This is a genomic window from Metabacillus mesotrionivorans, from assembly GCF_052171315.1.
Lineage (GTDB): Bacteria > Bacillota > Bacilli > Bacillales > Bacillaceae > Bacillus_P.
In genome coordinates, this window is the sequence record NZ_JBQMFF010000002.1 from 778,742 (window position 1) to 833,546 (window position 54,805).

Here is a 54,805-nt window from a genome sequence, read left to right on the forward strand (position 1 = left end):
CGCCAAGTTTTTCAAATGTATGTTTAAAGCTTCTCGCACGTTCGCGAATAAGCGCGATATCGTAAATATAAAGAGGCGTACCGTATTTTGATGCAAGTTCAGTTGCATCTACTCCCCCGATTTCAAGGTGATTCTGCTCGTTGACTTTGCTGCTTCCGTGTAAGAACAATTTAGCATCCCTCTTTCATTCCGTAAAAGGACAAAAGAACAGCTGCTACCTTTTGGGTGAACAGCTGTTCCGCACTTCTGGTCCTTCAGGTAAATTAAGCTTACAATATCACAAAATCCCTGCACTTTCAATCCTTTTAGCGCGGCTGTTTCCTGATATTCTGGGGGTGTACGATGCTTGGTCTGACCTTTGCCCCGGGCACCGATGTACGAATGAAAACCTGCCACAGAGCTTTTGCGTTAAATGGTAGGAACGGCCATAGATATGGCGTGTTCAACGATCTGATGCTCGCCAAGTATAAGAAAATCAAGGTAGTCCCGACGACAAGTCCTTCTGCATGAAAGAGTGCAACCGCTACAAGGAGTACCAGTCTGACCATTTTATTGGCAATGCTGAGCTCATAACTTGGTGTTGCAAATGTCCCGATGGCAGCGATCGCAACGTAGAGAATGACCTCGGGAACAAAAAGTCCGACATCAATGGCAATCTGTCCGATGAGAGCTGCCGCAATTAAGCCCATGGCAACGGATAATGCGGTCGGAGTATGAATGGCCGCCATCCTTAAAAATTCAATTCCCAGATCAGCGAGAAACAGCTGTACGACTATCGGAATATTTTTCTTTTCATTAGGACCAATGTAATTGATTGCTTCAGGCAAAAGCGATGGTTCAAGCACATAAGCAAACCATAGAGGGACGATAAAAATCGATCCTATGATGCCGAGAAACCTCACCCATCTTAAAAACGTTCCGACAGCAGGGGCCTGGCGGTATTCCTCCGCGTGCTGAACATGATGAAAGTACGTGGTTGGCGTAATGATCACACTTGGAGATGTATCAACAATAATTAATACATGCCCTTCAAGCAAATGATTGGCCGCAACATCAGCCCGCTCTGTGTACCTGACAAGAGGAAACGGATTATATCCCTGTTTCACCAGGAATTCTTCCACCGTTTTATCTGACATCGTAAGTCCGTCTATCTTAATGGTCTCAAGCTCTTTTTTTACCACTTCAACCATATCGGGGTCTGCAACATCTTCTATGTAGCACAGGCATACATCCGTTTTCGAGCGTTCACCGATTTTCATCATCGAAAACCGCAGGCCTTCATCCCGGATTCTTCTGCGCATCAAAGCAGTGTTCACAATGATATTTTCAACAAAACCGTCTCTTGAACCCCGGACCACTTTTTCTGTATCCGGTTCTTCAGGGTTTCTGCCGGGATAGCTCCGCACATCAACGACAATTCCGTAATCAAAGCCTTCAATCATGAAGACAACTAATCCGGAAAGGACCTGATCGACTGCTTCATCCATCGTTTTAAGCTTTTGCACCTGCTGATGGGCAAGCCTGTTTTCGATAATTTCATTGACTTTCATCCGTTCAAACTCAAAGTCATTGATTTCGACGAGTTCTTTTAAAATCGGAATCAGAAAAGAAGTATCACAAAGGCCTGTCACGTAATACATATTGACCTCTACGCCCAGGACAAAAATTTTCCGGACACCAAGGTCAAAGCTTTGATTTAACCCGACATGGTTTTTAAAATAGTTTTCATTGACGGATAGTTTAGATGAAATTTTCGTCTTCTGTTCTGCTTTTTTTTCGCTCATCTGCCATACCGCTCCTTTCCAGGATTAATTCAACTGCTTTCATGGTGATTGGAGAACCGCGGTCAACGCTGTCTTTTCGGGACATTTTCCCAATGTCTCCGATCCCCACAATAATCGGCACATTCAGTCTGTCCAGACAATAAACGGTGTCACCCGTCATTTTTCCGACTTCAAATTCTCTAATGCCGCTTTTATCGACCCCATATTCGGAAATCTGTCCGTCCCGGTCGATGGATACATCAATATTTGTCCATTCAGATCCGTGCGTTTTCGCTGCAACGGCAATGACACCAAGCACTTCAATTTGAGGATGCTCCGCAACATGCATAAGTGCTCTTTCACCCGGACCTTCTTCTAAAAGACCGCAATCATCAAACATGACAAAGACAGGGTCATATGGGGTTTTTAATATCAGCTTCACAATTTCGGGACCTGTCAAAAAAGTGGGATTCCCTTTGGACTGGGAAATACATCTGCCGCCGACTTTCTTTGCTGCATAAGCAATCGTTTTGGCCGCATACACATCTCCATCTGTCACGATAATGACCCTTCTTGTCTCTGTCATAGGATGATCTTATCCTTTCGGCTTAAAAATAAGTGCCACGAAAAAAGCAAACACAATAGCAGCTGAGATCCCTGCAGATGTCAGTTCGAAAATACCGATTCCGATCCCGATAATGCCGTGTTCCTCCGCCTGCTTCATTGCCCCGTGCAAAAGGGAATGGCCGAAGCTTGTAATCGGAACGGTGGCGCCTGCTCCTGCAAATTTTATAAAATTATCATAAATGCCGAAGCCGTCAAGAATCGCACCTGATACAACGAACGTACTCATAACATGTGCCGGTGTAAGCTTTGCAAAATCAAGGAGAATCTGGCCGATGACACATATAGCCCCGCCTACTGCAAACGCAATCAAGTATTCCATGTATTGTTCCCACCCCTGTCCACTCTCTCGAAAACAACTGCATGAGCAATTGTCGGAATGGATTCTTTTTGCTGAATCATCGTCGGGCTTAAGAGAGCGCCCGTTGCGACCACCATCACTTTTTTCAAATTGCCTTTTCTCATTTCGTTAAAAAGATGGCTGTACGTGACAACAGCGGAACATCCGCATCCGCTTCCTCCTGCAAACACATTCTGGTCAGGCCGGTAAATCATAATGCCGCAGTCGTTATGATTCGCATAGACGTCAAATCCTTCATCTTTTAAAAGATCCTTCAAGATCGGGCTGCCGACAGAAGCCAGATCGCCTGTTGCAATCAAATCGTACTCGGCCGGAGATACGTTTAAGTCTTTAAAGTGCTGTGCAATGGTATCCGCAGCCGCAGGCGCCATCGCGGAGCCCATATCAAAGGGATCCGTTATTCCAAGATCCGCCACACTGCCGATGGTCGCTGACGTAATTCTGATGTCACTCTCATCGCGGCTGACAATGACGGCTCCTGAACCGGAAATGGTGGACTGTGCTGTCTTCGGCTTTTGACCGCCATATTCGGTAGGGTACCTGAACTGCCGCTCTGCTGTAGCGTTGTGGCTGCTCGTAGCGGCTAACACCCTGTTAGCAAATCCCCCGTCAACTAGTGCCGAACTCACAGCCAGCGTTTCCATGGAGGTTGAGCATGCTCCAAACATGCAGAGAAAAGGGATCTTGTTATGCCTTGCTGTATAGTTTGCTGTCACGTTCTGATTCAGAAGATCTCCTGCAAGGAAAAAATCAATGTCTTCCTTTGTGAAATTTCCCTTCTTCAGGGCAAAATCGATCGCATCCTCCATCAGCCGCCGTTCCGCAAGTTCCCAGTTGTCCTCATTGCAGTGGAGATTGTCATATGTTTTATCAAATCCGCTGCCGAGCGGTCCATCTGCTTCTTTTGGCCCAACAGCCGTTCCGCTTGACTGAACATAAACAGGATTTTCAAAAACCCACGTCTGCTTACCGGTTAATCTCATTTTTTATAGCCCCTCCTTCTTTTTAAAATGCCAGTCCGTAAACATATCTGATAATTCCTACCACGTACGCTGCCACAACACCGAAAACAATGACCGACCCGGCAAGCTTAAACATGTTTGTCGCAACTCCGAGCACAATCCCTTCACTTCTGTGCTCAAGGGCCGCACTTGTCATAGAATTGGCAAATCCGGTAACAGGCACGGCTGAACCGGCTCCTGCAAACTGGCCGATCCTGTCGTAGATGCCAAAACCCGTAAGGAGAGCTGAAATTAATATAAGTGTTGCGACCGTAGGGTTTCCGGCGGTTTTTTCCGTAAAATTAAAGAAGTGAATATACATGTTTGATATGGCCTGGCCAAGCGTGCAGATCAGACCTCCCACTAAAAAAGCCTTCAGGCAGTTCAAAAAATACGGCGGCTTCGGCTGATACGTCTTTACCTTGTTTTTGTAATCGTCCTTTAAATTTGCCATGTTTTCTCCTCCCGGAATTATTGATAGACGAAATAGATCCAGTGAAACAGGGACCCTGCCACTTTTCCAAACACAATCGCCATTAAGAGAATGACAATCTTGTCGGCAATCCCGATTCTTTTTGCGAGAATCGGAAAAACATTCAGTACTTCAGTGAGCGCTGCGGCAAGCATGCCGATAAAGATCCCGTTGATTAAGCCGACGGGCAAAAGAAAAAACTCCGGCAAGAACAGTTTCGAATCCCTTAAGCTGACCCATCCCCCTGTAATGGCCCCGGCTACAATGGCCCACTCGTACGACTGAATCATATCGACGGTTTTCGTCAGCTGGGTGAGACGGGGAATGATCCCGAGAACCGCTAAAAATGCGACGAACCCCGATCCTACAGCAAGACCCCCTGCAAGCCCGATCAGCATCGTGATCAAAAGGTTAATGATCATCGATTTTTTTCATGCTTTCTTTGTTTTCTTTCATGGACACATACATATCCATGTCGAGCTGATAATTGAACATCTCGACCTCAAGCGGACTGGGCTCTTCATTAATTCTCTTTTTAAAGAGATGATTGAAAAACAGAATCATCCCAAGACCGAGTCCAATCGAATATGGGATTTGCAGAAGAAGCGGATGCTCAGACGTTTTTCCGGTAATAATCGTATACAGCCGTTTATGCACAAGCTGCATGCTGACATCTTCATGAAAATTCATAATCGCAAGCGCGGCTCCGACAAAGAGCAGAATCCAGACAAGCGCGAACAAAGCAGGCGAATACGATTTTTTCTGAAACACAATCTCCACAATTGTCTGCGCAGGCCCAACAGCCTGAACATCAATATCCGGATCTGTCTTATGTACCTCTGCAAGCACCCGCATGACATCAATCACGACGATATTCTTATCACTCGGCTCTACCCTGTGAACAACAAGAGATGATATCCGGGTCCGGAGCTCCTCTTCAGCCACAATCTGAGCAATTTTTGAGACGGTAATACAATCGTCAGGACGGACCTGCACTCTGTGACGCAGCCGGATGTATACCGTTTTTTCCATCACATTCACTTCCTGAAAATAGGATTGTACCTGTAGTATGCATTGGAAGAATTTATATCATGCAACTTGCAGCGGGCCATTAATTACCAAAGGAGTTTTTACTAAGGGAGTACTCGGGGCTGTGCGCGAAAATGCGGCTGGAGGGGGAAATGGTGATGCGATTTAAAGGAAAATTCGAATTAGATTTGAAATACAGCTTCAAATAAGCGATCAATTGCACGATTGTGTGCTGCCGGCAGTCTGACAGCAATCAGGTTTCCGCATTTACTACCAGCTTCTCCTGATTTACTACCAACTTCTCTGCTGCAACTACCAACTTTCGTGAAATACAGCCAACTTTCCGATTTTTACAACCAACCTTTAAAATTTTGAAGCAGATCGACAATAATACGGCTGCAGATTTCCGATTATCTTCCGATTTTGCGGTTCCTGCAGTCGGCAATCAATTCAATGTCCAATCCTGCCGCAAGCGCCCTGTCAGCAATCAGATTTCCGCATTTACTACCAGCTTCTCCTGATTTACTGCCAACTACTCAGCTGCAATTACCAACATTCGTTGAATTACTACCAACTTTTCAGGTTTTACTACCAACTCTCAACATCCGGGTATCGTTCACAGCCTGCTGCCACCTCAACCTCAATCCATCTCCCTTAGTATTTTCTGCAAACTCAAAAAAGACACATCGCATGATATGTCTTTTTGAAAAATTATTGATCCATCCGGTCTTTCATCTGCTGGAGGATCTTTTTTTCGAGCCGGGATACCTGCACCTGTGAGATGCCGAGGCGTTCGGCTACTTCTGATTGGGTCTGGTCTTTGTAGTATCTGAGATACACGATCAGCTTTTCCCGCTCATCGAGTTCTTTTATGGCATCTTTCAGGACGATTTTGTCAAACCACTTCGTCTCGCCCGAGTCGGCGATTTGATCGAGCAGAGTGATTGGGTCGCCATCGTTTTCGTAGACGGTTTCGTGGATGGAGGATGGCGCGCGAACGGCTTCCTGTGCAAGAACGACTTCTTCAGGTGTAATCTCAAGGTAGTCTGCGATCTCAGAGACAGTAGGCATTTTGCCGAGCGATTTTGATAAATCATCTTTTGCTCTTCTGATTTTGTTGCCCAGTTCTTTTAGAGAGCGGCTCACCTTTACTGTGCCGTCATCCCTAATAAAGCGCTGAATTTCGCCGATAATCATCGGAACCGCATAGGTTGAAAATTTAACGTCGTAGGACAGATCAAATTTGTCAACCGATTTTAAAAGGCCGATGCAGCCGATTTGAAACAGGTCATCTGCTTCATAGCCCCTGTTCAGGAATCTTTGAACGACAGACCACACTAAGCGCATGTTTTTTTCAACAATCGTATCTCTTGCCGTCTGGTCGCCTTCCTGGCTGCGTTTGATCAGTTCCTTTACTTCATGGTCCTTAAGCTGAGTTTTTGAGATATCGTTCTTGACCTCCACATCCATAGCAAGTCTCCTTAGTTTACTAAAGCTTTGCTTTTCGATAAGTGTTTTGTAAGCTTTACCGATGTTCCGCGGGATTTTGACGATTCAATTTCCACTTCATCCATGAAGTTTTCCATGATGGTAAAGCCCATTCCTGACCGTTCAAGTTCCGGCTTAGTTGTATAAAGAGGCTGTCTTGCTTCTTCTACATCGCTGATTCCCATACCCTCATCGCGGATGGACAGTTTGACAATGCTGTCTTCCAGTGTGACAGAAATATAGACAATTCCGCTTGGGTCATTGTCATAGCCGTGGATAATGGCGTTTGTTACCGCCTCAGATACGACCGTTTTGATTTCAGTCAGTTCATCAAGTGTCGGGTCAAGCTGGGCAATAAATGCCGCAACTGTCACCCGTGCAAAGGATTCGTTCTGGCTGAGCGCGGAAAATTGAAGGTTCATCTCATTTCTCATGATGCCACCCCCAATGTGACGAGCGCTCTTTCTTCAGACGATTCCAGGCGGATGATTTTAAACAGTCCTGACATATCAAACAGGCGTTTGACTGCCGGCGATATGGCACAGACGACCATTTCCCCGCCGATTTGCTTCACTTGTTTGTATCTTCCCAAAATGACGCCAAGCCCTGAACTGTCCATAAATGACAGGTGCTCAAGGTTCAGTACGATATGCTGAACATTTTCAGATGCAAGAATGTCTGTCACTTTCTGGCGCAGTTCTTCCGCGGTATGATGATCAAGTTCACCGATCAGACGAATGCACAGGACAGATTGTTTGACATCAAGCTCTACTGCTAGACTCATCCCTATTCCTCCCTAAATTCCGGATATAGTCAGTTTCGAGGTTTTGACGCTTTTTTCCTGCCCTGTGACAAAACTAGTGCCTATTCGCCAACATTAGCCAGTTTCTGTTTTCAGCCTGATTTCGTAAAGTCTGAAAGAACTCGTTTAAAGAGTGTCCACCAGCCAGCCTGCTCGATATCGCCTTCTGCTACAAGAGGGCTTTCAACAACGGTTTTGCTGTCTTTTTTCAGAATCAATTTTCCAAGCTCATCGCCTTTTTTAAGCGGCGCCTGAAGATTTTGTTTCATGACAACTTCCTGAGTGACATCTTTTACACTTCCGCCTTTTTTCGTCAGTACTGAAATCGGTTCAGATGTGACAAGATTTAGCGTTTTGCTGTTTCCTTTGCTGATCTTCATTTTTGCAACGACTTCGTTCCGTTTAAACAGAGGGTGCGTTTCATATTGGCTGAATGCGTAATCAAGCATTTTTGTCACTTGTGCATTCCTGTCTTTTGGAGTAGGTGCTCCCATAACAACGGCAATGACACGCATATTGTCTTTTTTGGCAGTGGCAGTCAGGCAGTATTTTGCTTCATTAGTAAAGCCTGTTTTCACGCCGTCGACGCCTTTATAAAACTTTACAAGGCGGTTCGTGTTAACGAGCCAGAATTTTTTATCGGTATCTTCGCGAAGGTAGTCTTCATAAGATCCGGTGTATTGTGTGATTTTTTCAAACTTCAGCAGTTCTTTTGCCATCACGGCCATGTCATGTGCTGTGCTGTAATGGCCTTTTTCAGGCAGGCCTGTTGGATTTTGAAAAGCTGTATTCTTCAGTCCAAGCGCTTTCACGCGTTTGTTCATTTTTTCTACAAATGCATCTTCTGAGCCGGAAATGCGCTCGGCCATGGCTACAGACGCATCATTTCCGGATGCAATAGCAATTCCTTTAAGCATTTCATGAACAGTCATCTCTTCCCCTGGTTCAAGGAAAATCTGAGAACCGCCCATGGAAGCCGCATATTCGCTTGTACGGACTTTTTCGTCCATTTTAAGCTGTCCTTTATCGATCTCTTCCATAATCAGCAGCATGGTCATAATTTTTGTCATGCTCGCCGGAGGAAGCTTTTCATCACTGTTTTTATCATAGAGAATGTTGCCGGTGTCGCGTTCGATCAGCACAGCCGATTTTGCTTTATCCGCAAGCTGGACTGAGCCTTCTTCTGCAAAAGCAGGTGTTGCAATGGTCAATATCATGGTGCTGAGCACTGCGGTTGATAATAGACGTTTCATCTCCAAGCCCTCCATTCATATACTTCCCATTTTTTCCATGTGATGAAAAAATATACTTATGGACACCAAAATTTTTGCATGCAAAAAGCCGGGAGTTCATCCCGGCTCTGGCTGTTCTTATTCTTTTACTGTATCATGCACAAGCGGCGGTGCTTCCACTGACTGCTGTGACACTTTGATGCTCTCATAAAGCTTTGCTTTTACTTGCTCCACATCTTCCTGGTTGCTGTAAATAGTCACTAGAGAATCGCCTTTTTTGACGGCCTCTCCAATTTTTTTGTTCAGCATCAGACCGACTGCAAGGTCAATTTCAGATTCTTTCGTAGCGCGTCCGGCTCCAAGCCACATCGCTGCAACCCCTACAGAATCAGCTACGATCTCAGAGACATATCCGTCTTCTTTTGCTTCTAGCTCTACCTTGAATTTCGCCTGCGGCATTTTGCTCGGGTCATCAACCACTGAACCGTCTCCGCCCTGTGCTTCAAGGAAAACTTTCAGCGTTTCAAGAGCTTTTCCGTTTTGAATCACTTCTTCAAGCATGCTGCGCGCTTCTTCAAGAGATGACGCTTTTTCTGCAAGGAATACCATGTAGCTTCCAAGCGTTAAGCACAGCTCGTGAAGATCTTCCGGACCTTCGCCTTTTAACGTATCAATCGCTTCTTTGATTTCAAGGGCGTTTCCGATTGCGTAGCCAAGCGGCTGGCTCATATCAGAAATAACGGCCATCGTTTTGCGTCCGACTGCATTTCCGATCTCAACCATTGCCTGTGCAAGCTCTCTTGCATCATCAAGGTCTTTCATGAATGCGCCTGCGCCTGTTTTTACATCAAGAACAATTGCATCTGCGCCTGCTGCAATTTTTTTGCTCATAATGGAGCTTGCAATCAGCGGAATGCTGTCAACGGTAGCTGTCACGTCACGAAGAGCGTAAAGCTTTTTATCAGCAGGAGTTAAGTTGCCGCTCTGGCCGATAACCGCGATTTTGTTTTGGTTTACAAGCTTAATGAATTCTTCGTTTTCAATTTCAACGTGGAAACCTGGAACTGCTTCAAGTTTATCAATCGTTCCGCCAGTGTGGCCAAGACCGCGTCCTGACATTTTCGCAACCGGCACGCCGACTGCAGCGACAAGAGGTCCAAGAACAAGTGTCGTTGTATCGCCGACTCCGCCTGTGCTGTGCTTATCAACCTTGATGCCTTCAATCTTGCTGAGGTCGATCGTGTCGCCTGAATGAACCATTTCCATCGTTAAGTTTGCGCGCTCTTCTTTTGTCATGCCTTTAAAAAAGATTGCCATTGTAAGAGCACTCATTTGATAGTCAGGAATGTCACCGTTTGTATAGCCTTTGATGATAAAGCTGATTTCTTCTTTTGTCAGTTCTTTTCCGTCACGTTTTTTTTCAATTAAGTCAACAATTCTCATTTTTTCTCCACCTCGCTGTGAATATCTGCAACGATCTTCTTCACTAAATTCAGGAAGTTCGCTTTTACCATTTCTGTTGTTTCCATTACTTCGTCATGTGAAAGCGGCTGATCAAGAATACCTGCAGCCATGTTTGAAATACAGGAAATGCCAAGCACGTTCATGCCTGCATGGTTCGCTACAATAACTTCAGGTACAGTAGACATGCCGACCGCATCGCCGCCAAGCACTCTCGCCAGACGAACTTCTGCAGGTGTTTCATAAGCAGGTCCGGTATTTCCCACATACACGCCTTCCTGTACTTTGATCCCAAGCTCTGCGGCAGCATCTTTAGCAAGAGTTCTCAGTTTACGGCTATAGGCCTGGGACATGTCAGGGAAACGCACGCCAAGGTCTGAATCATTTGGCCCGATTAACGGGCTTGTTCCCATATTATTAATATGATCAGAAATAATCATAAGATCACCGGGTTCAAACGATTCATTCACCCCGCCTGCTGCATTCGTGACGATAATCGTTTTTACGCCCATTTCCTTTAAAACACGAACAGGGAACGTCACTTTTTTCATGTCATAGCCTTCGTAAAAGTGGAAACGGCCCTGCATAGCAGCAACGTTTGCTCCTTTGAGCGTTCCGAATACAAGCTGTCCGGCATGACCCTCAACAGTGGATACCGGAAAGTTTGGAATGTCCTCATATGGAATTTTAACCGGATTTTCGATTTCATCCGCCAGAACACCAAGACCAGATCCAAGAATCAGACCGATCTCAGGAAGATTCTTTACTTTTTCCTTCATGAATTCTGCAGACTGTTTGATTTCTTGCAGCATGTCACGTTCCCCCTTAGTTTTTCAATTCGCTCAAAAAGCTTTTTCCATGCTTTGGCATAGTCACTTTAAAATTGTCGGCAATCGTTGCGCCGATATCAGCAAATGTTTCGCGGACAGGCAGTTCCGTGCCCTGCTTCATGCGCGGGCTGAACGCCAAAAGCGGAACATATTCACGTGTATGGTCTGTCCCATGATGAACAGGGTCATTTCCGTGGTCAGCCGTAATGATGAGCAGGTCATCTTCATTTAATTTGGACATTAATTCAGGCAGGCGTGCATCATATTCTTCAAGCGCACGTCCATATCCCTCAGGATCTCTTCTGTGCCCGAACAGCGCATCAAAATCAACAAGGTTCACAAAGCTTAAGCCTGTAAAATCACGGTCTGCCGTCTGAACGATTTTATCCATTCCGTCCATATTGGATTTCGTGCGGAGCGCATCTGTAATGCCTTCTCCATCATAAATATCCGAAATTTTGCCGATGGCAATGACGTCGAGCCCGCCGTCCTGAAGCTCATTCATGACCGTGCGCTCAAATGGCTTCAGCGCATAGTCGTGGCGGTTTGCCGTACGCTTGAAATTCCCGGGATTTCCGACAAAAGGACGGGCAATGACGCGTCCGACCATATACTTTTCATCAAGGGTCATCTCGCGTGCCATTTCACAGATTTTCAGCTGCTCTTCAATCGGTATGATGTCCTCATGAGCCGCAATCTGAAGAACTGAATCCGCAGATGTGTAGACAATCAGCGCTCCGGTTTTCATATGCTCTTCGCCGAGTTCATCCAGAATCTCCGTTCCCGATGCAGGCTTATTTCCAATCACTTTTCTGCCTGTCTTTTCTTCAATAGCTGAAATCAGTTCATCAGGAAAACCGTCCGGAAACACTTTAAACGGTGTATCAATACGAAGGCCCATGATTTCCCAGTGACCGGTCATTGTATCCTTGCCGTTTGAAGCTTCCTTCATTTTTGTATAGAATGCCTGCGGTTTTTCCTGAGCAGGAATTCCTTCGATTTCTTCTATGTTGCTCAGTCCAAGCTTTGCCATGTTCGGCATGTTAAGGCCTTTCATATGCTCTGCAATGTGGCCGAGTGTGTGTGAGCCTTTGTCGCCGAAATCAGCTGCATCCGGTGCTTCCCCGATGCCGACTGAATCCATGACGATCAGAAAAACTCTTTTATATGTATAATCAGACATGTAGATCCTCCTTATGACTTAAAATTGCTCTTTACTACCATTTCCAAATCGATGAAGATTGATTTACGCGTTTTCATTGGTCAGAAGTCTGACATCTAAAGTATAAACCGTTTTCACGGATTCTGACAATCATTATCTTTCTTTTTCCTTGTTTTATTTGTTCGAAAACCTGTTTGGCAAAAAAATGATAAAAAGCCATCCCTCAGGATGGCTTATGCTCTTGGATGATATTGTCTGTAGACGTCTTTCAGTCTCGTCTTTGAAACGTGTGTGTAAATTTGAGTTGTGGAGATATCTGCATGGCCAAGCATTTCCTGCACTGCCCGGAGGTCTGCTCCATTTTCAAGAAGATGCGTTGCAAACGAATGGCGGAGAGTATGCGGCGTGAGCTCTTTGCTGATGCCTGCCTCAAGGGCAAGCTTCTTCAGATTCTTCCAATAGCCTTGGCGCGTCATTCGGTTTCCGTGATGGTTTAAAAACAGGGCATCTGTCTGGTTTTTCTTCGATGCAAGCTTTGTTCTTCCCCTGTCGATGTACGTCTCAAGCGCTTCTGCAGCGGTTCTTCCAATCGGAACGATCCGCTCTTTATTGCCTTTTCCGATGCAGCGGACAAAGCCCATCGTTAGATGCACATCGGTTATATCAAGATTAATCATCTCACTCACCCGTATGCCTGTCGCGTAAAGCAGCTCAAGCATGGCTTTATCCCTGTAGCCAAACGGCGAAGTGAGTTTTGGCGTATCAAGCAGTTTTTCAACTTCTGTCAGTGAAAGCACTTTAGGAAGGGTCCGTTCGACCTGGGGAGATTCAATATGTACAGTAGGATCGTGGTCTGCGGCCTTTTCTCTTAAAAGAAACTGATGAAAGCTGCGGATGGAAGCAGTGTGCCGGGCAATCGTTTTGCTTGATTTTCCCGCTTCCTTTAAAGATTTTAAGAAATGGATAATTGAAAGTCGCGTCACGTCCTGAAAAGACGAAAGCTCTTCTTTTTCAGTCAAATAGTGATGGTAGCTTTTTAAATCACGTTCATACGAAACAATGGTATTGTGGGAAAGCCCCCGCTCCACCACCAGGTAATGCATGAAATCCTGAATTTGATCTTTCAATTTCCTCTACTCCCCGTTTAAGTAAAAGAAAAGCAGCCTGTTCAGCCAGTGCTCCTCTTCATCAGCCACCATCTTGGTGACCTTAAGCGCTGCACCCTCGGGCTGGTCATAGCGGTGCATTTCTTCATACTCTAAGTTAACCCAAATGATAGCATAATAGAAAAGAATCGTAAATCCGGTAAACAAAATAAACACTTTGATCATATCAAACATGGTCCGTGCTGCTCTCACTCGCATTGCCTCCTTAAGAACCCGGCATCTTACCTAAACATATGCCAAAAAGGACAAACTTTATACGAAAAAACGCAAAAAAACCTCTCCGTATAATAGGAAAGGTTTACTCCTGCTCTTCGTCCTTCTGTTCTTTCTCCTGACACCGGCGGCAAATGCCGTGAAAGGTCAGACGATGATCTTTAATTTTAAATTGAAAGTCCCGCTCAACAATCTGTTCTACATCCTCAAGAAGATCTTCTTCTATTTCAGCGACCGCGCCGCATTCAATGCAGACAAGATGATGATGAAAATGCGCTGCGCCTTCTTTTCTCAGATCATAGCGCGATACGCCGTCTCCAAAGTTTATTTTATCGACAATTTTAAGTTCTGTAAGTAGCTCCAACGTACGATAAACAGTTGCTAAACCAATCTCTGGCGCTTTTTCCTTAACGAGGAGGTAAACATCTTCAGCACTCAAGTGATCTTCTTCGCGCTCAAGCAGTACTCTGACAGTAGCTTCGCGCTGAGGAGTCAGCTTGTAGCTGGATGAATGCAACTGCTTTTTTATCCGCTCAATTCTGCTTTCCATACACACATTCCTCCCTCGCCGCGTTCCTCATCCATTATATCAAAAGAAAGGGATGTGTCCAACGAAAATCATTCCAATCTAATAAATAAAATGATTATTAGATAAAAATCATTCTATTTAGATACAATCTCAATGACATTTTTCATTAATACAGGCGACGCATATGCCTCAAGCCCTGATGCTGCGGCAGTCAGCACAGCAATACCTACAAAGAATGCTGCATACCGCGCGAACATCGAAAACGGCGACTCTGCCAAATTTGATTTTTTATTCAAGAGCTGCTTTACGATTTTAAGAGAAAAAGAGATGGCTGTCGTACCCATAATAATAAATGCCGGTATTAAAATCATATTCTGCGGCATAACCGAAACAAATGAAAGCAAAAAGCCCTGCCAGCCCATTTGATTGACCAGAAAACCGACAGTAAAGCCAACGACAATTCCCTTTAAGAATAACATAATCAGAATCACCGGCAAACCTATGATTGAAATGCCGAGCACCCACATCAGGCCCAGATATTTCAGATTATGAAAAAAACTCTGCTGCAGCATTTCCACCGAGCTTGCCACCTTGCCTTCAGAAACTTGTCCGAAAAAGCGGCTTAAATAAAAATACAAATCTTCCTTTTGAGTAAAGTTCATGCTGTTGACGATGACCGCCCCGAAAATAACCCCCATCAAAAACAATACAAAAACAAACAGGTAGAGCGACGAGCGTTCTTTCATATGCTGGATCATCATTGCTTTTAATGGATGTTTGCGCATCATTTCTTCCTCCCGGTTTTTCACTTACTAGATTGTATGAAAAAAAGGAAGAAACTATGACAAGCCCCTATTGCATTATTTTCCAAAAAGGTTATAATTCTTAAAAACTCTCAAGGCGGTGTTTCTATGAAACGACCAATCTTACTTGATTTCCCGAATGAACTGACAACAGACAGACTCCTGATCCGCGCACCGCGTCCAGGTGACGGCAAGGCAGTGAACGCCGCCGTAAACGAATCGCTTGAGGAATTAAAGCCATGGATGCCGTTTGCCCAGAAAACCCAGACAATAGAAGACACGGAAGCAAATATCCGCGAATCCTGCGCTAAATTCATGCTGCGGGAGGACCTGCGTCTTCTCATGTTTGACCGGATCACCGGCGAATTTATCGGAAGCACCGGCTTCCACCGCATGGACTGGGATGTTCCGAAAGTGGAAATCGGCTACTGGATCTCAACAAAGCACTCCGGAAAAGGATATATGACTGAGGCTGTTGAAGCCCTGACTGCCTTTGCCGCCAGAGAATTCGGCGCCAAACGTGTGGAAATCAGGTGCGATCCGGAGAACATCAAAAGCCGCCGTATTCCTGAAAAACTCGGTTATCAGCTGGAAGGCATTCTGAGACAGGACGACGTTTCTGCAGACGGAAGTTCTCTGAGAGATACGTGTGTGTTTGCTAAAATCTTTTAACGGAAAAGGCACTTTGATCAGTGCCTTTTCAATTTTAAGAAATCCTCCCGTAAATCCCGCCTCCTCCTGGTTCGGCGCCAAGCGTGCCTTCCCGTGCCGCAAGTATGTATGCTGCTGTTTTAGCAGGAAGTACGTTCTCGAGACGTTCCTTTAAAACCTCATTCAGAATTGTCATTTCCGTTCCGAATGCAGTCTTTAGTTTTTCCAGTGTTTTCGGGCCAATGCCGGGGATAAACTGCAGCGGAACCTGGTGCAGATAAGGCGGGCGCTCCCTGCCGCTTCCGGCACTTCTGTCCGTCAGTTCAGCCAGCCGGGTGCTGACCCCTTTTGTAAACCGGGAACTGCCGCAGGTTTTGCATGCCTGTTCATTTGCTTCTTTTGCAGCACCGCATGTTTCACAGACGGTTCTGTAATACTTTCCAAGCAGGGGATTCAGCCCGTGGTTGGATGCAATACGGCGGTTCCCTTCCCCTTTCAGCGCCATCCGGACCTCTTCAAACGACGGTTCGGCAAGCTTGAGCTTCTGATATTCTCTTCCGATTTTGGCCGTCGAATGAGCATCCGAATTGGTCAGAAACGGATACTTGTCAAGCTCGGTGACCTTCGATGCCATCTCTGTGTCTGAACTCAGGCCAAGCTCAACGGCGTCAATCAGTTCAGGATCCAGTACCTCTTCAAGAGAAGCACGGACTCCGCTTCCATACAGACTCTTATGCGGTGTGAAGATATGGGCGGGGACAAACAGTCCGTTAAGCTCCCTTACTTTCTTCTGCAGCGTTTTGGCTTCCCCGTACATTCTCTGGGTACTCAGCGTCAGGTTTTTCACCCGGCTGCTGAGCCAATTGGAAAAGTCCTTCATCCTCTCAATTGTCGGCAAGAACACCAGAACGTGCAGCGGCCCTTTGCAAAGAGAATCATACACTTCTATTTCACAGCCAAGCAGAAGGACCGTTTTTTCAAATTGAATCCCTCCGCCCGGAAGCTCGCGCCATTTCCCTTCCCCAATGCCGTTTTCAAGCGTTAGAAGTACTTCAGGCACATGACAGTCAATGACTCCTATGATGTCCATCCCTTTGTGCCCGCTTGCTTCTATTAAAATGTTTTCGAGCGTAAGCTGCTTAGAAGCCGTTATTTTTACAGGCTTTCCGGAAGAAGTCCGGCCTATATGAATATGTAAGTCCGCATAATAATCGTTCATGCTATTTCTGAAGAGCCTGCTTTAATTGCAGATATTGAACAGCATAGGCGGTTTTTGCATCAAAAATCCGCTGCTCATCAATCAGCTGCTGCGCCTCTTCAAGCGTCACCTCCAGCACATCGACAAACTCATCCTCATCAAGCTCTGCCTTTTCTTCAAGAACGTGCAGGTCATCCGTATAGTAAACATGCACAAGCTCATCTGCAAATCCAGGAGATGTATAAAAAGAAATCAGATGCTGCAGCGATTGTGTTGTGTAGCCTGTTTCTTCCTCAAGCTCACGCTTTGCCGTCACTTCAGGAAGCTCCCCTTTTTCAAGCTTGCCTGCAGGAATCTCCACAAGCACCCTCTCCATGGCTTTTCGGTACTGCTGAACCATTACAAGCTTATTGTCTTTCGTCAATGCAAGAACAGCGACAGCACCTGGATGCTTGATAATTTCACGCGTGCTTGTTTTTCCGTTAGGCAGTTCCACCTCTTCCAGATACAAATCAATAATGCGGCCTGAAAATAATTTTTCTGATGTTTTAGTGGTTTCCTTTAAGTGGTTCATTTCCGTTCCTCCGCGTTCTACAAATTCTCATGATTACATATATTCTACCACATTCTTAAGAAGCATCAGAGGCACCGCCTGAAACACCGCTTTAATGGACATACTGATATCCACTACACGGGAAGCGAGGCGAATGAACATGAAAATCTACCTTCTTGAAAAGGGCATCGTCCTTGTCGGCAAAGCATGGGAAGTCCGGGAGAAGCTGAAAGAATACAGCAGAAAATATGAAACAATTGAACAGTGGACAAAGGACAAGTAAGCGTCACAATTGCTTTTTCCTCCTGCTTGTACTAATGTCAGAAGAAAGACGAACAGGCAGGAGTGAGACAAATGAAAAAAAGACAGCTTGGCACATCTGATTTAATGGTAAGCGAAGTCGGACTCGGCTGCATGTCCCTTGGCACTGACAAGGAGCAGGCAGAATCCATCATCGATGCAGCACTTCATGAAGGCATCAACTATTTTGACACGGCCGATCTATACGATTTCGGCTTGAATGAAGAGTTTGTCGGAGCTGCCCTGAAAAAGAAACGAAAAGAAATCATTCTCGCCACAAAAGCGGGCAACCGCTGGAACGAAGCAAAAGACGGCTGGACCTGGGACGCTTCTAAAAGCTACATAAAAGAAGCCGTCAAACACAGCCTGAAACGCCTGAAAACAGATTACATCGACCTTTACCAGCTCCACGGAGGCACAATCGAAGACAATATCGATGAAACTATCGAGGCTTTCGAAGAGTTGAAAAAAGAAGGATTGATCCGCTACTACGGCATCTCCTCCATCCGTCCGAATGTCATTAAACAGTACCTGGAGAAATCCTCCATCGTCTCTGTTATGATGCAGTACAGCCTCCTTGACCGCCGTCCCGAAGAATGGTTTTCCCTTCTGAACGACCATGGGGTCAGCGTCATCGGCCGCGGTCCAATGGCCAAGGGACTGCTTACAGACAACTGGGAAACAAAGCTGAATGAAAAAGGCTACCTATCATACAGCGAAGAAGACCTGCGCAGACTGCTTCCGCAAATCGCTGCAGAAAGCGGACTTTCCATGACCGAAACAGCCATCCAGTACTGCCTGAAACAGCAGACAGTCGGAACCATCGTTCCCGGCGCAAGCAAAATCGAACAGGTTCAGGCAAACTGCCGCGCTGCAGAGGCTCGCCCGCTTTCAGGCGAAGAGTTTGTTGCGCTGCAGGCATTGACGAAGTTTGATAAGTATGAGGGGCATCGGTGAGGATTTCAATTGGAACGAATAACGGCAGAGAGAGTGAATCACTCTTTCTGCCGTTGTTTATGAACTGAAATTTTTCAATCCTTTGATTTGATATTTTTCACCGGCTTTTAAAATAAGTCTGTAGATAAGGTATCCAAAACCGGCACCCAAAACATTGCAAATCACATCATCAATATCTGTTATTCGTCCCCATGCACCAGCAACGTTTTCTACAAGCTGTAAAATCTCAATGGTGACCGATACTGCCAGGCCTAATAAGATAACTTCTTTAAATCCCCTAAATTTATTCCATACAACCGGTGCAAAAAAACCAAGAGGCATCAATAATAAAATATTCCCCCCTACATTTCTCAGAATACGAGAAACCATAAACAGGACATCACCATCATAAGCTGTTCCTATTTGATTAATAGCGTCAAAAATACCTACAAGTGGCACAAAGTTGATAAAGTGAACAACATTCACGTATTGAAAATCATATCCGATCGGGAGAGGAAATAACGTCACAGCAGCAACCATACATAGGTACATGATAAAAAGAAAGGTGATCATTTCTTTAAACCAGCTTACGTGTATCTGGTTTCTGTGTTTCCTTGCTATTACAATACTCCGAGTTATAAGAGAACCTATAAATCCCAATAAGACAATAGAACCTCCATTAATCATAAACAATCCAGCAGCATCCCCTGTCCACTCATTATTTATCCTGATTTTACCATAAATCACTTAAAGAAATTGATGAGTTAGGTAATAAAAATAGCCATAGAGCTAACTAATTTATACTCGAGCTTTTTTATCTAAAGATACTGCAATTAGAATAGACCTTAAATAAATTGAGTTCCTATTACATTTCCTCCGGAGCTTTCATCCCCAATAAACGCAGCCCTTCTTTAAGGACTACTGTAACTGCACAAACAAGTGCCAGCCTTTCCTGTTTTAAATGGCTGTCATCTAAAATTCGGATTGATGCATAATACTTATTAAATGCCCTTGCCAGTTCAATCACATATTTTGCAACAAGGGATGGGTCGCATTCTTCCATTGCTCTTTTAATAACGTCCTTGAATGATCGTAAGGTAGTAATAATAGGCCAAGCTTCGATATCTCTTATGCTTACGGCTTCGTGATTCTTCAAGAAGACCCCTTTTCTTAAAAGGGAAGAAGCCCGAGCATGCGTATATTGAACGTATGGCCCGGTTTCGCCCTCAAATTTCAACATGTCTTTAAAGGAAAATTCGATATCGTTTTGACGGTAATTTTTCAAGTCTTGAAAGATAACCGCCCCCGTCCCTACCTGACGGGCAACTTCCACCTTAGAAACAAGATTTGGATTTTTCTTGTTAATTTGGTCCGATGCTAATTTAATTGCGTTATCTAAAACCTCTTCAAGCAATACAACTTTTCCTTTACGGGTAGACATCTTTTTTCCGTCCTTTAACATCATGCCAAAAGGCACGTGCTTCATCTGCCATTGGTATCCCATTTTATCTAACACAGCGAACAGTTGTTTAAAGTGAAGGGTTTGCTCGTTGCCTACTACGTATAAAGATTTTACGAAACGATAGGTTTCCTGACGATAAATGGCTGCCGCTAAATCGCGGGTAGCATAAAGGGTTGTTCCATCCCTTTTTTTAATCAGGCATGGCGGTAACTCTTTGAGCGGAACAACTTGAGCGCCTTCAGACTCCTCTGCCAGGTTCATGTCCTCAAGGAGTTGAACGACCCTGTCCATCTTGTCATTATAAAACGCTTCCCCATGATAGGAGTCAAATTCTATCCCCATTAAATCATATATTTTTGAAAACTCCTTTAATGATTCCTCCCGAAACCATTCCCATAGTTGAATGGCTTCAGGATCTGAATTTTCCAGGTTTTTGAACCACGCTCGCGCTTCACTCTCAAGCTTAGGATCCTTTTCTGCTTCTTCATGGAACTTCACATACAATTTCAGCAGCTCTTTTATAGGCTGAATCTTTACTTCTTCTTCTTTCCCCCATCGTTTATAAGCAACAATTAACTTGCCAAATTGAGTACCCCAGTCTCCTAAATGGTTAATTCTCACTGGTGAATAACCGCATTTTTCTGCTATAAGCGCCAGAGAATTGCCAATAACCGTTGAACGTAAATGTCCCATTGAAAAAGGTTTCGCGATATTAGGTGATGAAAAGTCAATTGTAATAACCTCGTTGTTTCCAAGGTTTAAATCCCCATAGTGATTCTTTTCAGACAGAATTTCTTTTAGCACAATAGATGAAACCTTTTGCTTATCGAGAAATACATTCACATATCCACTAACTGCTTCTGCCTTTTCAAAGATTGATGCATCAATTTCTGCAGCAATCTCAAGTGCGATGTTTTGAGGTGATTTTCGAAAGCTTTTTGCCAATTCAAAACAAGGAAATGACAGATCTCCCATGTTCTCAAATTTCGGTTTTTCAATCATCAGGATGATTTTGCTCTTTTCCAGCTGCTCATTCAACACTTTAAATAATATGTCTGCAAAGATAAGTTTAAAGCCCATACGTTTCCTCCTCCAAAATAAAAAAGCTCCCGTCTCTTAAAAAAGAGACGGAAACTTTATGTTCCCGTGGTACCACTCTACTTGTTTTTTAAAATTAAAAAACCACTCACCATTAGTAACGGGGTGTTCCCCCGGCTCCCCCTACTGATTTCAGGAAAGCATCTCAAAAGTCCGGTTCATTACTTGCTTCATGACAGGCTCCCACCATCCCTGACTCGCTTATTTTCCACAAATAATTACTCTCTTTATCAATGATTTTATTATCTATTAATGTATATTATATCCATTTACTTTTGAAAAGCAACCAAAAAATAGCAGGCTAAATTCACATGCGAATTAACCTGCTGCTTTTCGTATTTTCAGTTCTCCCTCCACAACTTAAACTTAAGCGGAGGCATTTCTTAATTTTAATCCGACCACTTTAAAATACTGTCATTAAGCAGTTCTTCAAAGCTTTTGTTTTTTTCTCTTCTTCTTTCTTTTCCTTCAGCTTCTGCAGACGTTACTGTCCCTGTTTTTGCTCTTGTTCTTCAAGCAGGTCTTTTTTTGCCCATTCGCTCTCTATAACCTGTTTTTTCCAGAGGCAGATCTCCCACAAATCGCTTACCGGATCCTGTGTGAAAGGAACTGTCGGCATATAGCCCGGCGGACCGTATTCAGGCGTAAAGGTTAAATCGGTTCCCTCTCGCTTATGACGGGTAAAGATCGACCGCCACCATTTCAAATGGGCATCGTGTTCTTTCCGCCAGACCGGATCTCTCGGGTCAGGCACCTGCGGCCCCTGCGCATGGCCGGTTCTCGTATGCACGTGGATGGTCCTGTCTGCCGCAAGCTTGATCCATTCTGCATGATCCTCAAGCAGTGACTCGCACACACATACCCAGTGGCTGAAATCGGCAGTAAGCTTGAGATCCTCTATTTCGCGCAGCAGCCGGCCGGTTGTCCATGGGCTGTACATCGCTCTTCCCCTGTGTGTTTCGTGCGAAACAGGAAGACCAATTGCCCTTTCGACATTCACTGCCCTTATGAAAAAGTCCAGCTGCTCTTCAAATGGCATGGAGTCTTTGGCACTTTGGGAATTGATCAGCAACGGGTTTAATTCAGCGGCTTTTTGAACCTGGTCCTCAAAGCTTTTGCTGTCGTCTGCAAAGATCTGCGCGACATAAACAAACCCGTACTGATGCAGAAGCTCTTTAAATTCAGACCTTATTCCGCTGTCAGGCAGCGGGGATTCAATTCCTTTATAGCCGGCATCGTAAATACGCTGAAATTGTGTTTCTAAAGGCCCAGGCATTCCCCAAAGCGACTTTATGCTGATTAACTCTGCCGTCATTTCTCATCTGCTTTTTTCGTTTTATGATAAACAAGCGGGTTGAGAGGACTGTTCACAGCATCCCCGGTAACAAGCCCGGGCATCCATTGTTTTAAGTCGTTGGCTCTTGCTTCATTATCTATTTCAGCGACCTTCGTCCCGTCTGCCATGTAAATGACTGTCATCACTTCGCGGGTTGAATCCGATGGATTTCCCGGGGCGCTGTGCAGTGTCCATCCGTAATGAAATGTGGCATCCCCTGCGTTCATGGCGCCATAAGTCACCTTCTTATAATCATTTTGATCGATATACTCTCCTAGTGTCCGGTGAGATTCATCGGAAATGCCGAGCTTGCTGATGTACCCTCGTTTGTGGGAGCCTGAAGCAAAACTCATGGAGCCCATTTGATCTGTCACATCCACAAGCGGCATCCACATCGTGATCGTCTTCTCTGTATCGATAGGCCAGTATGTCTGATCCTGATGCCATGGCGTATGTCCGCCGCCAGGCTCTTTGTAAAGGGCCTGATCATGATAAATCCTTACTCCGTCGACACCCAATAGATCGGCAGCAATTTTTGCAAATCTTTCTGCCATGACGAATTTTTTTACGTCCTCCGAATGCTCCCACACATTCATGACCTGAATAAACGCTTTTCCGTACGCATCCCTTTCTTCCAATGGCGCAAGCTTCTCGGCGTGGCGCTGCACAGATTGATGGATTGCATCCCTGTAGGAAGCAATTTCCTCCTCTGAAGCCACTGCTCTAAGACAAATATGCCCATCCTCCTGATATGCAGCAATCTGCTCGCTAGAAAGCTCATACTCTCCCTTTAAATCCGGAAGCTCCCGCTTGATTTTCTCTGTCATTGAAATCCCTCTTTTCATCCATTTTATTGTCCTGCAGACTTGGTCTGTACAACGATCATAAAAGAATGAAAGCGCATAAAGTTTGCATTTTTTGCTGCCAATGTGCGATTTTTTGATGAAAAGAAGCATTCATGAGCAAAGTCCGTTTTTCTTTGCTATTCTAATGAAAAAGAGATTGGACAGATTATGATGAAAGCAGTAAAGGAACGGCACGAATATGACCCGCTTTTCCCCCTTGTGTACCTCCCAAAATTAACTGGGAATCCAGGTGAGAATGTACCTTTTTATCATTTTCATAACTGGTATGAACTTGTTTTTGTTCACGAGGGAAAAGGGTCCTTTTTAATTGATAAACATTTTTTTAATATGGAGAAAAATGATCTTTATTTGATTCCGGGGGATGTCATTCATAAGGCATCCGCTGAAAAAACAGCCCCTTATACATGCTCAGTCATTCTCTTTCACCCCATGCTTATTCAGATAGCTGAAGTAGGAGATTCTTTTTCCTATCTTGGGCCATTTCATGATCTTATTCGCAGCGGCCGGTTTAAGCTGCGTCTTTCAGCGGAGCGGATGAAGGAATTTGAAAAGCTGCTTGTCATGATGGATGATGAATATGGCAGCGCTGAAAAAGGAAACCGCAGCGCCGTGATTCTTCTGCTTCACTGGATGCTCCTCAAAATCAGCAGAATGAATGCGCACTTTGAACATGCGAAAAACGGGCACATACCGGATAAAAGGGACTGGTGGATGAAGGATGTCCTGAATTACATTGACAATCACTATACGGATTCTCATCTGTCCCTCACTGTCCTTGCCGATCAGGCATTGGTCAGCCCTGCCCATTTCAGCAGAACATTTAAAAAAACGACCGGGTTTACACTCCCAGCTTTTTTGGAAATGAAGCGGCTTGTAAAAGCCAAAGAGCTGCTGCTGACCTCAGACCACAGCGTTTCCTTCATTTCTGATTCGTGCGGCTACAAGAGTCTGTCTCATTTTCATAAACGCTTTAAACAGCAGCTTGGCAAAAGTCCCGGTGAGTTCAGAAGGATGAACTAACATGTCAGGAAATCGTCATAGATCTTTGAACATTTTGTTACGGCTGATGCCATAAGATTGTGCTTTTCTAAGCTTTTAAGTATGCTGATGGTGGATGAAGGGGATTTCAAAAGATACATATCCCCCTTTTAGCCTTCCGTTCAGGAAGGCTTTTTTTGTGCAGCACACTTAAAAATGAGATTCCCTGAATAATAGAAAAATGCCTCCACATCTGCGGAGGCATTTTTCTATTTATAATCCGACCACTTCAACTGACTATCGTTGAGCAGTTCTTCAAAGCTTTTGTTTTTCTCTTTTTCTTTCTTTTCCTTAAGCTTCTGCAGGCGTTCATGCTCCTGCTTCTGCTCCTGTTCTTCAAGCAGTCCTTTTTTCATTCCGGATAGCTGTTCGAACAGGCCTGAATCGAGGCGGTCCTTAAGATTCAGGGACCCATCGTCAGTTTTTTTCGGCTGTGCTTTTTGGTGTTTCTTCTGTTTTTTCGCCATGATGATCACTCCTATATACATACATTATATACAAGAAAAGGCGATGTTAGAAAGGGATATGACTGATTAATAGGCGTCCAGGATGACATCGTCGCCGATAATCAGCTCAGGCTCAGTTGAGCGTTTGATATCTTCTACTGTATAGCCTTTAGCCACTTCTTTAAGTTTGAGGCCAAGTTCAGTGACATCTATTACAGCCTGATCCGTTATGATCCGGTTCACAACACCCTTGCCTGTAAGCGGCAGTGTGCACGTGTTCAGGATTTTCGGTTCGCCGTTTTTATTTACATGCTCCATAATGACAATGATTCTCTGTGCTCCATGAACGAGATCCATCGCCCCGCCCATTCCTTTGATCATTTTGCCCGGGATCATCCAGTTTGCAAGATCGCCGCTTTCTGACACTTCCATGCCTCCGAGAATGGCCACATTCACGTGTCCTCCGCGGATCATCGCGAATGATTCGGAACTGTCGAAATAAGCGGATCCAGGAATCGCTGTGACGGTTTCCTTCCCCGCATTGATTAAATCAGGATCGACATCCCCCTCTTTAGGATAAGGACCAATGCCTAGAAGGCCGTTTTCTGACTGCAGAACAACTTCTTTGTTTTCACCGATATAATTGGCGACCAGTGTCGGCATACCAATTCCGAGATTCACATAGAAACCGTTTTCAATTTCCTGTTCAGCCCGTTTGGCGATTTTCTCGCGGACTTCTGCTTTGTTTTGTATCATGGCTCTGCCTCCTGTCATCCTGTTTTTTGTACAGTCAGACGCTCTATGCGCTTCTGCTGCTCTCCGAGAATGAGTGCCTGAACGTAAATGCCCGGAGTATGAATTCCGTCCGGTTGAATGCTCCCCGTTTCCACCATCTCTTCCACTTCAGCAATCGTGACTTTTCCCGCCGCTGCAATCATCGGATTAAAGTTTTGAGCCGTCTTGTTGTAGAGAAGGTTGCCCATTTTATCCGCTTTGCTCGCGCGTACAAGGCTGAAATCTGCCGTCAGCGCTTCTTCAAGCAAGTATTCTTTCCCGTTGAAGTTCCGCGTTTCTTTTCCCTCTGCAATTGGCGTTCCAACTCCTGCAGGCGTATAGAACGCAGGAATGCCTGCTCCGCCGGCACGGATTTTTTCAGCAAGCGTCCCTTGAGGAACAAGTTCGACTTCAATCTCGCCTGAGAGCACCTGACGTTCAAATTCCTTGTTCTCGCCGACATAAGAGCTGATCATCTTTTTGATTTGCTTATTTTTCAAAAGAAGCCCAAGGCCCCAGTCGTCTACACCGCAGTTGTTTGAAATAATCGTCAGATCCTTTACTCCTGTTTCAACAAGGGCAAGGATGAGGTTTTCCGGGATTCCGCACAGCCCGAAACCGCCGACCATCAGTGTGGAACCATCTTTGATCTCACTTACTGCTTCTGTAAAGGATGTATAGATCTTCTTCATCTTTTATCCCTCCATTGAAAGATTTTCAACGATTGTCGCAACACCCTGGCCTCCGCCGATGCAGAGGGTAGCAAGGCCGCGCTTAGCGTTTCTGCGCTTCATTTCGTGAATCAGCGTGACAAGAATGCGCGTGCCGCTTGCACCGATTGGATGTCCGAGAGCAATGGCGCCGCCGTTTACGTTCAGTTTTTCTTTATTAAAATGAAGTTCGCGGTCAACGGCAATCGATTGGGCCGCAAACGCTTCGTTCGCTTCCACAAGGTCCATGTCGTTCATCGTCAGTCCGCTTTTTTGGAACGCTTTTTGAACAGCTGCGACAGGTCCAATCCCCATAATGCTTGGGTCTACGCCTGCATTTCCATTGGCTGTAATTTTAACAAGCGGCTGAATGCCAAGCTCTTCTGCTTTTTTTCTGCTCATGACAACGACAGCTGCCGCACCGTCATTAATGCCGGACGCATTTCCTGCCGTTACGGATCCTTCTTTTTTAAACGCAGCACGAAGTCCGCCGAGCTTCTCTGCCGTTGTGCCGGCACGCGGGAACTCATCTGTGTCAAACGTAACAGCATCCCCTTTTCGCTGAGGAATCACTACAGGAGTAATCTCCGATTTGAACGTACCGGACTCGATCGCCTTCACTGCTTTTTGCTGGCTCCATGCTGCAAACTCATCCTGCTCTTCTCTCGTAATCTCGTATTTATCGCATAAATTCTCTGCTGTCATACCCATATGATAATTATTGAACGCACACGTCAGACCGTCAGAAACCATTGTATCAATCAGCTTCTGATCGCCCATCTTAAATCCGTCCCGCGCATTTTTCAATATGTAAGGCGCCTGGCTCATATTTTCCATACCGCCTGCAACCACAATCTCTGCATCACCCGATAAAATCGCCTGTGCAGCAAGATGGACCGTTTTCAAACCGGATCCGCACACTTTGTTAATGGTCATAGAAGGTACATTTTCAGGAAGACCCGCTTTCATAGCCGCCTGGCGCGCCGGATTTTGCCCAAGTCCCGCCTGCAGCACATTCCCCATAATAACTTCATCAACCTGCTCTCCCTTTAAACCCGCTTTCTCTAGAGCATCCTTAATCACAATCGCTCCAAGCTCCGGTGCAGACATACCCTTAAGCGCTCCTCCGAAACTCCCGATTGCCGTGCGGACAGCACTCACGATGACTACTTCATTGCTGCTCATACTACACTCATCCCCTTTGTCATGGCTTTATCCATTGGTTTCGCTAAATCCTGATAAATTCCTGCAATCTTTTCAAAATTCAGCTTTCAGTTGCATACACTCTTAGTAAACTATTAATATGGGGATATGTAAACCCTTACAAAACGAAAAGCGGAATCGGCCGTTTAGCTCCGAAGGACAGAAAAGGATCCGACGGAAAAAGCCGGGCTTGCTTTTTGCGGCGGAGCCGTTCTGGCCAAGGAGTTAGGCGATGGAGCTGGACAATACGAAAAGCGGAATAGCACCACTAAAACTTTAAAATCCGAAATTGAGGGTACGCAAAATGCTGAATCGTACCCTCAAAACCTAAAAATCAAAATTTGAGGGTATGCAAAATGCCGATTCGTACCACCAAAACCTCAAAATCCGAAATTGAGGGTACGCAAAATGCTGAATCGTACCCTCAAAACCCGAAAATCTAAATTTGAGGGTACGCAAATCGCTGAATCGTACCCTCAAAACCTAAAAATCTAAATTTGAGGGTACGCAAATTGCTGAATCGTACCCTCAAAACCCGAAAATCAAAATTTGAGGGTACGCAAATCGCTGAATCGTACCCTCAAAACCTAAATTGCTGGTAGGTAAAATCCCAATGCGTACCCTCAAAACCTGAAAACCAGAAATTGAAGGTACTCAAAAATCCGAAAGGCTGGTGCTTCCTATGAATCTGCCAAAACAGGCGACATTAATTGAGGTCGGTCCCCGCGACGGGCTGCAAAATGAAAAAAATGAAATTCCGACAGACGTTAAAATTCAGTTTATTAAAGAACTTAAAAAGGCAGGATTCAAAGAAATGGAACTGACCTCTTTTGTCTCGCCAAAGTGGGTTCCCCAGCTGAAAGATGCTGGAGACATCATCACCTACTGTTCCGATGAGAACAGAAACCTTGTTCTGACTCCGAACGAAAAAGGAATTGCGCGTGCAAAAGAGGCAAATTGCAAAGACGTAGCTTTTTTTGTGGGAGTCAGCAGCACCTTCAATCAAAAAAATATTAACGCAACAACAGAAGAAAGCATGCAGAAGCTTCTGCCGCTGATCCGCTCGCTCAAAGAAGAAGACTTTTTTGTGAGGGCGTGTATTTCGACTTCATTTTATTGCCCGTATGAAGGAAAAATAGAAGCGGATGCCGTTGTTGATCTTTGCAGACAGTTTGCTGATGCGGGTGTTGATGACTTAAGTGTGGCCGACACCATTGGCATGGCAAATCCACTTGAAGTGTATGAACTTTTTTCACGCCTGAAAAAGGCCCTGCCGGACGTGCTGATTACAGCCCATTTCCATGATACGAGAGGCATGGCGCTTGCCAACATTTACGCAGCGTTGCAGGCTGGTGTCGACAGGTTTGACACGTCTGCAGGCGGACTCGGCGGATGTCCTTTCGCACCCGGGGCTACAGGAAATGCCGCAACAGAGGATGTGCTGCATATGCTGCAGGCTCTTAACATTGAAACAGGCATTAACATGAACCAGCTTCTGAAAGCAGTGGAGATCATTGAGCCGCATCTTTCCGGCGCCGTTCAAAGCAAACAATATCAGCTCAGCAAACGGTCAAAAACACTTCTTAACTGAATAAAACAGCTGTGGATATAACTGCCGCCCCGAAGCTTGGCAGACCTGCTAGAAATAAGTCCTTTGCCCAATCTGTCCTTGTCTTTCTATGTACGGCCATATCTGATTGGAAATTTGCGCGCATAGCCTCTCCTCCAAGAAAAGCATAGGTCATAAAACCCGAGATGCCAAAACAGATAAGCGAGATCCCGCACATCACGATAAACAGCAGCTGCAGATCTCCAGCTGTATAGCTGATGAAGCCTGCAGCGCTTGAAACAGCTATACCGATTCCTGGTAATTTCATTACAGTCACTCTCCTTTTTATCTATACGGAGCGAACGGACAAGTTGTTTCATTTCCATGTATATTTCTCCCTCTTACTTCACATCTTAGATGACAGAAAGGAGCGGATATCATGACAAACGAAAAGGCAGCAAAGAGCCAAAAAGGCAAGCCGAATGCAGATACGCCAAAGCAAACGATGGCTTTTGAAGAAATGGAAAAGGCTGTACATCCGACAAAACGCCAAAACTCGGAACAATAACGCGGCAGCAAGCCCCATGTGCTTGCTGCTTTTGTTTTTCTCCTTTTCCTTCTTCGTGATAAAATGGATGTATTATACAGCGGAAGGAAGAATGCAGATGAAAAAGTGGCTGATCGGAGCAGGAATCATCCTCTCCTACATCTTTGTAGTAGGATTTTTTTTCACCAACCAGATGATGTACATGCGAAAGAAATCAGACAAAGAAATTATCGACCGCGAAACAAAAGACGGCCATTACGACGAAAGAGAATATGAAGCCTACAACAAAATGGAAGTATCCATCCCGTCCCAGTTCGGATATGACATCAGGGGCCACCTGATTGCCCCCCACAGCACCTCCTCCTATGTCATTATCTGCCACGGGGTCACCATGAACCGGATTAACTCGGTCAAGTACATGAAGCTGTTTTTAAAACGGGGCATCAACGTGCTGATTTATGATCACAGAAGGCACGGGGAAACTGGCGGTAAAACAACAAGCTTCGGGCACTACGAAAAATACGACCTTCAGTCGGTCGTGCATTGGCTGAAGGACCGTGTCGGTGATGACCTGCATCTCGGCATTCACGGGGAGTCCATGGGTGCCGTCACGACGCTGCTTTATGCAGGCCTCGTAGAAGACGGTGCCGACTACTATATTGCCGACTGTCCGTTTTCAGATCTTCAGGAGCAGCTGCTTTACCGTCTGAAATCTGACTTTAAACTCCCCGGCTATCTTGTGATGCCGATTGCAAGGCGTTTTCTGAAACTGCGCGACGGGTACACCATCCAGGACGTTTCCCCGATTGCGGTGATGGACAGAATTCAGCACCCTGTTCTGTTTATCCACAGCAAGGACGACGATTACATACCGTCAGCGATGACCCAGCAGCTGTTTGACAAAAAGTCCGGCATGAAAAAGCTGTATTTTGCCGAAAAAGGTGCCCACGCCATGTCCTACACCGAGAACCGCGAGGAATATGAGCGGATCATTGATGAATTTTATGAAGAAATGAAAGAATACGAAACAACCCTATAGAACGTAAGAAAAGAGGCAGATTTTAAATAGAAAAAGTAATTTTGCTTTTGTGTAAATGAAAACAACATCAGTATTTAAAAGAAAATGGTGATAGTTCAAAATATGACATCTTCTTTTATTCATGATATAATTCTCATTTTTATATCGTTAACGAGAGGAGTTACTAATATGTTAAAACATGAGGAAATCAGGTTTTCCAACGCATTAAAATCGGTTGCCAGAAATGGAGAGATAAAAAACTACATTCAGAAATCACAAGAGCTCTACCCTTTATTTATGCGGGCCGCAAAGCGCTTTGTATCAGGGGAAACAAGGCTGGATGCAATTAATAAAGCGAAAGAGCTTATTGCGAAAGGCTATCTTGTTTCTTTAGAATACATAGGTGAAAATACAACAAATGTTGACGAGTGCCATGCTGCAAAAGAAGAGTTCATTTCGTTAATTCATCAATTAGGCGCCAATGGAATCAAATCAACCATCTCGTTTGATTTATCCCATATTGGCATGTCGGTTGATAGAGAGCTGGGCTTGAAAAATTTAAAAGAAATGGCACAAGCTGCTGAACTGTATCACTTAAATCTCATGATCAGCATGGAAGAATCTGAAAAGACAGATCGTATTTTAGATATCTATAAAGAAGTTGCTTCAACATATAAAAACGTAGGAATTACATTGCAGGTTCAGCTGAAACGTTCATCAGACGATTTAAAAGACTTATTTAAGTATCCTGGAAAAATCAGAATTGTAAAAGGTGCTTATCAGGAACCTGAAGATATTATGATCAGCCGTTCTGAAGAGTTGAATAACCGATACCTGGAATTTATCAGGATGAGCGTTGAAGCTAAACATCCGGTTTCAATTGCAACACACGATGAAAAACTTCTTGAGAAAATATTCGAGCAAGGCTATCTAAAGCATTCAAACGTTGAGCTTGAAATGTTAGATGGGGTAAGGCCTGATTTAATCAAAAATGTAAAAGATGAAGGATATAAAGCGAGGGTTTATGTTACTTACGGCACAGAATGGTATCTATACTTGGCTCATCGCATTGCAGAGTATCCTCCTAATATTTACACTGCTGTATCAGACATTATAGCTTTTGAAACTAAATCTGCTTCTTATTAAATGAAAAACGGTGACACTTTACTCGTTGTAAAATGTCACCGTTTTTTTCACGTTTATCCAAGCACGTCCGTAATGTCATGCATATGTTCATCAAGCCAGGCAATTGCTTCATCAATTGTGGCAAATTCCTGTGCTTCAAATGTCATTTCATCCTGAAGCAGCCAGACATCTTTTTTGTCCTCAAAGACTCCACCAATTGACCAGTGCAGCAGGGTATAAGGATGGTTGCTGTTCAAAAACGAAACCCATGTTTTGTTTAATGCGATGTTTTTAAGAGTTGTTAAGCGGTCCTTCATCTTTCTCTCCACCTCACTTTACAGTCAGACTCATGCGCGGATTCAAGATTTGCGAAGGACACGTCAGCATGTAGCTGTTTGCTGTCTCGTTAAAATCAATTGTCATCTTTTCATCCAGAAACACCATCTTCGATTTTTCAACCAGAACCGGATATGCGTTCGTTTCAATCAGAACATCATCTCCGTCTTTTTCATCAACAAGCCAGAGTGCGGTCACTCCGCTGACCACGCATCCGCAGCCGTCCGTATCATACTTGAGCTTCACTTGTTTATCGGAATGAGCCTGCACACTGCCTTCTATTTTTTTCATGGCACGGTCTGTCCATTTAATTTCCATACGTCATGTCTCCTCGTTTCAGGTTGCTTAGGGACATTTTATCACAACTCGGCCGGATGCGCATTGCGGCTTGCCTGTCATACACCAGCCTTGCGCAGAATACCTCTAAGTATAGAAGGAGTGATTACACATGACCAAACCCGTCATCAAAGTAAACGACAACGGCTCCCTGCGCATAACAGGAGACATCGAGCTCATCGACGCAGAAGGAAACGTCTTCCAGACCAAACAGAGCTTCTCCCTCTGCCGCTGCGGCCTCTCCAAAAAAATGCCGTTCTGCGACGGGGCGCATAAGGGAGTGTTTCAGTCGGTGGTTAGGGCTGAGTAGAAAGGCTGAGGCGGCTGTTTAGTTCTCAGAGTCAGTAAGGAGCTCTATCGACTTAAGGGTTCCTTATCTGGCACTTCCTCTCTTCTCAAACATCATCAAAGTAAAAATAGGATTACAACATGTTTCAATTAACTTTTCTGACAACAAAAAAGACGCAATCAATATGACTGCGCCCTCCGCATTTATCGTACTTCTTTTTCAAGTTCTTTAACCTTTTCCAAGGACAATCCTGTATGAGCTGAAATTTCACTCACAGACATTCCTGGAATTTTCAGCAGGCTCAATGCTATCTCAATTGCTTTCTCATTTTCACCGGCAATTTTTGCGCCATCCATTTTAGTTTTTTGATCAGATATATATTTTTCCCTGAGCTGATACATTCTTATTGTTTCTTCGTCGGCACTTAACCTGCGCAGTTTTTCTTCAGCTTTCGCTGCTAACTGATCCAAGGTAAACACCTCTCCTCTTATTTTGCTGATAGCCTTACTCGTCTTCTTTATTATACAGCGGGATGTACCATTACAAAAGGTATGCCAATAGATGTAACAAAGGCAGGCATCCCCGCCCGCCTTCATCTCATTCCTTCTCCCCTATATCCGTTATTTTCTCGATTGGCAGATCAACGCGCGTGTGGTCATCGCCGATGATCCGCAGGCATCCGCGGATCGGATCTACGTAGTGTACGCGGCCTTTGAGCACGTGAAAATCGTGATGTTCGTAGTAGGTGAACGCAAGCTCCCGGTTTTCCTCCATGGCAAGGCTGATGATTTCGTTAAAATGCTCGAGCTGCTGTTCGTCTACTGCGGGCTTCGTTTTATAGCCCTGTTCAACTTCAAGTTCTCTTAAGATTTTTACGTGCTCAGGCAGCATCATGGATGTCCATTTGATATTGCCCCGATCCCGAATCATGTGTATCCCTCCTTTTACGCTTTGTGTCCGCCGACAAGCTTGGCGCGGTGCCTTGCTGTGCCTGCATTTGTATAGGAAACGGCCCGCAGCAGGGCATTGGGTCCGTATTTCCCGCGGATGGAGTCCATGACATAGCCAAGGATCTGTTCTTTTTCGCGGTTTGGCTGGAATAAATCGAGCTGCATTTCGGCATCATCTTCAATGTTGGAGAGGGCAATCGAAATTTTCCGGACGGTTTTATGTGCGTAAAATTGTTCAAATAAGGCGAGGCATGTTTCGTAGAGCTCCATGGTAATATTGGTCGGCCGGTCCATCGTCCGGGAGCGGTGAAATCCGCCTCCAAGCTCATCGTGGCTGTAGCCGATGCCGAGACTGATCGTTCTGCCCGCCTTCCTGTGCGTGCGCGCCCTTCTTGCGACTTCTTCGCACATTTCAAGAATGACGTGTTTTACTTCTTCCGGATCGGGATAATCCCGCATGAGAATCTGGCTCTTCCCGAAGCTGATCTGCCCCTGCAGAATCGGCGCACCAATTTCAGAGAGATCAACGCCCCAGGCATGATAATAAAGCTGATTGCCCATAATCCCGAACTTTTTTTCAAGTACTTCAAGCGGATGGGCGGCAAGCTGGCCTACATTGAAAATACCCATCCGGTTCAGCGTTTTCTCGACTCTGCTGCCGATGCCCCACATTTCCCGGAGCGGCTGCACCTTCCACAGCTTTTCTTTTACATCGTCGTACGTCCATTCCGCAATGCCCTTTTTCTTCGCCTCAAGATCAAGGCAGATTTTCGAAAGCAGCATATTGGGTCCAATGCCGATTGCACACGGCAGCGAAAATTCACGGTCCATATCATCTCTGATTTTTGCAGCAATCTCCCACGCATCTCCCCAGATCCCCTCCACTCCGTCAACCTGAATGAAGCTTTCGTCAACACTGTACGTGTGGATCGCATCCTTCGGGACATACCGGTGAAAAAGGCGCGTCAGTTCAGTCGAAATACGGACAAAAGAAGCCATTTTCGCGTTAACAATGTGAATGCGCGGGTCTTTTGGAATTTCGAACAGACGGGATCCGGTCTTGATGCCAAAATCTTTTTTCAGACAGGGCGAAGCTGCCAGGACAATACTCCCCTGCCTTTCTGTGTCACCAACCACCGCCAAATGGCACGTAAGCGGGTCAAGACCTTCCAGAACCGCCGCGCAGCTGGCATAAAAGCTCTTCATATCAATGCACAGAATCTTTCGTTTTGGAAATTGGCTGTAATCCTCAATCATCGTTCTTACTCCTCACAACAGAATATACGTTCCCATTCAGTATATGCTAATAGTAAGCGAATATACGTTCGATTTCAATGGTAGTTTTTGCTACGAAAAGCGGAAGCGGCCGTTTAGCTCCGATTGGCGGATAAGAAATCACACGGAAAGGCCGAACTTGCCTTTTCGGGGGATTTTGTTCCGACTGAGGAGTTGGCCGGTGCAGCTGGACAACACGAAAAGCGGAATCGCTCGTTTAGCTCCGGGAGTCAGATAAGGAATCGACGGAAAAGGCGCCTTTTGCCTTTACCGGCGATTCCGTTCTGACAGAGGAGTTGAGCGATGGAGCTGGACAACACGAAAAGCGGAATCGCCAAGGGGAGCGGATTTTTTAGTACTCTCCATCTTTGTTTTTTGGGGTTTGGTGGTACGATACTGACTTTTTAGTGCCCTCAATTTTTGATCTTTGGGTTTTGAGGGTACGATACTGACTTTTTAGTGCCCTCAATTTTTGATCTTTGGGTTTTGAGGGTACGATACTGGCTTTTTAGTGCCCTCAATTTTTGATTTTCGGGTTTTGAGGGTACGAATCCGGGTTTTTAGTGCCCTCAATTTTTGATTTTCGAGTTTTGAGGGTACGAATCCGGGTTTTTAGTGCCCTCAATTTTTGATTTTCAGGTTTTGAGGGCACGATTCAGGTGAGAATTCTTTTCTGCCCTTCGGAGCTGTTCACTGTTCAGCTTAATGATCTGCTGGACAGCACAAAATTCAGAGCCGCAAATCCGAAACCCGGCAGTGCCCAAAAAACCCCCGCTTGGCATCTCCCCCAATCCTCCTTATAATCAGGATAGAATGAGGTGGAACATGAACGATAAGTGGATTTTGAAAATGATTCTCCAGTCTTTTCAGCAGTATGATCTGCACGGATCGCTGAGTAAAAAAGAGGAAGAAGAAATTGTTGCAAGAGTGATGCAGAAGCGGGCGCAGGAGGATTCGGAGTGGTTTGAAGCGGTTGAAGACGTAGTGTACGGGTTTGTGACGAATCAGGAATTGTAGCATAGAAAAACAGCCTGCCTTTGCCGGCAGGCTGTTTTTCTGCTTATTTTTTCGATAATGCTTTTCCCGCAAGTTTTTCAAACACGCGCGGCATGAGCTGATAAAAGCTGCTGCCGGCATTCATCCAGCCTGGAAGGTTGATTTCGCGCTTTTCGGTCATCATGGCGCTGACAATTTTTTCAGATACTTTATCAGGATCAAGCATGAAGCGCTGAACGTTTTTAACGTACGTTCCGCTTTGATCTGCAATATTGAAAAAATTCGTCTGGATCGGCCCCGGGTTGACGGATGTGACGTGAATGCCGGTGCCGGCAAGCTCCATCCGGAGGCTGTTTGTGAAGCCGAGAACCGCATGCTTTGTGGCTGAGTACAGGCTTGATTTCGGTGTTGCGAGCTTTCCGGCCTGCGAGGCGATGTTGATGATGTGGCCGTCGTTCCGTGCTCTCATACCCGGCAGGACCATTTTGGTGCAGGCAATCAGTCCGAATACGTTCACCTCAAACATGGAGGTCATTTCATCCAGCGTTGCCTCTTCCACTGTGTTAAAGATGCCGAAACCGGCGTTGTTGACGAGCACATCAATCTGAGGAACACGGTCTAAAATCAGGGCGAACGTCTGTGCAACTGCGTCCAGGTCGCTTACGTCCAGCGGATAATACGTGCAGGTGACTCCGTATTGATCAGAGATTCGTTTGGCTGCCGCCGCAAGCAGGTCAGCCCGTCTTGCAATCAGGATTGGGTGTGCACCGCTTGCCGCTGCGAGTGCGGCCATTTTTTCGCCGATTCCGCCTGATGCGCCGGTAATGACAACATACCGGCCTTTTAATTTTTGATTCATTTCGTTCACCTCAGCAAGAGTAAAGGATGTGTACCCCTTCCATTTGACCCTTAATTTCCCCCATCGCTTCAAGATAATCCAGCTGTCCCACCGTTTCTGACATCGTGAGCATCATCTGCTTCTGATAAAGACGCGGAAACAGCCTTTCGGATACTTCGAACGCTGTCATCGGTTTTTCTTTTAAAAACGACAGCACTTCATAGGCGCGTTCTTTTTGTCTTTTCAACCGATATTGTATCAGTTCGTGCGGATTTGCGACAGTTTCACCATGCCCGGAATGCACACTTGAGAGCGGTATTTTCAAAAGAGCCTCAAAGGATTCATTAAACTGCAGCTGCGGTTTCGGCCGCGCCCCGCCCTCCATAGACGGTTCCAATAACGGATTTGCCGATATATGCTTCAGAATATGGTCTCCCCCAAACATCATGCCATCCTCAGCCCTGTACAGCGCGATATGCGTCTGAGCATGCCCCGGTGTCTCAATGATGTGCCACCCGTTCATTCCCGGCACAGGGTCCCCTTCTCTGAGATCTGATGAAAGCTCCCTTTTACATGAATATTTTAGATTCGATACAAATCTCGCAAGGTACGGAAGCTGCTTCTCTTCTACGCCCAATTCGCCAAACAGCTTCAGAAAAAAGGTCTTTTGCTCTTCCATAAATACATGGTCCTGGCTGATCCACGGGGCATTATAGCGGTGGCCGATCACTTCGGCCGACTCGGGCAGATAATCTAGCAGCCCGACATGATCCGGATGGTGGTGGGTCAGAATTACCTGCTCAATGTCTTCGGGACGGTATCCGGCATCCTTCATCTGGGACGTTAGAGCGGCAAATGCCTCAAGTGTTTTCGGGCCGGCATCAATCAGCGTCAGGCGGTCTCCTTTTACAAGATAAACGTTTACGTCCCCCACCGGAAAAGGCGTCGGGAGGGTGATAGGAATTATGTAATCTGATTTTAATTTCATACCATCGTCCTCGTTTTGTTATTTTTATATATGACTACTATATTCATTACTTGCAAAATGAATGCTTATTCACCTATTGTTAAGCCTATTTTACACGTTCCCTGCAAACGTGTCATTATTTTCAAATAATTCACCGGTCATTATTGAAAAAAATCTCCTTGACAAACGCCTGTCCAACCTCGCATAATGATGAACAACTAATATGCTTTAACGCGCGAATGCTGCAAAATAAATAACGTAATGAGCTGTGAACAGGAATAGTAAACCCGCAATGATGAACAGAGAGTGAAACCCGCCGGCTGAAAGGTTTCATCATCCTCTTGCAGGTTGAACCTGCCCTGTGAGCTTTCAGGCAAACCTGACGCTGCCCCTCGATACGGGAGCACAAGCTGGAGTGATTCACATCGCTCAATGAAGGTGGTACCGCGGAAACCGTTTCGTCCTTTTTTACTGGATGAGGCGGTTTTTATTTTGAAAAAAAGTTCAGGAGGAAAAGGATGAAAAACATCGCATTTACAGGTGCAGGAGCTATAGCCGAAGCCATCATCAACGGGTTAATCAGCGACGGTGTCTGCCTTCCTGGCCAACTAATTGTCACGAACCATTCCAATGATGAACGCCTTTCATTTTTAAAAGAATCCTATGGAGTCTCCGTCACAAGAAACAAGGGCGAAGCTGTCAAGCATGCCGATATCATCATTCTTGCCATGAAACCGAAAGATGTCAGATCAGGAATTGAAAGTATAAGGGAGCATGTTACAGGCAGCCAGTTAATTATTTCTGTCCTTGCAGGAATTTCTACAGAAACGATTCAGGATCTTTTCGGAAAAAAACTGTCCGTAATCAGGGCTATGCCAAATACATCAGCCGCCATCCGGAAATCGGCAACCGCCCTTGCCTGCACACCGGAAGTCAGCCGGGCGGAACTGGAGGCAGCATCCGAACTGTTCCGTGCAATTGGCACGGTCGTGCACGTTTCAGAAAATCAGCTCGATGCGGTAACAGGCCTTTCAGGGAGCGGACCGGCCTACATCTATTACTTAGCAGAGGCACTGGAGGCAGCTGCAGCCGATAATGGCATTGAAGCACACACGGCAAAAGCACTCATTGCCCAAACTCTCCTCGGAGCGGCCGAAATGCTCCTGCATTCAGGAAAACAGCCGGAACTTCTCAGAAAAGAAGTAACAAGTCCGGGTGGAACGACAGAGGCCGGCATTGCAAGGCTTGAGCACTATGACGTTAAAAAAGCATTAAGAGAATGTGTGAAAACAGCGACGGAACGCTCTGCCGAAATGGGTGAATTGTTTGCAAAAAAAGCTCAAAAAGAGCATACTTGATAAGATAAAGGTGCAGGAAAAAAAGCAGCCTTGTTGAAATAAAAAGAAAACGAAATGTCACATTTACAGACAGGTGGTAGCATGTATACAGTTTTTTCGACCTTCGATGTGCCGGATGAAAAGGCCGAAGAAGTCATTTCCATATATCAGAACCGTTCAAGAATGGTAGATGAAGCAAAAGGATTTGTTGATTTTCTGCTTCTGCAAAACGATAAGCGGGCGGGAGAATTGACCGTACAGCTTCTCTTTGAAAGAAAAGAAGACTACATGAACTGGGTCAAAAGCGAGGATTTCAAGAAAATCCATGACCTTGAAAAGAAGTATCCGGATCAGGAGCTGGCTGCCGTCATTCCAAAGGTCAAACAATACAAGGTGGTCGCCCGATGAGCTTTTTCCCTGCGGATCAGATTGTTTATGAAGCAACCGAGAAAATCTATCAAAATGAGCCTCCTCTTCTCGAGAGATTCGGAGAGAAAGGCAAAGAGAAATGCAGAGAAGACAATCATCATCATCTTAAGCACCTTCAAACCGCTTTTGATATGCAGAATGTACAGGTATTTACGGACTATGCCATTTGGCTGAACGGCATTCTTGTCAAGCACGGCATGAAAACGCAGCATTTAATTGATAATTTTGATTACCTCAAAGAAGTGCTCCTTGAGATGGAAATTCAGGACCAGGAGAAAGCATCTGCCTACCTGGCTTACCTTAAAGCCGGTACAGATGCACTTTTGATAGAGAAAGAGAAATAAAGAGAAATGGGGTGCTCTGTATGAAGAGTTCAGCAGCCTTGAAGCTAGCAGGCCTGCTGCTGGACGGCAACGAAAGAGAGGCTGTCCAGCTTGTCAAGGACCACAGTCACCTGTCACGGATTGAACTGTTTGAAGAATTGTTTACCCCTGCCATGCAGCATGTCGGGGATTTATGGGAAAATAATGAAATTACAGTTGCAGATGAACACCTTGCAAGTGTTGTGTGCGATTTCATCCTTTCTACCCTCTATCCACTGGAACAGCATCCGGAGTCAGAAAACAGAAACAAAGCCATGCTGCTTTGTGTAGAAGGCGAGCAGCATTATCTCGGGCTGAAAATGGTCAACGGCCTGTTTGATCAGCAGGGGTGGGAAACCCATTACCTGGGGCCAAACCTTCCGCTCGAATATGCCCTGAAAAAAGCCGAGCTCTGGAAGCCTGAAGTGATTTGCCTTTCAGTATCCATCGTGTATCATCTTCCAAATGTCAAAAAATACATTGATGCTCTTTCTGCCCTTCCTAATCATCCGGCCATTCTGCTTGGTGGACGAATTGTCGGCCAGTACGATATCAGTCCTTACTGTTCAGGAAACACAGAAATCATGTACGACTTGAAATCGGTGGACAACTGGCTGAAGAGACACAATAAAATGAAAATCGGCAGCAGGGTTTCAGCTATTCCATTGCTTACAGATAAAAGTCTGACCCGATCATAAAAAAAGCGGCCGGACGACATCCCGTTAAAGGATGACGTCCGCCGCTTTTTTGCGTTCTGCAAGACGTATACTGGTCTTCAGCCAAACAGGGGCATTCTGATGAGCAAGAATTTCCTCCGCTGTCATCCAGACAGCATCCGAAACTTCCTCCTCGCTCTTAGGATAAGGGGTCCCGCTTTTATATTCGCATAAAAACACGATGTTCACGACATGGAAGCCGTCATCTGACTCAAACGATGCACTGTGAACGTAAAGGACTTCATCCTTAACCACAACACCTGTCTCCTCTTCCACTTCCCGCTTGACCGTGTTTTCCAGAATATCCATTTCAGCGCCTTCTTTTTCGGCTTTTCCGCCGGGCAGGGAAAGCAGCCCTGGGGCGTGCTCTTCCCTCATGCTGCGTTCAATGATGAGCCATTGGTTTTCTTTAAAAACGGCCCCTTCAGCGTTTACGATGAACATGGTGTTTCACCCTTTCCGGAATTTCCGCACTGCTCATTTGCCAGCTGCCGAATCTCTTCTGCTAATTCCTCCAACAAGGTCAGCCTGTTTTCCAAAGGACCAGACATCGCCGTGTCCATTCTCTCCTGGAAGCGGTCTGGTTTTACCTTCATTTCGCAGACAGATTGTGACGCCCACTTGAAACCAGGATGGGGCACAAATTTTCTGTTTAATCCAAAGAGCACACCGTACATTTTTTTCGCAGCTGACAGCGTCGCATCAGAAAGAAGCATCCAGTCCTTTCTTTGCAGCAAAGTGTTTCTTTGCTTCCACCTGCTACCAAAGTTAAGGTTTTCAAGGATCATTCGTTTCTGCAAAATGTCAGGATAATTTGCGGCCTTATCTTTTAATGGAGAAAAGACATTAAAGCCGCTCAGTATGACACCGTCTGCTATTGATGCAACGACACACTGCAAGTCTAGGCTGGTGTTGCCTTCCACGGTGACCTCGTGCACCCACTGTTCAACCGTTGAAAGCAAAAAATGGCTCATTTCAAATTTGATTCCGTTCAGAGTATACGTTTCAGACCATTCCATATCCTCGTACGGATAAAAGGTGCTGATAGACCCTCCAGCCTCTTTTACCGGAGAAAGTCTGTCCACATCTGACGGAGGCTCGTTCCATAAAAGATGCAGCTCAATATCGGAGAACTGATCAGACAGCCCTCTGGATACTGAACCGGCTAAAAGGATTCCTGCCACTTTTTCATTTCCAGAATAGAACGCTGCCATCTCCCTTGCATACTGCTGTAAATCTGTTTCCATTACCTTCACCTGTCATTTCTATATTGGCAAAGCCACTCAACTGCAAGCTTCTCCACTTCATCAAGATGCTCCATAAAACTGTGCGAAGCTCCATCAATCACCTCAAGTTTTGAACCTTGGGGCAGCCACTTCATCCCTTTCCTCGAAGTCTCTGCAAGCATTCTTTCTTCTTCGTCCGCATTCCCGTGTATAATCAGAACCGAACAGGCAACGGCCGACAGCAGCTCCTCCTGATTCCCCTGCTCAAAATCAAGCAGCATCTGCTGATCGATGATGATTTTTTTCCGAGGACCGGACGTAAGATGCTCAGTGATCACTCCTGTTTCATGCAGTTCTCTCATTTGCTCAGCTGTGAAATGGTCATTCCAGTTGTAAGTGTTCGGACCTGTTGACGCACCTGTCAGAATCATCGTGTTCACTTCTTTTGAATAACACATCAGGCAGATTCTGCTGCCAAGGCTGTGACCGTAAAGGACAATTGATTGAAAGCCGCGTTGTTCGGCATACTTCATCACCGACTGAAGATCATCCTTCTCTTTTGCCATTGTCAGCGTATCGTCATCACTCTCGCCGCAGCCGCTGAAATCAAAGGCAAGCACGTTCCATCCGAGTGACTGGAAAACAGCTGCAAACCGGTCGAACCGGCCACGCGATGACTTGTCCGACGTAAACCCGTGGCACATGATGACAAGTCTGCGAGAATCGGCTTCATATAAATGGCCGATGAGGGTAAGTCCCCTGGAATTTTTCAGTTCAAGCCTGATGTAATTCATCACTCTCTGCCTTTTTAAAAATTTGTTTCAATGTATAGTTCAGAAGCTCAGGGCACGTTTCAAAGGAATACGGCAAATGAAGGCGCTCTGTCCACTTATGCGGGTCCTTTCCGTAAGGGCCGACGTTTAAAACAGGTATATTCAGCGCCTTTATTTCATCGAGAGGAAGCTTGTAATGATCCCCGTAGATCGGCATATTGGCCGTCAGCTCGCGGATCGACTCCTCACTGTCCCGCAGCTGAAGAAAGCTCAGATCCGACAGGCCGGCAAAGTATTCCTGATTCACAAGAGAGATTCCGAATTTACTGCCGGCATAGCTCTGCACATCCGACAGGACCTCCTGGATAAACGCGTCCTCTTTTGATGAAACAGACGGATAAAAAGGCGGACTGTAAAACACAACAATCAAGGGAGCAAGCTCCTTGCACAATCCAGACAGACCGGAAACAATCTTGTTCGTAAAATGGCGATGATCAAGATCACCGCGGTTGGCTTTCAAGTAACCTATGTGCCTGTTGACTTCCTCTTCGCCGACCTTTTGAATAGCGTAGGCAAGCAGTTCATCATATGACATAACCGTTACCCGGTAGGATGCAGGCGTATAGCCGACAGACTTACTGTAATGCCTGGCTTTTTCATCATAAAACTTCTCCACCCTGCGCGCTGCGGCAGAGGCGGTATTCATCAGCATCCCGTGCAATTCAAGCATGCTGCGTTTCATCGTCAAAATGTTGAACAGCGAAACGGCCTCATGCGGAATCTGCACCGAATACTCCTCTTTGAGGTCTTTTTGCATAAGATTCATCGGCGGCGGCGTCACTTCTCCCCCGACTCTTTCCGAGTAGTTTTCATTCAGTTCAAGCAGCCTGTTCAGTTCGGAAATAAGCAAATTCGCATTCAGTCCCGAAAAAGGCTCCCCGACATGGGTTTCCACCCCGCTGCAGTAGAACCCGGCCAGCACTTTTCCAATCGATCCGCTGTACACATAATAGTTCTCATCATTCGGATACCTTGAAAACATCGGCTCTGAATTGACGCAGGCCGTGTAGGAAAGACCGTGTTTTTGTTTCAGCTTTTGAAGAACGGGCACAGCCCCGAGCATCCCTGCTGAATTCACTTCTTCATCAGGAACCGTCAGCAGGAGCAGATTTCCGTCAAACTCCCCGTTCATCGCCTGCTCAAGTATGCCGAGCTGAACCGTCAGTCCGGCCTTCATATCCATCGTTCCCCGGCCAAACAGCCAGTCGCCTGTTTCAATATCCTCTTTTACAGGAGCAGGCAGGAGATTCACTGCGTTGGTCAGCTCTTTCGTCAATTCGTGAGGACGGAAGGCCAGATGCTCAAGATGGCCGTAATCCTTCACATCCACAACATCGAAATGGCTCATCAGGATGACCGTATCTTCCGTTTCCTTCTTGCTTTTAACAAAAGCCGTCAAAAAATAGCGGCCGTCTTCAAGCGGATGCAGTTTCACATGATCCGGATGTTCTTTGAAATAAGGAAAATCATTCAGCACATAATAAAGATGCTGGGCAAGAGCGATCTCATCCTTTGATCCCGTGATGCTCGCAAGATTCACTAGTCCTGTTAAAAGCTCTGTCAGCTGCTGTTTCGATTGCCATTTTGCTGTCATGATGAGACCTCCTAAAATAGATGCTGACTCTATTCTAAAGAATTTTCGCAATTTTTAAAAGAGGGTCATTTTGGTTATGGGGAATGGATTTTGAGGAGTGGATTTGCACTTTTGGTATCCTATATTTTTTGAGCTTCTAATTATAGGGTAGCATTTTGTCTTTTTGGTACCTTATATTTCCGGTGCTCACGATTATATGGCAGCATTTTCACTTTTTGTTACCCCATATTTTCGGCGCTCGCGATTACGGGATAGCATTTTCACTTTTTGTTACACCGTATTTACGGTGCTCACGATTATGGGATAGCATTTTTCCTTTTTGCTATCCCATATTTCAGGTGCCCCTTATTATAGGGCAGCATTTTTCCTTTTTGGTACCCTGTATTTCCAGTGCTCATGATTATAGGGATGCATTGTTCTTTTTTGGTAACCTATATCTTCAGCGCTCCTGATAATAGGGATGCATTCACTCAATGCTCCATCGTCAGGCAACTTACATGAAGTCTTACCTCAAAGCTGATATACTTTTTTTATGAAATTTCACTCAGGGAGGCAATAAAACATGAAGAATCACTTATTTACACCATACACTGTAAAAAACGTCACACTTAAAAACCGGATTGTCATGTCTCCGATGTGCATGTACTCGTCACACCGCGAAGGCGGAATGGTCGAGGATTTTCATATGACCCATTATATTAGCCGCGCCATTGGCGGTACGGGGCTGATCATGATTGAAGCTACATCCGTTACGCCTCAGGGCAGAATTTCACCGCAGGATCTAGGCATCTGGAGCGATGACCATATCGAAGGTTTGAAAAAATTAGTTGACGGCATGAAAGAAAATGGCGCCAAAACGGCCATTCAGCTTGCACATGCAGGAAGAAAAGCGGTGCTTGAAGGCGAGATTGTTTCAGCATCTGCCCTTGCATTCAATGAAAAAAGCAAAACACCTGTCGAGATGACAACAGAAAAAATTAAAGAAACCGTTCAAGCTTTTAAAGACGGAGCAATCCGTGCGAAAAAAGCTGGATTTGATATCATCGAGCTTCACGGCGCACACGGATACTTAATCAACCAGTTTCTCTCGCCGCTTTCCAACAAGCGGACAGACGAATACGGCGGCAGCAAAGAAAACCGCTACCGCTTCCTGAAAGAAATCATCGATGCTGTTAACGAAGTCTGGGACGGACCGCTGTTCGTAAGGGTATCTGCAACAGATTACAATCCAGAAGGACTGAACGTTGAAGATTACGTGGATTACTGCTCATGGATGAAAGAACAGGGGGTCGATCTGATTGATGTCAGCTCTGGTGCCCTTGTTCCGGCAGACATCAAAGTCTTCCCGGGCTACCAGGTGAAATTTGCCGAGCGCATCCGCGAAGGAGCCGGCATCGATACCGGTGCTGTCGGCCTGATCACAACCGGAACACAGGCTGAAGAAATCCTCGGAAACGGCCGCGCAGATCTTATCTTCATTGCACGCGCCCTGCTTCGCGACCCATACTGGCCGCGGACTGCAGCTGCTGAACTTGGCGTAGAGATTGAAGCGCCTAAGCAGTATGCTCGCGGGTGGTAAACCTTTGTGTTATGAATTAAAAAATGTATAAGCACGCAATTCGGCACCGCTTTTGGCGGTGTTTTTTTGCATGTGAAAAAACTCATATCGCTTTGAAATGAGTTGATGGGATAGATAAACAATGAGCAGCTATAATTTACAATCGATTGATTTTATTTAGATCGGAGCCTTTTTTTATCAGCATGTTCACACTAAATAGAATTGTTGTATACCCAACAAAATTTATCAGCATATTTACTGTTAAACCCAGATCATCAATATTAATACTGGCCATAAGCACTCCGATAAGCATCAAAATAATGTGACGATTGTTTTCAACTATCTTCCCCACTTTCGCCTTTATGTGCTTAAAGGAATGGACTTTTATTGATTACAACTATTCATATCCTCCAACAACACCTGCAAAGTTTGTTCTACATCCTTCTCCATTTCGTCTTTAGAAAGACCATACAAACTTCCTTTACCTTTAAAATACCCGCCAAAGTAGTACCATAATTCAATTGTACCTGCACAAATATCATCATCAATTTTAGGACCACTGTGATCTATTGCTATGAGAGAGCGGTACTCTTTTTCAAAGCAATTCTCTGAAGTTAAGTGATCCATTTCATCACCATCGATATCCCTGCATACCCAAATTTTCAAATTTGGTATGCCCCGCTCTGCAAATTCTCCGGAGTATTCCTTTTGAAGAAAGGAACTCAATTTTTCGGCTTCTCTTTCTATATTGGCTATTCGTTTTTTCAGTTCTTCGTTAAATTCACTTTCTGGTACAGATATATATTTTTCATTGAGTAGAGGTTTACTCCGACTTTTAAAGAGTCTTCTGAGTCTATCAAACAACGCGCCATCTCCAGTTTTGTTTTGACATAATTGAATTGATTACCTTCCGCTTGTTTTTCTTTTAAAATAAATCACTTCCGGATCCCCATCATCCAAATTTTCCACAATGCCGCTTTCAATGAACCCATTTGAAAGGAAGACTTTATGCATATCTGCATTCGATTGATTCGTTGAAGAAAAAACCTTCTCTGTTGCGGATGACTTTACCATCTCATCCATGAGCAAACTTGCAAATCCCCTTCGCCTCTTGGACGGGGCCACAATAACAAGGGAGATAAACGCACACTCAAAAAAGCTGGTATCATGAATGAGGAACCCCGCAATCTCCTCTTCTTCTTTTGCAAGAAGGCACTGCCCATTCTCGATAGCACGTTTGATCGTTCCCCGCCTGCTTGCGTTGCCAATTACTTCCCGGTCTATGGCTACTAACTTATCTAAGTCTGCGATGTCTGCAGCAAGAATTCTTTTCATGTTTCTGCTCCTTTAAAAGTTTAATTATCTCCTATAACGTCGGAACCCATGAACAATCACTTTACAGACCTATCCATTTCCCGTTCTTGAATACCATTTGCAATCACTTCGCATTTTTTCATTGCCCAAATGTAATGACTGGACGTGTTTGCTTCAAAATAGCTGTAAAGATTACTTGTTTTTGTCCACTTATAGTATTTTTTTGTCATGATTTCTTCATTTGTATGTAAGTTGATTAAGTCCATTACTCTCCCATGGCTTAACCTTACTTTCTTAACGGCTTGATTAAGCGTTACATCCTGATACCCTTCCCAGATCTTCATGTTGAGCAGTTTTATACTGCTCCACTTATAACCCGGTGCCGGCATAAACGGATGATCTCCATCCATACCTTCCCGGTACCATCTCTCAAGCATGGCATGCCATTCATAAAGGTGCATCAATACATCGCGAAAATTTTTGTCTCGCTCTTGAGTATCAATAGAAATCGTTCTTTTTCTGCTAGGAACAGATTCGATGATTTCAAGCAATGAACTAAAATACGTGTCGCTATTTAACAATAGAATCTCTTTTGCACTTATCGAAGTCATACTAATCTCCTTATTTCCTTTTAATATCTATGTAATTCTATAGAGTTACATGTTATTGAAATAGATGGTGTATCAAATTCGTACGTGTATAATTCAATAATGTAATCTTTATCTTGTTCTCTAAAGTTAAATTTCACTATCGTAAACCAACTATAAAAATTTGTTTGATTAGGTTCAATATGATCAAATAAGTTTCTAGCCAAATTTAAATTTAAAGTAGTACAGTTTTGAAAAATTAATTTTAAATCTTTAGTTTTCATTTCATTTTCTGGAAGGTAAAAGTTATAATCAATTGTTATTGAATAATCTAATAAACTATTCTCCCATCTCATATCAGTTATAATACTGTCAGTAAAATCATATTCTTCTAAAATTTCATTGATTTTGTTTGTTAACATTTTTATCAAAACACCTCTAACCCCTTGAAGGAAACTACCCATTCTTATCAAAAAGTATTCATTACCAACGTGCTGAACCTTGATATATGCCTTATCTTCACCTGATGTTGCATGTATTTGGAACTATCATTCCAGTCTGTGCATCTTCGAATTCACCAAGTTCAGTAGTTTCAGTGCCTGGTACCTCTGTATGAGTTTTGCTGTTGACCACTTATCGTTCTGTCCCTACTGCCCCATGCAGCGCACGCATAGCCTGCAATGCATGCTGACCCCAATGAGATTCAAAGGTGAATTTCCAATGCCATGTTGCTTCCGGCCTCTTATCGTTTTGAAACAGCAGAATACCTTCCTTTACATCTCTGTAAATATCTTGAAGATCATCATTTAAACTGCATGCTACAGGTTCATCATCTGTGTATGGATCAAACAAGGCCCAATAATTGACCTTAGCTCCAAGTTCGATATCCGGCAAAACAAACTCAAACACAGCAATTTCCCCATCACTAAGGTCTTCTTCTGGAAGAGTCAAAGCTGCTGCATACAATGATGAAATGGTTCTAAGTAGACTGATAACCTTATCTGACTCATATGATAATGCGAAATTTTCTATCAGATGACAGTATTCTGATGCTGTGTTTAAAAATGCTTCCGCTTCTTTTACATACATCATCCTTCCCTCCGCTTCCGAAAATCCCATTGAAGAACCTAGTTCAAATTCCAATAAACGGTTTGTCCAGGCTCAATCAGGAAATAGGCGAAAATAGTGAAAATGATTATTAATGAAGAGACAATAATCATCCCCAACCCGGCTGCATACAACCAAGCCGGCTTTTTGATTAGGCGGATTCCGCAAAATAAACTGATGAAACCAAACATTAAACAAGTGACAGCAGCTACTGCTTGAGGAAATAGATAAGTAAAGAATTGAAAAAAAGTATGATAAATAGTAGCTAGAGTGTACAACCAATCCACATAAATGAATTCAATTTTACTCTTTTTTGGAACATCAAGTTATCCCCCTGTTCTTCATTTAAACTGACCAATTCGCATTGCTTCTATAACAAAAGTGGTCTTCTAGGAAACCGCTGCATTCATTTATAATTTTCAAGTTCATTTTCAATCCTTAAGCACCACATCTATACTTACAGCTGCCGTATCGTTTCCTAAAGAAAAAATAGACACGTAATGCAGTTCTTTTTCATACCTGTCAGCCACTTCTCAATAAAATCATCTAAGTTGATTGCTTTTTACGATGCCCACTATTTTTCGGCACTAACTTCTGCAAATTCAAACCGTTCTAACCTTTTTACAAGGCTCTCAAGGTACCGCCACCAAAAATACGTGGCGCAACATCGAATGATAGTTCATTCACGACTGTAATTCTATTTCTTTCATTATTTATAAATAATACGTTTACATGGTGTTCCATTATTCTAATTCAGAGAACAATAAAACTCCCCCCAGTTAGCCCTTTTCCCTGTAAAACAGTGCTATATACAAATAGACGCGTTACTTGATAAGCGCGCCCAATTGCTGAAGATAATAAAACTAAATCGCAAAACAAACTATACTAGGAGATTAAACCCTTACTCCTTATGATTGAATCTTTTTTAATGACCATTTAGACTTTCTCTCATCGTACTCAGTAATTACTGTTCGTAGCTCCTCACCTTTAGTCACAAAATCATTTATATCATGAATATAGGTGTCCGTAACTTTGCTAATATGAATATATGCAGGATACAACTTACCATAGTAATCTATAACTCCATCAACAAATGATTTTGATATTCCTTTAACTTCAAAAGAAACTACGTCACCTATTTGTGGTTTTTCCAAACGTTTCATGCTGTAATCATGCCTCTTACCAACAGATAAAGCACTCTGAAGAGCTTGATGTATCATGATTCTCCATTCATCTGAGATTATCAGCCTGTCATCCCCCTTATGTTGCCATCTATACATTTGGGATGCTGGGAAGTAATTACCTATAAAGCCTAGTCTATACAAGTCATTTACAACAGCATTGAAATTAGTATCCATAATGCTGTTACCAAAGAATTTACTCACCCTTGTTCTTAACTGATCGACAGAAAAAATAGATTTGAATCCAGTAAATACATTAATTATGTCTTCTATTTGTTCAGAAGTATACAAAGCTCTCATTTCTTCCCTGATTTCAATCAAACTATCTATAGAATATTGTTTATGTAAACTAGAAAAAACCGCTTGTGAAAAAGAGCTACTGTCACTATTAATACTGTTTTGGGCAGATATAATAAACCTTACAATATCTCGTGGTTTATTCCAGCTATTATTTAAAACATAATTTGAGGGCTCAATATCATGAATGGTTTCTGGAAACCATTGCGCAATAATTTCTTTATCACTTCTATATTTCTCGTCATCTTCGGACTCACTTATTGCAATTCTTCTTAATAAAATCTGCATTATTGGATGATTGAATGAATTAGTATTATTATAGTTCCATCTTAAAGGTATCTCAAAACCAGAGGTAACTTTATTTAATTCTTTAGTTACAATAAATCTAGAAATTGCATTTACAATTTCAGATCTAATAGAACATATTATCTTAATATTGCTTATATTAGATGAAGAAAATATTGAATTAAACCTCTTAATAGTAAAAATTAAATCTCTAATCAAATATAAATCTCTTTTGAAAACTTCTTGGTCTCCATAATATGCTTCAAGTTCGTCAACAAAGATATGATAAGGAATATCTGTTTTTGTTACTTTAGATAATGCATTCTCTGCATCATCAACCAATTTAACAAAACTTGAATAATTATTATCCACGGAATTTTTACTGAGATCTACTTCCATCTCAGGCCCAATTGACGCCCCTGTTAGATCTGTAAAAGGGAGTGCTAATTTAACTCTATTAGGAATTACACTTTTTTTAATATTTACTGGTCCTTTGATTTTAGACACAATTTTTATGAAACTTGACCACTGTTCGTTTTCTACAAACAATCCACCATTAAATTCTTCATTATCTGCTACTATTCTTTTAAAAAATAACCATCTCCATATATATTCAAATTCTGAATTATTTAGCAATGTATCTTTATCAATTGTAATTGATGATAGTCCTCTTTTTGAAAATTTATCAAACTCTTCCTTTTTAAGTTCGGCAAACTCTTCTTTAAAGAAGACAAATGATGAACAAGCACTACTATCTCTTTCTCTAATTAAGTTATCTAGGTAGAATAGCAGAGCTGTTTTACCAGTTCCTTTGTATCCCGAAATAAAGCAATGATTACCAGTTAATAATGATTCTAAATCGCTGTTCCGAGGTACTATAAAAGTTTTTATAAATCCAGATAACCCTTCAAAGTTTATCTCGTCTTTAGCATCGGGTTTTCCTGAGTAAATATCTTTTACTGTTATTTTATTCATAATGAATTATGTCCTTTCTTTTTTCTTATTACTTTTAAATCTCGGCAATTAATTAAAATTGTAAGTGTTGATTTTTATTTATAGTCATATTCTTTTCTGATGGGTATATTGTTACTCTACATCTTTTCGTTATCCATACATGCTCCCCATTACAAGACTTTAATTCACTGTATACTCATTTAACTCTATAAAAATATTCCTTTTACATAAAAAAATTTGGTCAAGTTTTATTCTAAATTAAAAGCTTACTCAACAATCATGCCCTTCAAAGGAATAACTGATATTTCCATTTTATCATAATTGTCCAATTAAATTTCATAAATGAAAAAACACAAAGTTTTAGCTGTTGAATGGTTTGTAAATTACTTTGCGATAACCTGTTTTGCACCTCTGAACTGAACCCGTTAGTGGTTGGTCTCCTTCTTAAGCGAGATTTCTTCTATTAATATATTGTCAATTTCAATGAACTTTATCTATCCAAACACCTGAGCCGCAATTCCAAATAGTGTTTGATTTCTTGCAGGCATAGCCATTGATCGAATCACCATGATTGGCGGATTGCTTACCCTTCTAAATCCCCTCTGCATTAGTAACTGCATAAACTCTTTATTCCCTTCCGGTACATCCATTCTCAGTTTTCCATGATGCAGTGAAGCCAATCTGTCTGTCAGCAGGGCAGCTATTTGACTATCCGGTGCTACAATGGGTCCCAAGATCACGTTTTCAGGCCCTGAAACAGCAGCTCCATAACCAATAACATCCCCTTTTAAATTTTTCGCAACAATACATTTCGCAGCTTGTCTGAGTCGATGCCGGAGGAATACGCTTCTCCCTGCTCCGAATGCACGCTCATCAATCTTAACGACTTGATTCAAGTCTATTTCTTTAAAATCTTCCAGGATAACATCACCGAAGGTTAACTCTGCCGGTGCAAGATAGTTTTCACAAAAAAATTTATGTACACTGCTGACAGGTGTAAACCCCATCTTTTCGTAGAGATTTCTTCCCTCTGGTGTAGAAATCAACATGACTGAACAGGTTTCAGGAACAGAATCAATACACTTTTGAGTAGCCTCTTTCCCCAATCCCATCCCTCTGTGCATTTCATCTACGATGACCATTCCTATAGAAGCTGCACCAGGAATAATGGCAGCACTTGAAACAATCTTGCCTTTGCTGTTCTTATGTCCGAAAATGGTACCAGATGAAATGACAGTGCCAATCTCCCTTTCATCATAGTCCCAGCCGACTGATTGGGATAAATCAATTAGATCAGGTATGTCTTGTTGCTCAAATTGCACTAGATGTAAGAGTGTCTCATCAATCATAAATGTCAGTCTCTCCTGAATGATAATAAATACTGTTTACCAAGAACGCACTGGTGAAAGAAGATAAAGATAAGAAGAATGAACAGGTTCAATCTTGACCGGTCTCATTGCTCCGTCAAAACTCAGTCTGATTTCTTTTTCATCTATTACCTTTAAAGCTTCTATCAAAAAACGTCCATCCAGTGCAATCTGCAGGTTTGCCTCACCGGTCATTTTCTTAACCGATTGAGTTTCTTCTATTCTTCCTATTTCTGACGAGTCAGAAGAAATGTTTATTCTTTTACCGTCCTTCATTTCGAAATGAATCATGTTCTTTTTCCCCTCACTTGAAAAAAGACAAGCTCGATCCACACCCAATAATAACTGTGCTGTATCCAATGTAATGACCGTTTTCGAGTCTTTAGGCAATAAACTAGGGATATTTGGAAAATGACCTTCAATCAATCTTGAAAACATAGAGATAGTTGGTAATTTAAACTTTATACAGCTGTCAGTAATAAAAATCTTGGTATCACCCTTATCATGCTGAATCAGTTTGGCTAGCTCCGTGAGGCTCTTACTTGGCACATTGAACGACCCGTCTATAGCTGATCTGATCGACAGCTCTGTTAATGCTAAACGATGGGAATCCGTCGCTGCACACGAGAAGCGATTTTCGTTAAATGTCATATTGACAGCTGTGAGAACAGGTCTATTCTCACTCTTGGAGACAGCAAAAGCTGTTTGTTTAATGACTTCAATTAATTTGCTGCTTGGAATAACCGCGCACTTTTCTTCGTCGACTAAAGGAGTTTTTGGATATTCTTCACTATTTAATCCGTTCAGGCGAGTGACAATTTCACCGGATCTAATAGTAGCAGTTTGTTTGTTAACTTTTATATGTATCTTACCTGGAAGTTTTCTAACAAGATTACTTAAATACTTTGCTGAGATAACAGCACTACCCTGTTCAAAAACTTGCAGCACTTGCTTTCCATCAATCACCCTTGGAATCATTTTCTCTATAAATAGATCTGAATTACTCCCTATAAGTACCAAGCTGTGATCAGTGGCCATTATCTTTATTCCCGACAGAATCGGAAAAGATGTTTTTACAGAAACAGCTTTACTCACATCTAAAATTGCTTTGTAAAGACATTCATTCTCAATCGTAAACTCCATAAATAGGGCCCACCTCAAATTAATCTTGTATAAACGTATTCGACAAAATGTTTTATATTTCCTGTTATTCACTTACTAGACCGAAATTTTCATACAAAAAAACGATTACCATTTACAGTAACCGTCCTTTCTACTATACATCCATAAGATATGTGCCTCTAAATCAAACACTTACACTATATCCCTCTTCATCTCTCTCTTCCATATAGCCAACATGAAGACAATCACCGCTCCAAAAAACAGTACATACCCTAACGGCACCAACCAAATCGGCTGCCTAAGACTCACTATGTCACCAATCAAAAACCTTGTCACTACAGCTATCATCACAAAAACAGTCACGATTTGCACGCCGATAAGTCCGATTGTGTGAGACACAATCGTTGCAAGTGTCATGGTTAAAATACCGAGCAGTAAAGAAACTAAAAATATGGCGAGCACTGACAATATGATATACTGCCAAAACGTGAGGTCATACCATGAGTATAGATTATTCATTGCATATAAGGGCAAGTCAAAATGTGACGATGTTTGATTTGCAGCGTAAATGGACAAGTAAACACCCAGTAAAAGCGTTGTGAGCACTACCGAACTTGCTATTCCGGCCAGCCACTTCGTTTTGTAGATCCTTCTCCCTTTTTTCGAACTGTATTGAAGCAGTTCCACAGCTGTCAGTTTATCTCTCAAAAAAATAGGAGAAAGCAAGATTGCTATGCTAATGAAAAGGATAATCGCCATATTCTTTTTTACGTTTATAAAGTTATCTAATACTGTACTCGTAT

General features: G+C 43.9%; 64 protein-coding genes, 2 pseudogenes and 1 other annotated feature (1 of these 67 only partly in view). Of the genes and pseudogenes, 15 read left to right on the forward strand and 51 right to left on the reverse strand.

The genetic code is table 11. The features are described 5' to 3' along the window. The 19 genes and pseudogenes from ACTSEZ_RS08995 to spoIIM all read right to left on the reverse strand — a co-directional run. Positions 1-169: pseudogene (locus ACTSEZ_RS08995) on the reverse strand (diaminopimelate decarboxylase); the annotation flags it as partial. Positions 170-305: 136 nt separating this feature from the next. Next, positions 306-1,784, reverse strand: a complete 1,479-nt coding sequence (locus ACTSEZ_RS09000) for a spore germination protein (RefSeq protein ID WP_369733832.1) — start codon at positions 1,782-1,784, stop codon at positions 306-308. Further along, positions 1,741-2,349, reverse strand: coding sequence for a stage V sporulation protein SpoVABEA (spoVAEA, locus tag ACTSEZ_RS09005; protein WP_369733833.1), 609 nt, complete (start codon positions 2,347-2,349; stop codon positions 1,741-1,743). Before spoVAEA ends, ACTSEZ_RS09000 begins: the two co-directional genes overlap by 44 nt. Before the next feature lie 9 nt (positions 2,350-2,358). Next, positions 2,359-2,709: a stage V sporulation protein AE gene (spoVAE, locus tag ACTSEZ_RS09010; RefSeq protein WP_029280091.1), complete on the reverse strand. Its 351-nt coding sequence runs from the start codon at positions 2,707-2,709 to the stop codon at positions 2,359-2,361. After that, on the reverse strand, positions 2,697-3,731 hold the full coding sequence (gene spoVAD, locus ACTSEZ_RS09015; protein ID WP_369733834.1) for a stage V sporulation protein AD: 1,035 nt from the start codon (positions 3,729-3,731) through the stop codon (positions 2,697-2,699). The genes spoVAE and spoVAD overlap by 13 nt, the downstream gene beginning before the upstream one ends. A 22-nt stretch (positions 3,732-3,753) precedes the next feature. Then, complete coding sequence (gene spoVAC, locus ACTSEZ_RS09020; RefSeq protein ID WP_369733835.1) at positions 3,754-4,203, reverse strand: stage V sporulation protein AC; 450 nt, start codon at positions 4,201-4,203, stop codon at positions 3,754-3,756. A gap of 17 nt (positions 4,204-4,220) precedes the next feature. Beyond that, positions 4,221-4,643, reverse strand: coding sequence for a stage V sporulation protein AB (locus tag ACTSEZ_RS09025; protein ID WP_369733837.1), 423 nt, complete (start codon positions 4,641-4,643; stop codon positions 4,221-4,223). Next, positions 4,633-5,253: a stage V sporulation protein AA gene (locus ACTSEZ_RS09030; RefSeq protein WP_369733838.1), complete on the reverse strand. Its 621-nt coding sequence runs from the start codon at positions 5,251-5,253 to the stop codon at positions 4,633-4,635. Before ACTSEZ_RS09030 ends, ACTSEZ_RS09025 begins: the two co-directional genes overlap by 11 nt. Positions 5,254-5,961: 708 nt before the next feature. After that, positions 5,962-6,720, reverse strand: coding sequence for an RNA polymerase sporulation sigma factor SigF (gene sigF / locus ACTSEZ_RS09035; protein ID WP_029280082.1), 759 nt, complete (start codon positions 6,718-6,720; stop codon positions 5,962-5,964). 11 nt (positions 6,721-6,731) lie between these two features. After that, positions 6,732-7,172, reverse strand: a complete 441-nt coding sequence (gene spoIIAB, locus ACTSEZ_RS09040) for an anti-sigma F factor (RefSeq protein WP_369733839.1) — start codon at positions 7,170-7,172, stop codon at positions 6,732-6,734. After that, complete coding sequence (gene spoIIAA / locus ACTSEZ_RS09045) at positions 7,169-7,522, reverse strand: anti-sigma F factor antagonist (protein WP_029280080.1); 354 nt, start codon at positions 7,520-7,522, stop codon at positions 7,169-7,171. Before spoIIAA ends, spoIIAB begins: the two co-directional genes overlap by 4 nt. Positions 7,523-7,632: 110 nt before the next feature. Next, positions 7,633-8,793, reverse strand: a complete 1,161-nt coding sequence (locus ACTSEZ_RS09050; protein ID WP_369733840.1) for a D-alanyl-D-alanine carboxypeptidase family protein — start codon at positions 8,791-8,793, stop codon at positions 7,633-7,635. 117 nt (positions 8,794-8,910) lie between these two features. Continuing rightward, entirely contained in the window at positions 8,911-10,215 is a 1,305-nt protein-coding gene (locus ACTSEZ_RS09055; protein WP_369733842.1) for a pyrimidine-nucleoside phosphorylase, read from the reverse strand. Then, positions 10,212-11,045, reverse strand: coding sequence for a purine-nucleoside phosphorylase (locus ACTSEZ_RS09060; protein WP_369733843.1), 834 nt, complete (start codon positions 11,043-11,045; stop codon positions 10,212-10,214). The genes ACTSEZ_RS09055 and ACTSEZ_RS09060 overlap by 4 nt, the downstream gene beginning before the upstream one ends. A gap of 13 nt (positions 11,046-11,058) precedes the next feature. Further along, complete coding sequence (deoB, locus tag ACTSEZ_RS09065; protein WP_369733844.1) at positions 11,059-12,246, reverse strand: phosphopentomutase; 1,188 nt, start codon at positions 12,244-12,246, stop codon at positions 11,059-11,061. A gap of 212 nt (positions 12,247-12,458) precedes the next feature. Then, a complete protein-coding gene (gene xerD, locus ACTSEZ_RS09070) occupies positions 12,459-13,352 on the reverse strand; it encodes a site-specific tyrosine recombinase XerD (protein ID WP_029280070.1) in 894 nt (297 codons plus the stop codon). Between the two features lie 6 nt (positions 13,353-13,358). Then, a complete protein-coding gene (locus ACTSEZ_RS09075) occupies positions 13,359-13,589 on the reverse strand; it encodes a YqzK family protein (protein WP_029280067.1) in 231 nt (76 codons plus the stop codon). A 100-nt stretch (positions 13,590-13,689) separates the two neighbouring features. Continuing rightward, a complete protein-coding gene (fur, locus tag ACTSEZ_RS09080) occupies positions 13,690-14,154 on the reverse strand; it encodes a ferric iron uptake transcriptional regulator (protein ID WP_369733846.1) in 465 nt (154 codons plus the stop codon). A gap of 113 nt (positions 14,155-14,267) precedes the next feature. Next, positions 14,268-14,918 carry a stage II sporulation protein M gene (gene spoIIM / locus ACTSEZ_RS09085; protein ID WP_369733848.1) on the reverse strand — a complete coding sequence of 217 codons (651 nt, stop codon included), beginning with the start codon at positions 14,916-14,918 and terminating at the stop codon, positions 14,268-14,270. 126 nt (positions 14,919-15,044) lie between these two features. On the opposite strand from spoIIM, the gene ACTSEZ_RS09090 reads away from it, so the two are divergent. Beyond that, on the forward strand, positions 15,045-15,608 hold the full coding sequence (locus tag ACTSEZ_RS09090) for a GNAT family N-acetyltransferase (protein WP_369733849.1): 564 nt from the start codon (positions 15,045-15,047) through the stop codon (positions 15,606-15,608). A 34-nt stretch (positions 15,609-15,642) separates the two neighbouring features. Here ACTSEZ_RS09090 and ACTSEZ_RS09095 read toward each other — a convergent pair whose 3' ends face one another. Together ACTSEZ_RS09095 and ACTSEZ_RS09100 are read right to left on the reverse strand one after the other, a co-directional pair. Beyond that, positions 15,643-16,806, reverse strand: coding sequence for an endonuclease Q family protein (locus tag ACTSEZ_RS09095; protein ID WP_369733851.1), 1,164 nt, complete (start codon positions 16,804-16,806; stop codon positions 15,643-15,645). A gap of 1 nt (position 16,807) precedes the next feature. Further along, positions 16,808-17,359, reverse strand: coding sequence for an NUDIX hydrolase (locus ACTSEZ_RS09100; protein WP_029280057.1), 552 nt, complete (start codon positions 17,357-17,359; stop codon positions 16,808-16,810). Between the two features lie 139 nt (positions 17,360-17,498). On the opposite strand from ACTSEZ_RS09100, the gene mciZ reads away from it, so the two are divergent. After that, a complete protein-coding gene (mciZ, locus tag ACTSEZ_RS09105) occupies positions 17,499-17,621 on the forward strand; it encodes a Z-ring formation inhibitor MciZ (protein ID WP_081414156.1) in 123 nt (40 codons plus the stop codon). 71 nt (positions 17,622-17,692) lie between these two features. Continuing rightward, on the forward strand, positions 17,693-18,595 hold the full coding sequence (locus ACTSEZ_RS09110; RefSeq protein ID WP_369733852.1) for an aldo/keto reductase: 903 nt from the start codon (positions 17,693-17,695) through the stop codon (positions 18,593-18,595). A gap of 57 nt (positions 18,596-18,652) precedes the next feature. Here ACTSEZ_RS09110 and ACTSEZ_RS09115 read toward each other — a convergent pair whose 3' ends face one another. From ACTSEZ_RS09115 to ACTSEZ_RS09135, 5 genes and pseudogenes are all read right to left on the reverse strand, one after another. Further along, the gene (locus tag ACTSEZ_RS09115; protein WP_369733854.1) at positions 18,653-19,267 is read right to left on the reverse strand and encodes a VanZ family protein; all 615 of its coding nucleotides are present in this window, start codon (positions 19,265-19,267) and stop codon (positions 18,653-18,655) included. A 172-nt stretch (positions 19,268-19,439) separates the two neighbouring features. Continuing rightward, positions 19,440-21,116: an arginine--tRNA ligase gene (gene argS, locus ACTSEZ_RS09120; protein ID WP_369733855.1), complete on the reverse strand. Its 1,677-nt coding sequence runs from the start codon at positions 21,114-21,116 to the stop codon at positions 19,440-19,442. Between the two features lie 40 nt (positions 21,117-21,156). After that, positions 21,157-21,377 (reverse strand) — a binding site (T-box leader). A gap of 146 nt (positions 21,378-21,523) precedes the next feature. Then, positions 21,524-21,601 (reverse strand): annotated as a pseudogene (locus ACTSEZ_RS09125) (DUF3886 domain-containing protein); the annotation flags it as partial. Between the two features lie 17 nt (positions 21,602-21,618). Next, entirely contained in the window at positions 21,619-22,449 is an 831-nt protein-coding gene (locus tag ACTSEZ_RS09130) for a sugar phosphate isomerase/epimerase family protein (RefSeq protein WP_369733857.1), read from the reverse strand. Further along, on the reverse strand, positions 22,446-23,297 hold the full coding sequence (locus tag ACTSEZ_RS09135; protein ID WP_369733859.1) for a phytanoyl-CoA dioxygenase family protein: 852 nt from the start codon (positions 23,295-23,297) through the stop codon (positions 22,446-22,448). The genes ACTSEZ_RS09130 and ACTSEZ_RS09135 overlap by 4 nt, the downstream gene beginning before the upstream one ends. 186 nt (positions 23,298-23,483) lie before the next feature. On the opposite strand from ACTSEZ_RS09135, the gene ACTSEZ_RS09140 reads away from it, so the two are divergent. After that, a complete protein-coding gene (locus ACTSEZ_RS09140) occupies positions 23,484-24,356 on the forward strand; it encodes a helix-turn-helix transcriptional regulator (RefSeq protein ID WP_369733860.1) in 873 nt (290 codons plus the stop codon). Positions 24,357-24,583: 227 nt separating this feature from the next. On the opposite strand, the gene ACTSEZ_RS09145 is transcribed toward ACTSEZ_RS09140, so the two are convergent. From ACTSEZ_RS09145 to ACTSEZ_RS09160, 4 genes are all read right to left on the reverse strand, one after another. After that, positions 24,584-24,841 carry a DUF3886 domain-containing protein gene (locus ACTSEZ_RS09145; RefSeq protein WP_369733861.1) on the reverse strand — a complete coding sequence of 86 codons (258 nt, stop codon included), beginning with the start codon at positions 24,839-24,841 and terminating at the stop codon, positions 24,584-24,586. A 66-nt stretch (positions 24,842-24,907) separates the two neighbouring features. Next, the gene (locus tag ACTSEZ_RS09150) at positions 24,908-25,576 is read right to left on the reverse strand and encodes a CoA transferase subunit B (protein ID WP_369733863.1); all 669 of its coding nucleotides are present in this window, start codon (positions 25,574-25,576) and stop codon (positions 24,908-24,910) included. 14 nt (positions 25,577-25,590) lie between these two features. Then, the gene (locus ACTSEZ_RS09155) at positions 25,591-26,286 is read right to left on the reverse strand and encodes a CoA transferase subunit A (protein WP_035207274.1); all 696 of its coding nucleotides are present in this window, start codon (positions 26,284-26,286) and stop codon (positions 25,591-25,593) included. 3 nt (positions 26,287-26,289) lie between these two features. Next, positions 26,290-27,489, reverse strand: coding sequence for an acetyl-CoA C-acetyltransferase (locus ACTSEZ_RS09160; RefSeq protein ID WP_369733865.1), 1,200 nt, complete (start codon positions 27,487-27,489; stop codon positions 26,290-26,292). A 700-nt stretch (positions 27,490-28,189) separates the two neighbouring features. Here ACTSEZ_RS09160 and ACTSEZ_RS09165 point away from each other — a divergent pair. Beyond that, positions 28,190-29,098 carry a hydroxymethylglutaryl-CoA lyase gene (locus ACTSEZ_RS09165; protein ID WP_369733866.1) on the forward strand — a complete coding sequence of 303 codons (909 nt, stop codon included), beginning with the start codon at positions 28,190-28,192 and terminating at the stop codon, positions 29,096-29,098. Here ACTSEZ_RS09165 and ACTSEZ_RS09170 read toward each other — a convergent pair. Continuing rightward, the gene (locus tag ACTSEZ_RS09170) at positions 29,091-29,384 is read right to left on the reverse strand and encodes a DUF5316 family protein (protein WP_369733868.1); all 294 of its coding nucleotides are present in this window, start codon (positions 29,382-29,384) and stop codon (positions 29,091-29,093) included. The genes ACTSEZ_RS09165 and ACTSEZ_RS09170 overlap by 8 nt on opposite strands. A gap of 111 nt (positions 29,385-29,495) precedes the next feature. On the opposite strand from ACTSEZ_RS09170, the gene ACTSEZ_RS09175 reads away from it, so the two are divergent. The 3 genes from ACTSEZ_RS09175 to ACTSEZ_RS09185 all read left to right on the forward strand — a co-directional run bounded on the left by ACTSEZ_RS09175 (position 29,496) and on the right by ACTSEZ_RS09185 (position 31,767). Beyond that, complete coding sequence (locus tag ACTSEZ_RS09175; protein WP_369733869.1) at positions 29,496-29,624, forward strand: hypothetical protein; 129 nt, start codon at positions 29,496-29,498, stop codon at positions 29,622-29,624. Between the two features lie 97 nt (positions 29,625-29,721). Next, entirely contained in the window at positions 29,722-30,642 is a 921-nt protein-coding gene (locus tag ACTSEZ_RS09180; RefSeq protein ID WP_369733870.1) for an alpha/beta hydrolase, read from the forward strand. A gap of 168 nt (positions 30,643-30,810) precedes the next feature. Next, on the forward strand, positions 30,811-31,767 hold the full coding sequence (locus ACTSEZ_RS09185; RefSeq protein ID WP_369733871.1) for a proline dehydrogenase family protein: 957 nt from the start codon (positions 30,811-30,813) through the stop codon (positions 31,765-31,767). 53 nt (positions 31,768-31,820) lie between these two features. Here the strand turns inward: ACTSEZ_RS09185 and ACTSEZ_RS09190 are convergent, their stop codons facing one another. Together ACTSEZ_RS09190 and ACTSEZ_RS09195 are read right to left on the reverse strand one after the other, a co-directional pair. Further along, positions 31,821-32,063, reverse strand: a complete 243-nt coding sequence (locus ACTSEZ_RS09190; RefSeq protein WP_029280035.1) for a DUF2552 family protein — start codon at positions 32,061-32,063, stop codon at positions 31,821-31,823. A 13-nt stretch (positions 32,064-32,076) separates the two neighbouring features. Then, positions 32,077-32,400 carry an iron-sulfur cluster biosynthesis family protein gene (locus ACTSEZ_RS09195; protein ID WP_029280033.1) on the reverse strand — a complete coding sequence of 108 codons (324 nt, stop codon included), beginning with the start codon at positions 32,398-32,400 and terminating at the stop codon, positions 32,077-32,079. 130 nt (positions 32,401-32,530) lie between these two features. Between ACTSEZ_RS09195 and ACTSEZ_RS09200 the strand changes: the two genes are divergently transcribed. Then, entirely contained in the window at positions 32,531-32,728 is a 198-nt protein-coding gene (locus ACTSEZ_RS09200; protein WP_369733872.1) for a CDGSH iron-sulfur domain-containing protein, read from the forward strand. A gap of 182 nt (positions 32,729-32,910) precedes the next feature. Here the strand turns inward: ACTSEZ_RS09200 and ACTSEZ_RS09205 are convergent, their stop codons facing one another. From ACTSEZ_RS09205 to ACTSEZ_RS09215, 3 genes are all read right to left on the reverse strand, one after another. Next, positions 32,911-33,177, reverse strand: a complete 267-nt coding sequence (locus ACTSEZ_RS09205; protein ID WP_369733873.1) for an RpnC/YadD family protein — start codon at positions 33,175-33,177, stop codon at positions 32,911-32,913. A gap of 127 nt (positions 33,178-33,304) precedes the next feature. Beyond that, positions 33,305-33,637 carry a YolD-like family protein gene (locus ACTSEZ_RS09210; protein ID WP_369733874.1) on the reverse strand — a complete coding sequence of 111 codons (333 nt, stop codon included), beginning with the start codon at positions 33,635-33,637 and terminating at the stop codon, positions 33,305-33,307. 14 nt (positions 33,638-33,651) lie between these two features. Further along, a complete protein-coding gene (locus tag ACTSEZ_RS09215; protein WP_369733875.1) occupies positions 33,652-34,914 on the reverse strand; it encodes a Y-family DNA polymerase in 1,263 nt (420 codons plus the stop codon). A gap of 843 nt (positions 34,915-35,757) precedes the next feature. On the opposite strand from ACTSEZ_RS09215, the gene ACTSEZ_RS09220 reads away from it, so the two are divergent. Beyond that, positions 35,758-35,949 (forward strand): YqzH family protein, encoded by a 192-nt coding sequence (locus tag ACTSEZ_RS09220; protein ID WP_369733876.1) that lies wholly within the window; start codon positions 35,758-35,760, stop codon positions 35,947-35,949. A gap of 43 nt (positions 35,950-35,992) precedes the next feature. On the opposite strand, the gene ACTSEZ_RS09225 is transcribed toward ACTSEZ_RS09220, so the two are convergent. Further along, positions 35,993-36,787, reverse strand: a complete 795-nt coding sequence (locus ACTSEZ_RS09225; RefSeq protein ID WP_369733877.1) for an SDR family NAD(P)-dependent oxidoreductase — start codon at positions 36,785-36,787, stop codon at positions 35,993-35,995. A gap of 10 nt (positions 36,788-36,797) precedes the next feature. After that, positions 36,798-37,754: an MBL fold metallo-hydrolase gene (locus tag ACTSEZ_RS09230; RefSeq protein WP_369733878.1), complete on the reverse strand. Its 957-nt coding sequence runs from the start codon at positions 37,752-37,754 to the stop codon at positions 36,798-36,800. A 497-nt stretch (positions 37,755-38,251) separates the two neighbouring features. Between ACTSEZ_RS09230 and proC the strand changes: the two genes are divergently transcribed. The 4 genes from proC to ACTSEZ_RS09250 all read left to right on the forward strand — a co-directional run bounded on the left by proC (position 38,252) and on the right by ACTSEZ_RS09250 (position 40,559). Continuing rightward, positions 38,252-39,091, forward strand: a complete 840-nt coding sequence (gene proC, locus ACTSEZ_RS09235) for a pyrroline-5-carboxylate reductase (RefSeq protein WP_369733879.1) — start codon at positions 38,252-38,254, stop codon at positions 39,089-39,091. 81 nt (positions 39,092-39,172) lie between these two features. Beyond that, positions 39,173-39,478, forward strand: coding sequence for an antibiotic biosynthesis monooxygenase family protein (locus tag ACTSEZ_RS09240; protein ID WP_282032783.1), 306 nt, complete (start codon positions 39,173-39,175; stop codon positions 39,476-39,478). After that, entirely contained in the window at positions 39,475-39,843 is a 369-nt protein-coding gene (locus tag ACTSEZ_RS09245) for a bilin-binding protein (RefSeq protein ID WP_369733880.1), read from the forward strand. The genes ACTSEZ_RS09240 and ACTSEZ_RS09245 overlap by 4 nt, the downstream gene beginning before the upstream one ends. Positions 39,844-39,863: 20 nt before the next feature. Next, positions 39,864-40,559, forward strand: coding sequence for a cobalamin B12-binding domain-containing protein (locus tag ACTSEZ_RS09250; protein ID WP_369733881.1), 696 nt, complete (start codon positions 39,864-39,866; stop codon positions 40,557-40,559). A 24-nt stretch (positions 40,560-40,583) separates the two neighbouring features. On the opposite strand, the gene ACTSEZ_RS09255 is transcribed toward ACTSEZ_RS09250, so the two are convergent. Genes ACTSEZ_RS09255 through ACTSEZ_RS09270 form a run of 4 tightly spaced genes read right to left on the reverse strand, consistent with a single transcriptional unit; the run spans position 40,584 to position 44,230 of the window. After that, positions 40,584-41,021: an NUDIX domain-containing protein gene (locus ACTSEZ_RS09255; protein ID WP_369733882.1), complete on the reverse strand. Its 438-nt coding sequence runs from the start codon at positions 41,019-41,021 to the stop codon at positions 40,584-40,586. Further along, positions 41,009-41,824, reverse strand: a complete 816-nt coding sequence (locus ACTSEZ_RS09260) for a DUF4037 domain-containing protein (RefSeq protein ID WP_369733884.1) — start codon at positions 41,822-41,824, stop codon at positions 41,009-41,011. Before ACTSEZ_RS09260 ends, ACTSEZ_RS09255 begins: the two co-directional genes overlap by 13 nt. Positions 41,825-41,829: 5 nt before the next feature. Then, positions 41,830-42,597, reverse strand: a complete 768-nt coding sequence (locus ACTSEZ_RS09265; RefSeq protein WP_369733885.1) for an alpha/beta hydrolase — start codon at positions 42,595-42,597, stop codon at positions 41,830-41,832. Then, positions 42,578-44,230 carry a M20/M25/M40 family metallo-hydrolase gene (locus tag ACTSEZ_RS09270; RefSeq protein WP_369733888.1) on the reverse strand — a complete coding sequence of 551 codons (1,653 nt, stop codon included), beginning with the start codon at positions 44,228-44,230 and terminating at the stop codon, positions 42,578-42,580. The genes ACTSEZ_RS09265 and ACTSEZ_RS09270 overlap by 20 nt, the downstream gene beginning before the upstream one ends. 562 nt (positions 44,231-44,792) lie before the next feature. Here ACTSEZ_RS09270 and namA point away from each other — a divergent pair. Further along, on the forward strand, positions 44,793-45,809 hold the full coding sequence (gene namA / locus ACTSEZ_RS09275) for an NADPH dehydrogenase NamA (RefSeq protein ID WP_369733890.1): 1,017 nt from the start codon (positions 44,793-44,795) through the stop codon (positions 45,807-45,809). A gap of 363 nt (positions 45,810-46,172) precedes the next feature. Here namA and ACTSEZ_RS09280 read toward each other — a convergent pair whose 3' ends face one another. The 9 genes from ACTSEZ_RS09280 to ACTSEZ_RS09320 form a co-directional block, all read right to left on the reverse strand. After that, a complete protein-coding gene (locus ACTSEZ_RS09280; protein WP_369733891.1) occupies positions 46,173-46,652 on the reverse strand; it encodes a hypothetical protein in 480 nt (159 codons plus the stop codon). A 39-nt stretch (positions 46,653-46,691) separates the two neighbouring features. Continuing rightward, on the reverse strand, positions 46,692-47,123 hold the full coding sequence (locus ACTSEZ_RS09285; protein WP_369733893.1) for a GNAT family N-acetyltransferase: 432 nt from the start codon (positions 47,121-47,123) through the stop codon (positions 46,692-46,694). Positions 47,124-47,179: 56 nt separating this feature from the next. Continuing rightward, positions 47,180-47,713, reverse strand: coding sequence for a ClbS/DfsB family four-helix bundle protein (locus ACTSEZ_RS09290; protein ID WP_369733895.1), 534 nt, complete (start codon positions 47,711-47,713; stop codon positions 47,180-47,182). Between the two features lie 20 nt (positions 47,714-47,733). Further along, complete coding sequence (locus ACTSEZ_RS09295) at positions 47,734-48,120, reverse strand: hypothetical protein (protein ID WP_369733897.1); 387 nt, start codon at positions 48,118-48,120, stop codon at positions 47,734-47,736. A 202-nt stretch (positions 48,121-48,322) separates the two neighbouring features. Beyond that, positions 48,323-48,778 (reverse strand): DUF5063 domain-containing protein, encoded by a 456-nt coding sequence (locus tag ACTSEZ_RS09300; protein ID WP_369733899.1) that lies wholly within the window; start codon positions 48,776-48,778, stop codon positions 48,323-48,325. 926 nt (positions 48,779-49,704) lie between these two features. Then, complete coding sequence (locus ACTSEZ_RS09305; RefSeq protein WP_369733900.1) at positions 49,705-51,534, reverse strand: P-loop ATPase, Sll1717 family; 1,830 nt, start codon at positions 51,532-51,534, stop codon at positions 49,705-49,707. A 473-nt stretch (positions 51,535-52,007) separates the two neighbouring features. Next, positions 52,008-52,862, reverse strand: a complete 855-nt coding sequence (locus tag ACTSEZ_RS09310; RefSeq protein WP_369733901.1) for a GNAT family N-acetyltransferase — start codon at positions 52,860-52,862, stop codon at positions 52,008-52,010. 36 nt (positions 52,863-52,898) lie between these two features. Beyond that, a complete protein-coding gene (gene dnaN / locus ACTSEZ_RS09315; protein ID WP_369733902.1) occupies positions 52,899-54,023 on the reverse strand; it encodes a DNA polymerase III subunit beta in 1,125 nt (374 codons plus the stop codon). A 171-nt stretch (positions 54,024-54,194) separates the two neighbouring features. Continuing rightward, a protein-coding gene (locus ACTSEZ_RS09320) for a hypothetical protein (RefSeq protein ID WP_369733904.1) crosses the window boundary here: on the reverse strand, positions 54,195-54,805 show its 3' portion. 529 nt of this gene lie beyond the right edge of the window; 611 of the gene's 1,140 nt are visible here — the last part of the coding sequence; its start codon lies beyond the right edge, outside the window — the gene reads right to left on this strand; its stop codon occupies positions 54,195-54,197.

Coding starts and splice junctions, on each gene's coding strand:
- ACTSEZ_RS09000 (WP_369733832.1), bottom strand. CDS start 1,784: ATGAGCGAAAAAAAAGCAGAACAGAAGACGAAAATTTCATCTAAACTA.
- spoVAEA (WP_369733833.1), bottom strand. CDS start 2,349: ATGACAGAGACAAGAAGGGTCATTATCGTGACAGATGGAGATGTGTAT.
- spoVAE (WP_029280091.1), bottom strand. CDS start 2,709: ATGGAATACTTGATTGCGTTTGCAGTAGGCGGGGCTATATGTGTCATC.
- spoVAD (WP_369733834.1), bottom strand. CDS start 3,731: ATGAGATTAACCGGTAAGCAGACGTGGGTTTTTGAAAATCCTGTTTAT.
- spoVAC (WP_369733835.1), bottom strand. CDS start 4,203: ATGGCAAATTTAAAGGACGATTACAAAAACAAGGTAAAGACGTATCAG.
- ACTSEZ_RS09025 (WP_369733837.1), bottom strand. CDS start 4,643: ATGATCATTAACCTTTTGATCACGATGCTGATCGGGCTTGCAGGGGGT.
- ACTSEZ_RS09030 (WP_369733838.1), bottom strand. CDS start 5,253: ATGGAAAAAACGGTATACATCCGGCTGCGTCACAGAGTGCAGGTCCGT.
- sigF (WP_029280082.1), bottom strand. CDS start 6,720: ATGGATGTGGAGGTCAAGAACGATATCTCAAAAACTCAGCTTAAGGAC.
- spoIIAB (WP_369733839.1), bottom strand. CDS start 7,172: ATGAGAAATGAGATGAACCTTCAATTTTCCGCGCTCAGCCAGAACGAA.
- spoIIAA (WP_029280080.1), bottom strand. CDS start 7,522: ATGAGTCTAGCAGTAGAGCTTGATGTCAAACAATCTGTCCTGTGCATT.
- ACTSEZ_RS09050 (WP_369733840.1), bottom strand. CDS start 8,793: ATGAAACGTCTATTATCAACCGCAGTGCTCAGCACCATGATATTGACC.
- ACTSEZ_RS09055 (WP_369733842.1), bottom strand. CDS start 10,215: ATGAGAATTGTTGACTTAATTGAAAAAAAACGTGACGGAAAAGAACTG.
- ACTSEZ_RS09060 (WP_369733843.1), bottom strand. CDS start 11,045: ATGCTGCAAGAAATCAAACAGTCTGCAGAATTCATGAAGGAAAAAGTA.
- deoB (WP_369733844.1), bottom strand. CDS start 12,246: ATGTCTGATTATACATATAAAAGAGTTTTTCTGATCGTCATGGATTCA.
- ACTSEZ_RS09075 (WP_029280067.1), bottom strand. CDS start 13,589: ATGCGAGTGAGAGCAGCACGGACCATGTTTGATATGATCAAAGTGTTT.
- fur (WP_369733846.1), bottom strand. CDS start 14,154: ATGGAAAGCAGAATTGAGCGGATAAAAAAGCAGTTGCATTCATCCAGC.
- spoIIM (WP_369733848.1), bottom strand. CDS start 14,918: ATGCGCAAACATCCATTAAAAGCAATGATGATCCAGCATATGAAAGAA.
- ACTSEZ_RS09090 (WP_369733849.1), top strand. CDS start 15,045: ATGAAACGACCAATCTTACTTGATTTCCCGAATGAACTGACAACAGAC.
- ACTSEZ_RS09095 (WP_369733851.1), bottom strand. CDS start 16,806: ATGAACGATTATTATGCGGACTTACATATTCATATAGGCCGGACTTCT.
- ACTSEZ_RS09100 (WP_029280057.1), bottom strand. CDS start 17,359: ATGAACCACTTAAAGGAAACCACTAAAACATCAGAAAAATTATTTTCA.
- mciZ (WP_081414156.1), top strand. CDS start 17,499: ATGAAAATCTACCTTCTTGAAAAGGGCATCGTCCTTGTCGGCAAAGCA.
- ACTSEZ_RS09110 (WP_369733852.1), top strand. CDS start 17,693: ATGAAAAAAAGACAGCTTGGCACATCTGATTTAATGGTAAGCGAAGTC.
- argS (WP_369733855.1), bottom strand. CDS start 21,116: ATGGGCTTTAAACTTATCTTTGCAGACATATTATTTAAAGTGTTGAAT.
- ACTSEZ_RS09130 (WP_369733857.1), bottom strand. CDS start 22,449: ATGACGGCAGAGTTAATCAGCATAAAGTCGCTTTGGGGAATGCCTGGG.
- ACTSEZ_RS09135 (WP_369733859.1), bottom strand. CDS start 23,297: ATGACAGAGAAAATCAAGCGGGAGCTTCCGGATTTAAAGGGAGAGTAT.
- ACTSEZ_RS09140 (WP_369733860.1), top strand. CDS start 23,484: ATGATGAAAGCAGTAAAGGAACGGCACGAATATGACCCGCTTTTCCCC.
- ACTSEZ_RS09145 (WP_369733861.1), bottom strand. CDS start 24,841: ATGGCGAAAAAACAGAAGAAACACCAAAAAGCACAGCCGAAAAAAACT.
- ACTSEZ_RS09150 (WP_369733863.1), bottom strand. CDS start 25,576: ATGATACAAAACAAAGCAGAAGTCCGCGAGAAAATCGCCAAACGGGCT.
- ACTSEZ_RS09155 (WP_035207274.1), bottom strand. CDS start 26,286: ATGAAGAAGATCTATACATCCTTTACAGAAGCAGTAAGTGAGATCAAA.
- ACTSEZ_RS09160 (WP_369733865.1), bottom strand. CDS start 27,489: ATGAGCAGCAATGAAGTAGTCATCGTGAGTGCTGTCCGCACGGCAATC.
- ACTSEZ_RS09165 (WP_369733866.1), top strand. CDS start 28,190: ATGAATCTGCCAAAACAGGCGACATTAATTGAGGTCGGTCCCCGCGAC.
- ACTSEZ_RS09170 (WP_369733868.1), bottom strand. CDS start 29,384: ATGAAATTACCAGGAATCGGTATAGCTGTTTCAAGCGCTGCAGGCTTC.
- ACTSEZ_RS09175 (WP_369733869.1), top strand. CDS start 29,496: ATGACAAACGAAAAGGCAGCAAAGAGCCAAAAAGGCAAGCCGAATGCA.
- ACTSEZ_RS09180 (WP_369733870.1), top strand. CDS start 29,722: ATGAAAAAGTGGCTGATCGGAGCAGGAATCATCCTCTCCTACATCTTT.
- ACTSEZ_RS09185 (WP_369733871.1), top strand. CDS start 30,811: ATGTTAAAACATGAGGAAATCAGGTTTTCCAACGCATTAAAATCGGTT.
- ACTSEZ_RS09190 (WP_029280035.1), bottom strand. CDS start 32,063: ATGAAGGACCGCTTAACAACTCTTAAAAACATCGCATTAAACAAAACA.
- ACTSEZ_RS09195 (WP_029280033.1), bottom strand. CDS start 32,400: ATGGAAATTAAATGGACAGACCGTGCCATGAAAAAAATAGAAGGCAGT.
- ACTSEZ_RS09200 (WP_369733872.1), top strand. CDS start 32,531: ATGACCAAACCCGTCATCAAAGTAAACGACAACGGCTCCCTGCGCATA.
- ACTSEZ_RS09210 (WP_369733874.1), bottom strand. CDS start 33,637: ATGATTCGGGATCGGGGCAATATCAAATGGACATCCATGATGCTGCCT.
- ACTSEZ_RS09215 (WP_369733875.1), bottom strand. CDS start 34,914: ATGATTGAGGATTACAGCCAATTTCCAAAACGAAAGATTCTGTGCATT.
- ACTSEZ_RS09220 (WP_369733876.1), top strand. CDS start 35,758: ATGAACGATAAGTGGATTTTGAAAATGATTCTCCAGTCTTTTCAGCAG.
- ACTSEZ_RS09225 (WP_369733877.1), bottom strand. CDS start 36,787: ATGAATCAAAAATTAAAAGGCCGGTATGTTGTCATTACCGGCGCATCA.
- ACTSEZ_RS09230 (WP_369733878.1), bottom strand. CDS start 37,754: ATGAAATTAAAATCAGATTACATAATTCCTATCACCCTCCCGACGCCT.
- proC (WP_369733879.1), top strand. CDS start 38,252: ATGAAAAACATCGCATTTACAGGTGCAGGAGCTATAGCCGAAGCCATC.
- ACTSEZ_RS09240 (WP_282032783.1), top strand. CDS start 39,173: ATGTATACAGTTTTTTCGACCTTCGATGTGCCGGATGAAAAGGCCGAA.
- ACTSEZ_RS09245 (WP_369733880.1), top strand. CDS start 39,475: ATGAGCTTTTTCCCTGCGGATCAGATTGTTTATGAAGCAACCGAGAAA.
- ACTSEZ_RS09250 (WP_369733881.1), top strand. CDS start 39,864: ATGAAGAGTTCAGCAGCCTTGAAGCTAGCAGGCCTGCTGCTGGACGGC.
- ACTSEZ_RS09255 (WP_369733882.1), bottom strand. CDS start 41,021: ATGTTCATCGTAAACGCTGAAGGGGCCGTTTTTAAAGAAAACCAATGG.
- ACTSEZ_RS09260 (WP_369733884.1), bottom strand. CDS start 41,824: ATGGAAACAGATTTACAGCAGTATGCAAGGGAGATGGCAGCGTTCTAT.
- ACTSEZ_RS09265 (WP_369733885.1), bottom strand. CDS start 42,597: ATGAATTACATCAGGCTTGAACTGAAAAATTCCAGGGGACTTACCCTC.
- ACTSEZ_RS09270 (WP_369733888.1), bottom strand. CDS start 44,230: ATGACAGCAAAATGGCAATCGAAACAGCAGCTGACAGAGCTTTTAACA.
- namA (WP_369733890.1), top strand. CDS start 44,793: ATGAAGAATCACTTATTTACACCATACACTGTAAAAAACGTCACACTT.
- ACTSEZ_RS09285 (WP_369733893.1), bottom strand. CDS start 47,123: ATGAAAAGAATTCTTGCTGCAGACATCGCAGACTTAGATAAGTTAGTA.
- ACTSEZ_RS09290 (WP_369733895.1), bottom strand. CDS start 47,713: ATGACTTCGATAAGTGCAAAAGAGATTCTATTGTTAAATAGCGACACG.
- ACTSEZ_RS09300 (WP_369733899.1), bottom strand. CDS start 48,778: ATGTATGTAAAAGAAGCGGAAGCATTTTTAAACACAGCATCAGAATAC.
- ACTSEZ_RS09305 (WP_369733900.1), bottom strand. CDS start 51,534: ATGAATAAAATAACAGTAAAAGATATTTACTCAGGAAAACCCGATGCT.
- ACTSEZ_RS09310 (WP_369733901.1), bottom strand. CDS start 52,862: ATGATTGATGAGACACTCTTACATCTAGTGCAATTTGAGCAACAAGAC.
- dnaN (WP_369733902.1), bottom strand. CDS start 54,023: ATGGAGTTTACGATTGAGAATGAATGTCTTTACAAAGCAATTTTAGAT.